55 protein-coding genes and 1 other annotated feature (1 of these 56 only partly in view) are annotated in these 56845 nt (G+C 55.2%); of the genes, 16 read left to right on the top strand and 39 right to left on the bottom strand.

Features of this window, described 5'->3' with window-relative positions; genetic code table 11:
* From SK62_RS20905 to dsdA, 3 genes are all read left to right on the top strand, one after another.
* Positions 1–406: IS481 family transposase (locus SK62_RS20905; protein WP_048249861.1), on the top strand; the 406-nt coding region annotated here is incomplete at its 5' end.
* A gap of 73 nt (positions 407–479) precedes the next feature.
* Positions 480–1817: a D-serine transporter DsdX gene (gene dsdX, locus SK62_RS20910; protein ID WP_047718308.1), complete on the top strand. Its 1338-nt coding sequence runs from the start codon at positions 480–482 to the stop codon at positions 1815–1817.
* 17 nt (positions 1818–1834) lie between these two features.
* On the top strand, positions 1835–3121 hold the full coding sequence (gene dsdA, locus SK62_RS20915; protein WP_015570121.1) for a D-serine ammonia-lyase: 1287 nt from the start codon (positions 1835–1837) through the stop codon (positions 3119–3121).
* Between the two features lie 82 nt (positions 3122–3203).
* Here the strand turns inward: dsdA and SK62_RS20920 are convergent, their stop codons facing one another.
* The 4 genes from SK62_RS20920 to SK62_RS20935 all read right to left on the bottom strand — a co-directional run bounded on the left by SK62_RS20920 (position 3204) and on the right by SK62_RS20935 (position 6922).
* Complete coding sequence (locus SK62_RS20920) at positions 3204–3551, bottom strand: DUF202 domain-containing protein (protein ID WP_017383689.1); 348 nt, start codon at positions 3549–3551, stop codon at positions 3204–3206.
* Complete coding sequence (locus SK62_RS20925; protein ID WP_003861080.1) at positions 3541–3888, bottom strand: YidH family protein; 348 nt, start codon at positions 3886–3888, stop codon at positions 3541–3543. The genes SK62_RS20920 and SK62_RS20925 overlap by 11 nt, the downstream gene beginning before the upstream one ends.
* A 92-nt stretch (positions 3889–3980) precedes the next feature.
* Positions 3981–5303, bottom strand: coding sequence for a 6-phospho-alpha-glucosidase (locus SK62_RS20930; RefSeq protein WP_015570123.1), 1323 nt, complete (start codon positions 5301–5303; stop codon positions 3981–3983).
* The gene (locus SK62_RS20935) at positions 5300–6922 is read right to left on the bottom strand and encodes an alpha-glucoside-specific PTS transporter subunit IIBC (RefSeq protein ID WP_017694019.1); all 1623 of its coding nucleotides are present in this window, start codon (positions 6920–6922) and stop codon (positions 5300–5302) included. The genes SK62_RS20930 and SK62_RS20935 overlap by 4 nt, the downstream gene beginning before the upstream one ends.
* A gap of 222 nt (positions 6923–7144) precedes the next feature.
* On the opposite strand from SK62_RS20935, the gene SK62_RS20940 reads away from it, so the two are divergent.
* Complete coding sequence (locus SK62_RS20940; protein WP_017383690.1) at positions 7145–7891, top strand: GntR family transcriptional regulator; 747 nt, start codon at positions 7145–7147, stop codon at positions 7889–7891.
* Here the strand turns inward: SK62_RS20940 and SK62_RS20945 are convergent.
* The 3 genes from SK62_RS20945 to ibpA form a co-directional block, all read right to left on the bottom strand.
* Entirely contained in the window at positions 7859–9520 is a 1662-nt protein-coding gene (locus SK62_RS20945; protein ID WP_048249864.1) for a putative transporter, read from the bottom strand. The genes SK62_RS20940 and SK62_RS20945 overlap by 33 nt on opposite strands.
* Before the next feature lie 191 nt (positions 9521–9711).
* The gene (gene ibpB, locus SK62_RS20950) at positions 9712–10140 is read right to left on the bottom strand and encodes a small heat shock chaperone IbpB (protein WP_015570126.1); all 429 of its coding nucleotides are present in this window, start codon (positions 10138–10140) and stop codon (positions 9712–9714) included.
* 136 nt (positions 10141–10276) lie between these two features.
* Positions 10277–10687, bottom strand: a complete 411-nt coding sequence (gene ibpA / locus SK62_RS20955) for a small heat shock chaperone IbpA (RefSeq protein WP_006177605.1) — start codon at positions 10685–10687, stop codon at positions 10277–10279.
* Positions 10681–10755 (bottom strand) — a sequence feature (ROSE (Repression Of Heat Shock gene Expression) occurs in the 5'-region of heat shock genes and acts as an RNA thermometer to modulate expression.). (Overlaps the previous gene by 7 nt.)
* Positions 10756–11002: 247 nt before the next feature.
* On the opposite strand from ibpA, the gene SK62_RS20960 reads away from it, so the two are divergent.
* Positions 11003–11335, top strand: coding sequence for a YceK/YidQ family lipoprotein (locus SK62_RS20960; RefSeq protein ID WP_017383693.1), 333 nt, complete (start codon positions 11003–11005; stop codon positions 11333–11335).
* Here SK62_RS20960 and SK62_RS20965 read toward each other — a convergent pair.
* The 8 genes from SK62_RS20965 to SK62_RS21000 form a co-directional block, all read right to left on the bottom strand.
* Positions 11332–12561, bottom strand: coding sequence for a DUF3748 domain-containing protein (locus SK62_RS20965; protein WP_023302819.1), 1230 nt, complete (start codon positions 12559–12561; stop codon positions 11332–11334). The two genes, SK62_RS20960 and SK62_RS20965, sit on opposite strands and share 4 nt — an antisense overlap.
* 51 nt (positions 12562–12612) lie before the next feature.
* The gene (locus SK62_RS20970) at positions 12613–13950 is read right to left on the bottom strand and encodes an MFS transporter (protein WP_015570129.1); all 1338 of its coding nucleotides are present in this window, start codon (positions 13948–13950) and stop codon (positions 12613–12615) included.
* Between the two features lie 117 nt (positions 13951–14067).
* Entirely contained in the window at positions 14068–15216 is a 1149-nt protein-coding gene (dgoD, locus tag SK62_RS20975) for a galactonate dehydratase (RefSeq protein WP_017694024.1), read from the bottom strand.
* Positions 15213–15830, bottom strand: a complete 618-nt coding sequence (locus SK62_RS20980; RefSeq protein ID WP_023295663.1) for a 2-dehydro-3-deoxy-6-phosphogalactonate aldolase — start codon at positions 15828–15830, stop codon at positions 15213–15215. Before SK62_RS20980 ends, dgoD begins: the two co-directional genes overlap by 4 nt.
* On the bottom strand, positions 15814–16692 hold the full coding sequence (locus SK62_RS20985) for a 2-dehydro-3-deoxygalactonokinase (protein WP_047718305.1): 879 nt from the start codon (positions 16690–16692) through the stop codon (positions 15814–15816). The genes SK62_RS20980 and SK62_RS20985 overlap by 17 nt, the downstream gene beginning before the upstream one ends.
* Positions 16689–17378: a D-galactonate utilization transcriptional regulator DgoR gene (dgoR, locus tag SK62_RS20990; RefSeq protein ID WP_003861109.1), complete on the bottom strand. Its 690-nt coding sequence runs from the start codon at positions 17376–17378 to the stop codon at positions 16689–16691. Before dgoR ends, SK62_RS20985 begins: the two co-directional genes overlap by 4 nt.
* Positions 17379–17604: 226 nt before the next feature.
* Positions 17605–18417: a sugar-phosphatase gene (yidA, locus tag SK62_RS20995; protein WP_023295661.1), complete on the bottom strand. Its 813-nt coding sequence runs from the start codon at positions 18415–18417 to the stop codon at positions 17605–17607.
* Between the two features lie 113 nt (positions 18418–18530).
* Complete coding sequence (locus tag SK62_RS21000; protein ID WP_047718303.1) at positions 18531–19556, bottom strand: zinc-dependent alcohol dehydrogenase family protein; 1026 nt, start codon at positions 19554–19556, stop codon at positions 18531–18533.
* Between the two features lie 113 nt (positions 19557–19669).
* Here SK62_RS21000 and SK62_RS21005 point away from each other — a divergent pair, with 113 nt between their 5' ends.
* A complete protein-coding gene (locus SK62_RS21005; protein WP_047718302.1) occupies positions 19670–20605 on the top strand; it encodes a LysR family transcriptional regulator in 936 nt (311 codons plus the stop codon).
* Between the two features lie 33 nt (positions 20606–20638).
* Here the strand turns inward: SK62_RS21005 and gyrB are convergent, their stop codons facing one another.
* From gyrB to dnaA, 4 genes are read right to left on the bottom strand one after another with little or no spacing between them, the layout of a single operon-like run.
* Positions 20639–23050, bottom strand: coding sequence for a DNA topoisomerase (ATP-hydrolyzing) subunit B (gene gyrB / locus SK62_RS21010; protein WP_033487038.1), 2412 nt, complete (start codon positions 23048–23050; stop codon positions 20639–20641).
* 28 nt (positions 23051–23078) lie between these two features.
* Complete coding sequence (gene recF, locus SK62_RS21015) at positions 23079–24152, bottom strand: DNA replication/repair protein RecF (RefSeq protein WP_000060091.1); 1074 nt, start codon at positions 24150–24152, stop codon at positions 23079–23081.
* Positions 24152–25252: a DNA polymerase III subunit beta gene (gene dnaN, locus SK62_RS21020; RefSeq protein ID WP_015570134.1), complete on the bottom strand. Its 1101-nt coding sequence runs from the start codon at positions 25250–25252 to the stop codon at positions 24152–24154. Before dnaN ends, recF begins: the two co-directional genes overlap by 1 nt.
* Before the next feature lie 4 nt (positions 25253–25256).
* Positions 25257–26651 (bottom strand): chromosomal replication initiator protein DnaA, encoded by a 1395-nt coding sequence (gene dnaA, locus SK62_RS21025; RefSeq protein WP_017383700.1) that lies wholly within the window; start codon positions 26649–26651, stop codon positions 25257–25259.
* A gap of 638 nt (positions 26652–27289) precedes the next feature.
* On the opposite strand from dnaA, the gene rpmH reads away from it, so the two are divergent.
* From rpmH to SK62_RS21065, 9 genes are all read left to right on the top strand, one after another.
* Positions 27290–27430 carry a 50S ribosomal protein L34 gene (gene rpmH / locus SK62_RS21030; protein WP_000831330.1) on the top strand — a complete coding sequence of 47 codons (141 nt, stop codon included), beginning with the start codon at positions 27290–27292 and terminating at the stop codon, positions 27428–27430.
* Between the two features lie 16 nt (positions 27431–27446).
* The gene (gene rnpA, locus SK62_RS21035) at positions 27447–27806 is read left to right on the top strand and encodes a ribonuclease P protein component (protein WP_006808764.1); all 360 of its coding nucleotides are present in this window, start codon (positions 27447–27449) and stop codon (positions 27804–27806) included.
* Complete coding sequence (gene yidD / locus SK62_RS22600; protein ID WP_001307474.1) at positions 27770–28027, top strand: membrane protein insertion efficiency factor YidD; 258 nt, start codon at positions 27770–27772, stop codon at positions 28025–28027. Before rnpA ends, yidD begins: the two co-directional genes overlap by 37 nt.
* A 2-nt stretch (positions 28028–28029) precedes the next feature.
* Positions 28030–29673: a membrane protein insertase YidC gene (gene yidC, locus SK62_RS21040; RefSeq protein WP_003861138.1), complete on the top strand. Its 1644-nt coding sequence runs from the start codon at positions 28030–28032 to the stop codon at positions 29671–29673.
* Positions 29674–29745: 72 nt separating this feature from the next.
* Positions 29746–31110: a tRNA uridine-5-carboxymethylaminomethyl(34) synthesis GTPase MnmE gene (mnmE, locus tag SK62_RS21045; protein WP_015570136.1), complete on the top strand. Its 1365-nt coding sequence runs from the start codon at positions 29746–29748 to the stop codon at positions 31108–31110.
* 111 nt (positions 31111–31221) lie between these two features.
* Positions 31222–32397: an MFS transporter gene (locus tag SK62_RS21050; protein WP_015570137.1), complete on the top strand. Its 1176-nt coding sequence runs from the start codon at positions 31222–31224 to the stop codon at positions 32395–32397.
* Entirely contained in the window at positions 32366–33337 is a 972-nt protein-coding gene (gene yidZ, locus SK62_RS21055; RefSeq protein ID WP_017383702.1) for an HTH-type transcriptional regulator YidZ, read from the top strand. The genes SK62_RS21050 and yidZ overlap by 32 nt, the downstream gene beginning before the upstream one ends.
* A gap of 122 nt (positions 33338–33459) precedes the next feature.
* A complete protein-coding gene (locus tag SK62_RS21060; protein WP_032103312.1) occupies positions 33460–34206 on the top strand; it encodes a 4'-phosphopantetheinyl transferase family protein in 747 nt (248 codons plus the stop codon).
* 36 nt (positions 34207–34242) lie between these two features.
* Entirely contained in the window at positions 34243–34809 is a 567-nt protein-coding gene (locus SK62_RS21065) for an NADPH-dependent FMN reductase (RefSeq protein WP_003861147.1), read from the top strand.
* An 88-nt stretch (positions 34810–34897) separates the two neighbouring features.
* Here the strand turns inward: SK62_RS21065 and adeP are convergent, their stop codons facing one another.
* Positions 34898–36235, bottom strand: a complete 1338-nt coding sequence (adeP, locus tag SK62_RS21070) for an adenine permease AdeP (protein WP_137984248.1) — start codon at positions 36233–36235, stop codon at positions 34898–34900.
* Positions 36236–36400: 165 nt separating this feature from the next.
* Here adeP and yieH point away from each other — a divergent pair, with 165 nt between their 5' ends.
* Positions 36401–37066 (top strand): 6-phosphogluconate phosphatase, encoded by a 666-nt coding sequence (gene yieH, locus SK62_RS21075; RefSeq protein WP_045339492.1) that lies wholly within the window; start codon positions 36401–36403, stop codon positions 37064–37066.
* 44 nt (positions 37067–37110) lie between these two features.
* Here yieH and phoU read toward each other — a convergent pair whose 3' ends face one another.
* The 19 genes from phoU to atpB all read right to left on the bottom strand — a co-directional run.
* A complete protein-coding gene (gene phoU / locus SK62_RS21080; RefSeq protein ID WP_047718299.1) occupies positions 37111–37836 on the bottom strand; it encodes a phosphate signaling complex protein PhoU in 726 nt (241 codons plus the stop codon).
* Between the two features lie 26 nt (positions 37837–37862).
* The gene (gene pstB, locus SK62_RS21085; RefSeq protein ID WP_003861154.1) at positions 37863–38636 is read right to left on the bottom strand and encodes a phosphate ABC transporter ATP-binding protein PstB; all 774 of its coding nucleotides are present in this window, start codon (positions 38634–38636) and stop codon (positions 37863–37865) included.
* Between the two features lie 47 nt (positions 38637–38683).
* On the bottom strand, positions 38684–39574 hold the full coding sequence (gene pstA, locus SK62_RS21090) for a phosphate ABC transporter permease PstA (RefSeq protein WP_047718297.1): 891 nt from the start codon (positions 39572–39574) through the stop codon (positions 38684–38686).
* Positions 39574–40533 (bottom strand): phosphate ABC transporter permease PstC, encoded by a 960-nt coding sequence (pstC, locus tag SK62_RS21095; protein WP_015570141.1) that lies wholly within the window; start codon positions 40531–40533, stop codon positions 39574–39576. The genes pstA and pstC overlap by 1 nt, the downstream gene beginning before the upstream one ends.
* 128 nt (positions 40534–40661) lie before the next feature.
* Positions 40662–41702 (bottom strand): phosphate ABC transporter substrate-binding protein PstS, encoded by a 1041-nt coding sequence (gene pstS / locus SK62_RS21100; protein WP_017383706.1) that lies wholly within the window; start codon positions 41700–41702, stop codon positions 40662–40664.
* 246 nt (positions 41703–41948) lie between these two features.
* A complete protein-coding gene (locus SK62_RS21105) occupies positions 41949–43001 on the bottom strand; it encodes a fimbrial protein (protein ID WP_047050610.1) in 1053 nt (350 codons plus the stop codon).
* Between the two features lie 9 nt (positions 43002–43010).
* Positions 43011–45476: a fimbria/pilus outer membrane usher protein gene (locus SK62_RS21110; RefSeq protein ID WP_047050608.1), complete on the bottom strand. Its 2466-nt coding sequence runs from the start codon at positions 45474–45476 to the stop codon at positions 43011–43013.
* A gap of 38 nt (positions 45477–45514) precedes the next feature.
* Positions 45515–46198: a fimbrial chaperone gene (locus SK62_RS21115; protein ID WP_047718295.1), complete on the bottom strand. Its 684-nt coding sequence runs from the start codon at positions 46196–46198 to the stop codon at positions 45515–45517.
* 95 nt (positions 46199–46293) lie between these two features.
* Positions 46294–46818 (bottom strand): fimbrial protein, encoded by a 525-nt coding sequence (locus tag SK62_RS21120; RefSeq protein ID WP_047718294.1) that lies wholly within the window; start codon positions 46816–46818, stop codon positions 46294–46296.
* Between the two features lie 331 nt (positions 46819–47149).
* Positions 47150–48979 carry a glutamine--fructose-6-phosphate transaminase (isomerizing) gene (gene glmS / locus SK62_RS21125; protein ID WP_047050604.1) on the bottom strand — a complete coding sequence of 610 codons (1830 nt, stop codon included), beginning with the start codon at positions 48977–48979 and terminating at the stop codon, positions 47150–47152.
* Positions 48980–49204: 225 nt separating this feature from the next.
* Positions 49205–50575: a bifunctional UDP-N-acetylglucosamine diphosphorylase/glucosamine-1-phosphate N-acetyltransferase GlmU gene (gene glmU, locus SK62_RS21130; RefSeq protein WP_047718292.1), complete on the bottom strand. Its 1371-nt coding sequence runs from the start codon at positions 50573–50575 to the stop codon at positions 49205–49207.
* A 138-nt stretch (positions 50576–50713) separates the two neighbouring features.
* Positions 50714–51133, bottom strand: coding sequence for a F0F1 ATP synthase subunit epsilon (locus SK62_RS21135; RefSeq protein WP_003862360.1), 420 nt, complete (start codon positions 51131–51133; stop codon positions 50714–50716).
* 20 nt (positions 51134–51153) lie between these two features.
* Complete coding sequence (gene atpD, locus SK62_RS21140) at positions 51154–52536, bottom strand: F0F1 ATP synthase subunit beta (protein ID WP_015570150.1); 1383 nt, start codon at positions 52534–52536, stop codon at positions 51154–51156.
* 31 nt (positions 52537–52567) lie between these two features.
* Complete coding sequence (atpG, locus tag SK62_RS21145) at positions 52568–53431, bottom strand: F0F1 ATP synthase subunit gamma (protein WP_003862364.1); 864 nt, start codon at positions 53429–53431, stop codon at positions 52568–52570.
* Positions 53432–53482: 51 nt separating this feature from the next.
* The gene (gene atpA / locus SK62_RS21150) at positions 53483–55024 is read right to left on the bottom strand and encodes a F0F1 ATP synthase subunit alpha (RefSeq protein ID WP_003862367.1); all 1542 of its coding nucleotides are present in this window, start codon (positions 55022–55024) and stop codon (positions 53483–53485) included.
* Positions 55025–55036: 12 nt separating this feature from the next.
* Positions 55037–55570 carry a F0F1 ATP synthase subunit delta gene (atpH, locus tag SK62_RS21155; protein ID WP_015570151.1) on the bottom strand — a complete coding sequence of 178 codons (534 nt, stop codon included), beginning with the start codon at positions 55568–55570 and terminating at the stop codon, positions 55037–55039.
* 14 nt (positions 55571–55584) lie between these two features.
* Positions 55585–56055 (bottom strand): F0F1 ATP synthase subunit B, encoded by a 471-nt coding sequence (gene atpF / locus SK62_RS21160; RefSeq protein ID WP_003862370.1) that lies wholly within the window; start codon positions 56053–56055, stop codon positions 55585–55587.
* Between the two features lie 48 nt (positions 56056–56103).
* On the bottom strand, positions 56104–56343 hold the full coding sequence (atpE, locus tag SK62_RS21165; protein WP_000429386.1) for a F0F1 ATP synthase subunit C: 240 nt from the start codon (positions 56341–56343) through the stop codon (positions 56104–56106).
* Between the two features lie 49 nt (positions 56344–56392).
* A protein-coding gene (gene atpB, locus SK62_RS21170) for a F0F1 ATP synthase subunit A (RefSeq protein WP_048249867.1) crosses the window boundary here: on the bottom strand, positions 56393–56845 show its 3' portion. It continues 363 nt past the right edge of the window; the window shows 453 of its 816 coding nt (coding positions 364–816); the start codon falls outside the window, past its right edge — the gene reads right to left on this strand; the stop codon is at positions 56393–56395.

A 56845-nucleotide genomic window follows, 5' to 3' on the forward strand; every position in this document is an offset into this window, starting at 1 on the left:
TCACCGCAGCCTGAAGGCGGAAGTGCTACAGGAGAGATGGTTCGCGGACAGCGGTGAGTTGCAGCGCGCTTTCGACCACTGGCGGACGGTGTACAACCTTGAACGGCCACATGAAGCGCTGGACATGGCAGTACCGGCCTCGAGATACCAGCCGTCTGCGCGGCAGTACCGCGCCGGCACACCCCCACCGGAGTACGATGAAGGCGTGGTGGTCAGGAAGGTGGATATCAGCGGGAAGCTGAGCATACAGGGTATCAGTCTGAACGCAGGGAAGGCCTTCAGGGGAGAGCGTGTGGGGCTGAGGGAGACACAGGAGGACGGCTGCTATGAAGTATGGTGGTACAGCACGAAAGTGGGGATGATCGACCTGAAGAAAAAGTCGATCATCATGGGTAAAGGATGTTAAAAAGTGTTCACCATGTCCCCGAACACCTGTCTACCATGTCCCCGGACTGTACAACATAAGGGTGAGGTGAGATATGGGATCTCAGGTCTGGGTTGTGGCAACGCTGCTTGTCAGCATCGTATTGATTGTTTTAACCATCGTAAAACTGAAGTTTCACCCGTTCCTCGCGCTGCTGCTGGCAAGCTTTTTCGTCGGCGCGATGATGGGGATGAGCCCGCTGGATATGGTGAACGCCATTGAGAGCGGGATTGGCGGTACGCTGGGCTTCCTGGCGGCGGTTATCGGTCTTGGCACTATTCTCGGCAAAATGATGGAAGTCTCCGGCGCGGCAGAGCGCATCGGGATTACGTTGCAGCGCTGCCGCTGGTTGTCGGCGGACGTGATTATGGTCCTGGTCGGCCTGATCTGCGGCATTACGCTGTTTGTGGAAGTGGGCGTGGTACTGCTGATCCCGCTGGCGTTTTCCATCGCCAAAAAGACCAACACATCGCTGCTCAAGCTGGCCATTCCGCTCTGTACCGCACTAATGGCAGTGCACTGCGTGGTGCCTCCGCATCCGGCCGCGCTGTTTGTCACCAATAAATTAGGGGCGGACGTCGGGACAGTGATTGTCTACGGTCTGATGGTGGGCCTGATGGCGTCTCTGGTTGGCGGCCCGCTGTTCCTGAAGCTGCTCGGCGATCGTCTGCCCTATAAGCCGGTTCCGGCGGAATTTTCAGACCTGAAGGTGCGGGAAGAACACACGCTGCCGTCGCTGGGCGCCACGCTGTTCACCGTGCTGCTGCCGATTGCCCTGATGCTGGTGAAAACCATTGCCGAGCTGAACATGGCAAAAGAAGGCACGCTTTATACCCTGCTGGAGTTTATCGGCAACCCTATCACCGCGATGTTTATCGCCGTGTTTGTCGCCTACTACCTGCTGGGGATCCGCCAGCACATGGGCATGGGCGCAATGCTGACCCATACGGAGCACGGCTTTGGCTCTATCGCCAACATTTTGCTGATTATCGGCGCGGGCGGCGCGTTCAACGCCATCCTTAAAACCAGCGGTCTGGCGGAGACGCTGGCGCATATTCTCTCGAACCTGCATATGCACCCTATCCTTCTCGCCTGGCTGGTGGCACTGGTGCTGCACGCCGCCGTCGGTTCGGCAACGGTAGCGATGATGGGTGCCACGGCGATAGTGGCGCCGATGCTGCCGCTCTACCCGAACGTAAGCCCGGAGATCATCACCATTGCCATCGGGTCCGGCGCTATTGGCTGCACGATCGTGACCGATTCTCTCTTCTGGCTGGTGAAGCAATACTGCGGCGCGAACCTGAACGAGACCTTCAAATACTATACGACGGCGACGTTTATCGCCTCGGTGCTTGCACTTGGCGGCACATTCCTGCTTTCTTTCATTATCTGAGCGCGAAGAGACGTATTATGGAAAACGCAACTATCACTACTTTAACCGCACAGTTTCCTCTGGTTGAGGATCTGATTGCCCTGAAAGAAACCACCTGGCTTAACCCGCGCACCACGACGCTGGCGGAAGGATTGCCGTATGTCGGGCTGACCAAAGCCGACGTGGACGACGCGCACGCGCGCCTGAAACGCTTCGCGCCGTATCTGGCGAAAGCGTTCCCGGAAACGGCGGCAACGGGCGGGATTATCGAATCCGACCTGGTCGCGATCCCGGCGATGCAGGCGCGGCTGGAGAAAGAGTCCGGTAAGGCCATTCCAGGCACGCTGCTGCTGAAAAAAGACAGCCATCTGCCGATTTCCGGCTCGATTAAAGCCCGCGGCGGAATCTATGAGGTGCTGACCCACGCGGAAAAGCTGGCGCTGGAAGCCGGACTGCTGAGCGTCGAAGACGACTACAGCATCCTGCTGGAGCCGCGCTTTAAGGATTTCTTCAGCCAGTACAGCATCGCCGTGGGCTCAACCGGCAACCTCGGGATGTCCATCGGCATTATGAGCGCCCGCATTGGCTTTAAGGTGACGGTGCATATGTCCGCCGACGCCCGCGAGTGGAAGAAAGCCAAACTGCGCAGCCACGGCGTGATCGTCGTGGAATATGAGCAGGATTACGGCGTGGCGGTGGAGCAGGGACGCAAAGCGGCGGAAAGCGATCCGAACTGTTTCTTCATTGACGATGAAAACTCCCGTACGCTGTTCCTGGGCTATGCGGTTGCTGGCGAGCGCCTGAAGGCGCAGTTTGCCGAGCAGGGCCGCGTGGTGGATGCCGATCATCCCCTGTACGTCTATCTGCCGTGCGGCGTCGGCGGTGGTCCCGGCGGCGTGGCGTTTGGCCTGAAGCTGGCCTTTGGCGATAACGTCCACTGCTTCTTCGCGGAGCCAACGCACTCACCATGTATGCTGCTGGGCGTTTATACCGGGCTGCACGATGAGATTGCGGTGCAGGATCTGGGCATTGATAACGTGACGGCGGCGGACGGTCTGGCGGTAGGGCGTGCGTCCGGCTTCGTGGGCCGCGCGATGGAGCGCCTGCTCGACGGGTTCTATACCCTCTCCGATCAAAGCATGTACGACATGCTCGGCTGGCTGGCGCAGGAGGAAGGGATTCGCCTGGAGCCTTCGGCGCTGGCGGGGATGGCCGGGCCGCTGCGCGTGCAGGCGGATGCCAACCCCACGCACCTGGTCTGGGCGACCGGCGGCGGCATGGTGCCGGAGGATGAGATGGCGAAGTATTTAGCTAAAGGGAAGTAATTATGCCGGGTGGCGGCTACGCCTTACCCGGCCTACAGTTCGCGGCAGTTGTAGGCCCGGTAAGGCGCAGCCGCCACCGGGCTTATAAGCTCATAATTTGCTGAATGTGAGTAACTGCAAAGAGTAAAGACAGAGACAGCACAGCCAACGCAATCAGGAACTTATCCCGCACCGCTTTCGGCTGCGCAAAGTCGTTCTGCGCCACGTCCATCAGGTTACGGCTGCGGGTGTAGCGCCATAAAATGACGGCTACCAGCGCCAGCACAACAATGGAGATCCAGAATGGCGCCCCCGTGCGGTGCCAGTTGTGCTTAATGGCAAGAGCGATCAGCGCGCCATACCCCAGCAGCGTGCGCAGCCAGGCCAGCGAGGTTCGCTCCGGCTGAAGCCCGGGGTCCGCTTCCCGCCGTGCTTTGCGGCTATCCGGCATACAACACCAGTAACATCACTACGCCCGCAACCATCAGCAAAATCGTACTAATGATGAGCAAGCCGCGCGTGTAGGGGAGATCCTGCTTCAGACGCATCGCCTTTTCATTTCTAAGCCAGCGCAGATAGCCATAAATCGCCAGCACACCGGCAATCAGGCACAGCAGCAGGGCCAGCACTTCGCGAATCAACGGGGTGGCAAAATCGGGGGCGAGCTGATCAAGACCGACACCTGCGGCCAGAAAGCCCAGGGCGGTGCGGATCCACGCTAAGAACGTGCGTTCGTTAGCCAGTGAGAAGCGGTAGTCCGGTGCTTCACCGAGGCGGGAAATGTTCATGAAGGTTCCTTGTCGTGCTGCATGCAGGCTTCAGCATAGCGTAATTCAGCCAGGACAAGGAGACCGGCATCTGGCGATGCCGGTCAGGAAAATTAATGCAGTTCCGGCCAGTACTCTTTGTTGGCTTCAATCAGATCGTCCAGAATCGCCTTCGCCACCGACGCGCTCGGTACGGTTTTCGACAGGGTAATCGCCTGCCATAGTTTCTGATACGAGCGCTGCTCCCAGGCGTCCACCACCAGTTTTTCCACCGCCACCTGCTGGCTCATGAGCCCTTTCTGGAAGTGCGGAATATCACCAACGGTCAGCGGCTCCGGTCCGTTGTGGCCGACCAGACACGGAATTTCTACCATCGCGTCGGCGTCAAAATTATGGATAGCCCCATTGTTAGGCACAATCAGCAGCATACGTTCCTGGGTATTAAAGGCGATCGCGGTCGCCAGATCGACGATGTACGACGCATGTTCGTCGATTTCCAGTTCACCGGCAGAAGAATGACCGGCTTCGATAATCGCCCGGCATGAACTGAATACATGCTTCTCACGGTGATCCATCACTTCATTGGCGCGGGTACGCTCCGGGTTGGAATGGGCGACCACATAGTCCGGGAACAGGTAATACTTCAGGTAGGTGTTCGGCATGGTGTCCGGATCCAGCGCCTGTACGTCTTTAGCCTTGGCGAAAGTATCATTCCAGCTCGCTTCAGTATGCGCATCTTCCGAAGGCGGAACATAACCGTTTTTCGCCACGTATTCGCGCAGTTTCGGCATCAGATCGTTGCCGTTCAGATCTTCAATCGACGTCCACCAGCCGAAGTGGTTCAGACCGTAGTAACGCACGCGCATCTCTTTGCGGTCTTTCAGACCGACGATTTGCGCCATACGTCCTTCAATGCCGATCGGCATGTCGCAGATGTTGAGAATTTTCGCGTTCGGACGCAGGCGGCGCGTGGCTTCCGCGACAATCGCCGCCGGGTTGGAGTAGTTCAGCATCCACGCGTTCGGGGAGTACTGCTCCATGTAATCCACCAGCTCCAGCACGCCGCCGATGGAGCGCATGCCGTAGGAGATGCCGCCCGGCCCGCACGTTTCCTGGCCCAACACGCCGTGGCGCAGCGGGATTTTTTCATCTTTTTCACGCATGGGGTATTTGCCCACGCGAATATGCGCCATCACGAAATCCACATCGGTAAAGGCCGCTTCAGGATCGGTGGTGTAACTAAATTCAATCTCCGGCGCCTGCTCCTTAAGGATGATTTTGCACGCCTCGGCGATGATCTCCTGACGTGCTCCGTCATTGTCATAGAACTTCAGCGCACGCAGCGGGAAACGGTCACGGTTGGCTAACAGCATCAGGACGATACCAGGCGTGAATGTACTGCCGCCGCCTGCAATAACAACTGAGAATTTTTTCATGATATAGCCTCTGTCAGAGTGGTTTGTTCGTTTGTTAAAGGGGTTTTCATCAGCGATTCCAGCTGGTCGCGCACCTGAGGAACGTGCAGACCGACAATCACCTGTATGCCGTTGCCGCGCCGCACCACACCGTGTGCGCCCAGGGCTTTGAAGACGTCGTCGCTTTGGGTTTTCGTCATATCCACCAGGGCGATACGCAAGCGGGTGGCGCAGTTATTGATACTTTCGATGTTTGCTGCGCCGCCGAGCGCCTGTAAGAACCCAGCAGCCTGCCCGACCTGCTGGCTGGCTGCCGCCGGGGCGGTGGTTTGCCCGCGCGCGGCCTTATAGTCGGCTTTGTTGTAGAGTTTGATTTCGCTCTCTTCCCGGCCCGGCGTTTTGAGATTCAGACGTTCGATAAGCGTTCTGAAGACCACGAAGTAGATCCCGGTGAAGCAGAGGCCGATGCCAATCTGGGTGAATACCGTCGAGGCGTGGTTATGGAACATCGGGATCCAGTTTTGCGGCAGGAACTGGTCCAGCAGACCGCCCCCCATGTTCCCCACCACCCCGAAGGTATACATCACCGTCGCCATCGTTGCGGCCAGCACGGCGTGGATGGCAAACAGCAACGGCGAGATAAACAGGAAGGTGAACTCCAGCGGTTCGGTAATGCCCACCAGCACGGCGGTAAGCGTGGCCGGGATCAGCAGACCTGCCACTTTGACGCGGTTCTCCGGCGACGCGGTATACCAGATAGCCAGCGCAATACCGACTGAGCCAAACACCTTAGAGTTGCCGTGCAGCGCGAATCCGCCCTCCGGAAACAGCGTTTTCAGCGGCACAGTGCTCTGGCTGAATTCCTGAAGGTGCTGTGCCCAGTAGACCTGAATGCCGCCTTCTACCGCAGCCGGGCCGAAGATAAACGGGCCGTAGACAAAGTGGTGCAATCCGGTTGGGATCAGAATGCGTTCCAGGAAGGTATAAACCCATACGCCCAGCGCGCCAGCGGTACGTAGAAAGGCCTGCAACGACTCAATACCCATCTGCACTTTCGGCCATCCCAGCAGCGTCAGCCAGGCGCAGGGGATCATGACGAAGAACGCGAGGATAACGACAAACGAGGTGCCCTGGAAAATCCCCAGAAAGACCGGCAACGGCTTGTCGAAAAATCGATTGTGGATGGCGGTGACGAGCCCGGAAATGATAATCGCCCCGATGATGCTGGTATCAAGCGTTTTGATTCCGGCAATCATCGCCAGCCCGCTGCCGGCAGTGGGTTCAGCAGAGAAGTCGACGCCAAAGAAGTGACCCCAGGTCATCCCCATCGCGTTGATAAAGTAGTTCCAGGTCAGGAAGCTAATCAGCACCGCCAGACAGGCGCGGCCCTGCGCCTGCTTTGCCAGGCCAATCGGTAAGCCGACAGCAAAAATCAGCGGCATATTACGGAACACCGCCCAGCCGCCCTCTTCGATGATGTGAACAATTTGCGCGAACAGATTATCCGGCGCGGTTAAGGCCTCACCGACAAACAGCGGATTGCGAAGCATGATGGCGATCCCAACCACGATCCCGGCAAAGGGAAACAGCAAAACCGGGGTGAACATGGCGCCGCCAAAACGTTGTATTTGACTGAGCATTTTTAAATCCTCATGAAACAACCTGTAGGGGATAGAGGCCTTTATGGTTTTTTACTGGCCTGAGGTGAGCATAAGAACTTACTGATGCGGCAACATGGTATGCCGCTGCGATTCGTGATCGCATTCATGGTTTTAATTTGACCAATCAGGTCTACTTTTTAAACTAAACATAGACAAGTTAAGACGTAATCCACGCCATGATGTGCGCAGAGAGGTCTACTGGTGATCTACAAATCAATTGCCGATCGGCTGCGGCTGCGGCTGAATTCCTCGGACTACAACATTGGCAGTCCATTACCCGGAGAAAAAGCGCTGGCAAAGGAGTTTGGCGTAGCCCGGATGACCATCCGCAAGGCGCTGGATCTGCTGGTAAGCTGGGGGCTGGTTGAACGTCGACACGGCAGCGGGACGTTCGTGGCGCGCAAAGACGTTCATCATGAAACGACTAACCTGACCGGGCTGGTGGAGGTGCTGCGCCAGCAGGGGAAAGAAGTGCAGAGCAAGGTGTTGCAGTTTGAAGTGATGCCCGCGCCGCCCGCTATCGCCAGCCAGCTGCGGATTCAGGTTGATGAGCGGATCTATTTTTCAAGGCGGGTGCGTTACGTGGACGGAAAACCGCTGATGCTGGAGGACAGCTTTATGCCGGTGAAGCTGTTCCGCAATCTTTCCCTGGCGCATCTCGAAGGATCTAAGTTTGATTACATCGAGAAGGAATGCGGGATCACCATCAGCGGCAACTACGAGAGCCTGACGCCGGTGCTGGCAGATAAACAGCTGGCCGGTTATATGAATGTGCCGGAACAGACGCCGCTGCTGCGCATCACCTCCCTTTCCTACAGCGACAGCGGCGAGTTCCTCAATTATTCCGTGATGTTCCGGAACACCAGCGATTACCAGGTGGACTACCATTTGCGGCGTATCCACCCGGAAGACTTGTTAGCCCATCCCCCAGAACAGCACCGCCAGTAGCTGCGGGGTGATGATGCGCAGAAACATCACCAGCGGATAAACCGTGGCGTAGGACAACGCCGCCGCGCCGCTGGTGGCGTGCAGGTTGTTGGCGAACGCCAGCGCGGGCGGATCGGTCATGGAACCGGCCAGCATGCCGCACAGCGTGAGATAGTTCATTTTAGCGAAGATACGTGCCAGTAATCCGACTGTTATCAGTGGGATAGCGGTAATAAATATGCCGTATCCTACCCAGCTCATCCCTTCGCCGTTCACCAGGGTATCGACAAAATCGCCGCCGGATTTCAGCCCCACCACTGCCAGAAACAGCACGATGCCTAACTCCCGCAGCGCCAGGTTAGCGCTCGGCGGCATAAACCAGTAGAGCTTACCGATGGAGCCGATACGCCCGAGGATCAGCGCCATAATGAGCGGCCCGCCTGCCAGACCCAGCTTCAGTGCTACCGGGAAGCCGGGCACGTACAGGGGGATGGAGCCAAGCATGACGCCAAGCCCGACGCCGATAAAGACCGGCAGCATCTGCACCTGCTGGAGTTTTTGCTGGGCGTTGCCTACCATGTCCGCTACGACATCAATGGATGAGGGACGCCCGACGAGGTTGAGAATATCACCGAATTGCAGGCTGGCATCCTGGCTGGCCACCAGCTCGACACCGGCGCGGTTAAGCCGGGAGATCACCACGTCATAACGCTCTTTAACCTGCAAATCGCGTATTTTCTTGCCCAGGACTTTCTCATTGGTCACTACCACCCGCTCCACGCGCATGTCCGTTCCACGGGTTGAGAGTGAGGTATCCACCTCCTGACCAATCACCAGCCGGGCATTGTTTAAATCCGCCGGTTGCCCTACCAGATGCAGGAGATCACCGTGCTGAATAAGGGTATCCGGTGAAGGCACCATCAGCGTTTCATCACGTTTCAGGCGGGAACAGATAATGGTCGCGCTGTTCAGAATGGGAACATCCTGTATCGCCATATTGTTCAGGTTGGGGTTTTCGACGCGAATGTTGATGGTTTTAATGAGCGCATGGCCGTTGGTCAGCGTGCTTTCATGCTCTTTTGCCTCCTGCTCGACGTTAACGCGGAACAGCACGCGCACCAGCCACATCGAGAGCAAAATACCGCAAATGCCAAACGGATAGGCCATGGCGTAGCTCATCCCCATCTGATCGACGACATCAGCAGGGATACCCAGATCGCGCAGAATTTGCTGGCCCGCCCCGAGCGCGGGCGTATTCGTGACGGCGCCGGAGAAGATGCCCAGCACGACGGGCAGCGGAATCGCGAAGAGTTTATGCAGAATGGCGGTAACCAGCCCACCCATCACGACGATGCCGAAGGCAAAGAGATTAAGGCGTAAACCGGAGACGCGCAGGGAAGCGAAGAAGCCCGGCCCCACCTGAATACCGATGGTATACACAAAGAGGATCAGGCCGAACTCCTGGATGAAATGCAGCATATCGGCGCTGAGCACCCACCCAAGCTGGTCGGCAAAATGGCCGACAAAAATCCCGCCGAACAGCACCCCGCCGATGCCAAATCCGACGCCGCGGATTTTGATATTCCCCAGCCATAGCCCCACTACCGCGACAAGGGCCAACACGCTAACGGTTAACGCGATATCACTCATGATCCACATCCTGTGTATAACCATAGTTATGCTAAGGATTCTCTCAGAGCTGACGGCGGTTGTATGGGCGATGGCGCACAAAAAAGCCCTGCCGGGGCAGGGCTTCATGGCATCTGTGAGCGAGTCGGGTGGCGGCTGCGCCTTACCCGACCTACAGGATCGGCAGGTTTGCCACCCGGCAAAAACGTGGTTTAGCTGTTCAACGCCGGGCGTTCGCTAATGGCGATGCGCTGAGGCGCAATGGCTTCCGGCACGTTACGGGTGAGGTCAATGTTCAGCAGCCCGTTAGTGAACGTCGCGCCAGAAACTTCCATATGGTCTGCCAGGGTAAAGCTCAGGCTAAACGGCTGAGTGACAAGCCCCTGATGCAGCCATTTGGTCTCGGTGTCTGGTTTTTCCGGTGACCCTTTCACGGTCAGGCGCGTACCCTCAAGCTGGATGTCGAGATCTTCCTGGCGGAACCCGGCCAGCGCAAGCGTGATGCGGTAGTGGTTATCATCGCTTTTTTCGATGTTGTACGGCGGAAAGGTCTGCTGTTCGGTTGCGCTTTGCAGCGCGTTAGCCAGTTTGTCAAAACCGATCCACTGACGCAGCAGGGGGGATAAATCGTAGTTACGCATACTAAATCTCCTTCTGAGAAGCGAGTTCGGCACAGTTTAATTTTGTGCACAGTTGTACCTGCAAACCCTTGCGGATTCGCATATGCTCCCGTTACGGCAAGCAAGTTCGGGTGGGCCGCTCACGCGACCCGCGTAATTAGTTGATTTCGATACGACGCGGTTTTTTCTCTTCCGGAATCACACGTTCCAGTTCGATAAACAGCAGGCCGTTCACCAGGTTCGCGCCCTTGACGTGGATGTTCTCAGCCAGCTGGAACTTGCGCTCAAAGTTGCGCTCTGCGATGCCCTGGTAGAGGTAGGTTCGTTCTTTCTGCTCGGCCGTATGGGAGCCTTTCACCACCAGCAGATTGTCCTGCGCGGTGATCTCCAGTTCGCTCTCTGCGAAACCGGCAACAGCAATCGCAATGCGATAGTGGTTTTCGTCAACCAGTTCAACGTTGTAAGGAGGATAGCCGTTGCTCTGGCTCTGGTTGTTTTCTAAGTGGTTGAACAGACGATCGAAACCAATGGCAGAACGGTATAGCGGAGAGAGATCGAAATTACGCATGGATAAATGCTCCTGAAATCAGCGAGAAAATGTAGCCTTCCACCATGGACAGGCTTCTGCTTCCCCGAACACCCATCAGGCGTGTCCGTTATCGGGTTACATTCTTAAAATGGGTCTGGATACGGCCTTTTCAAGACTGTTGATGTGAGATTTTTTTGCACTTTGCTGGTTGTCGCATAGACTCAGGGGCACAGCACAAAGGGTTAAATTGCGATGACGACCACAGTGCGGGAGTTTTGAGCTATCCATTTTGGACGCGCCTCGCTATAACCCTGAGTTGCAGGTCAATGCCGTGCTACTAAAGATGACTGAGTGATGATGAGAAATGTTCTGATTAAGCTGGCGTCGTTCAGCGGGGTTGTTTTACTTTGCGGGTGTTCGAGCGTGATGTCGCACACCGGCGGTAAAGAAGGAACATATCCGGGGACGCGCGCCAGTGCCGCAATGATCTCTGATGATGAGACAAACTGGGGTACCAAATCTCTGGCGATTCTTGATATGCCGTTTACGGCGGTTGCCGATACGCTTCTGCTGCCGTGGGATATGTTCCGCACCGACAGCTCAGTGCGTTCGCGCGTTGAGAAAAGCGAGCAGGAAAAGCTGGCGACCAATTCCGTCATCCCGCCCGCAGAGATGCCTCCACGCTAATTCTGTGCGGTTTCCGTTAGCCACAGCTGGCGGAAACCGTCCTTCTCTTCCATCCATGCAATAAATCGTCCGTCCGGGGAAAACACCACAGCGTCAGCAGACGGCGGATTGCCGTGATCGGACGTCAAAAACGTCACCTCTCCGGTCTGCGCATCGCAGCAGGCAATACGGCCTGCAAGCACAAATCCCAGCCCGTTGCCGGAAGGATGCCAGTTAAAGGCCGACTGAATATCACGCTCAGTGTGGGTTAGCTGACGCGGCTCGCCGCCCTCAGGGGAGATAAGCCACAGCTGCACAACGCCGTTATCGTCCCGCATTAAAAACGCAATCTGCGTCCCCTGCGGATTGCTGCGCACCCAGTGGCGCGGTACGTTCACCAGCCCCGGATACGCCTTCTGATGGGTGAAGGTTAAGCGACGTTGCGTTACGCCCGCAGGCGGCGCGGGCATTGTTTCAGGCGTTCCCTGCAACGGCGCATCGCCCGCCCGTTTCCAGCCCTGCTCGTCTTTGGGGAGATCGACAATAAACAGTTCGGGCACTTTCTCGCCTTTCGCAGACACCGTATCGCCGATAAACGCCAGCCTGTCGTTGCCCACCCAGCCCTCTTCATAGGCGCGGTTTACCTCATTGCTGCCCGGTTTCGGGTTCGGCGTTGTACGGCTTACCAGTACGCTCCAGAAGGTGCCGGCATATTCCCGCGGATGGTTCCCCTGTGGGTTTACTGGGCCAAAAGGCGCCGCCACCCCGACGTTACGCAAATCCAGCTGCGGATCGCGCGCGTGCAGCACATGGTCGTTGTAGGTAAAGCTGACGAACTGCCCGTTCGGGCTAAAAACGTGGACGTGGCTGCCGCCACGCAGCGCGCCTGCGGTGTAAGGCGCGGTGATATCCATCGCATCAAGATTGCTCACCTGACCATTGTGCGCAATCACCCCCTGACGATGGTGAAAATCATACTGCCAGTCTGCATCCGGGTTTTTCGGGCCGTGGATAAAAACATATTTGTCCTGCGCCGGATGAACGGTTACCACGCCGACATGCGCGCCGTCAGTCGCACGGTAGATCGCCTCAACCTCGCCCGTACTAACATTGACCCGCTCAATGGTTTCACCGGTAAACGACGCGCCGGACGGGCGGACATCATAGACAAGCCACTGGCTGTCTGGCGTCCAGGTGTTGATGTTGGTGAGCTGGTGGTTGCGGGAAGCGAAGGTGATTTGTTTCATGAAAATACCCTGATGCGCGGTTATCGCATCAGGGTAAAACATCCGAAGGGATTAGCCTACTCGTTTAACGTCGCCGACCAGCAGGATGTAGGAGAGCGCCCCGATCAGCGCCACGGCAGAGATATACACCAGAGCCGGACCAAAGCCGTAGTCCTGCGCCAGGTAACCGATGACCAGCGGTACGGTGATCCCGCCCAGGCCGCCAACGAAGTTAAACACGCCACCAGTCAGGCCGATCAGACGCATCGGCGCCAGGGACGACACCAGCGACCAGGTGATGGAGGCAAAACCGTTTCCGAAGAACGCTACCGCCATCAGGGTCATGATCCACACCGGATCGTTGGTGTAGTTCGCTCCCATGATGCAGGTAGAGATCAGCAGTCCGCAAATAATCGGCGTTTTACGCGCAACGCCCAGCGAGAAACCTTTTTTCACCAGCTTATCCGCCAGCCAGCCCGAGAGCAGGACGCCGAAAAACGCCGCAAGGAAGGGTACGGTGGTCATAAAGCCTGCCTTCAGCGCGGTAATACCTTTTTCCTGGGTCAGATAGTTCGGGAACCAGGTGAGGAAGAACCACAGCGTGGAGGTCACCGCGAACTGTCCCAGATACACGCCCACCAGCTTACGGTGGAAGACCAGCTTCCAGTCCGCTCTGGTCAGCGGCTGGCGCGCCTCTTTTTTCACCGGCGCATCGCCGTCCACCAGGCCACCGCCGTCGCGGATGTAGTCCAGTTCGGCTTTGGTGATGCTTTTGGTCAGGCGCGGCGGCTGATAAACCTTAAACCAGATGAGCGACCAGATAATGCCGATCCCGCCGGTGACGATAAACACCCAGTGCCAGCTCAGCAGCTCCTGGATCCAGATTAACAGCGGCGTCAGAAACGCCAGACCAACAAACTGCCCGGAGGTGTAAAAACCAACAGCGGAAGCGCGTTCGTGTTCAGGGAACCAGCTGGTCACCATGCGGTTGTTGGTCGGAAACGCCGGCGCTTCAAACACCCCGGTGATGGCGCGCAGGCCAATCAGCGACATCAGCCCGGTCGCGAAGCCCTGGAACAGGGTCGCCACGGACCAGCCAAAAATAGCGATAAAGTAGGTCAGACGTGAACCCACGCGGTCAAGGAACCAGCCACCGGGGATCTGACAGAGCGTATACAGCCAGGCAAACGCCGAGAAGACGTAGCCCATTTCCGCTTTGGTGATGCCAAACTCTTCCTGAATATGAGCCGATGCCACGGCAAGGTTGGCGCGGTCGACATAACAGATGACCACGGTAATAAAGATCATGATCAGCGTCAGGTAACGACGACGCCCGGTTTTTGCAGCAGTAACTGGAATATCCATCGCAATCTGTCTCCAGATTTTGGGCATAGCGAAGCCGCTCACCATGCCCTGTAATTTACAGAGGGTTATATTTTTTCTATGTACGTTTTTTTTGCCCGGTGGCGCTTCGCTTACCGGGCCTACGAGAGAGTAGGCCGGATAAGCGTAGCGCCATCCGGCGATTTACCACTCGGCTACGGAACCGTCTTCAAGACGCCACAGTGGGTTACGCCAGTCCGGCGCACTTTTACTCAGCTCAATGACTTTGGCTTCGTCGATCTCCACGCCAAGGCCCGGCTTTGTTAACGGTTTAAAGAAACCACCTTCCATGCTGAAGTCTTCTTTGTTTTTCACAAAGTCGAGCAGCTCCGCGCCCTTGTTATAGTGTATGCCCATGCTTTGTTCCTGGAACACCGCATTGCGGGAGACGAAGTCGACGTGCAGGCAGGCCGCCAGCGCAATCGGCCCAAGCGGACAGTGCGGCGCCAGCGCCACATCGTAGGCTTCTGCCATTCCGGCAATTTTGTAGCATTCGGTGATGCCGCCCGCGTGGGAGAGGTCCGGTTGCAGGATCGCAATGCCGCCCGCTTCCAGCACGCGTTTAAACTCGAAGCGCGAGAACATGCGTTCCCCCGCCGCGATGGGAATGTGCGTCTGTTCAGCCAGTTTCGGATAGTATTCCGCCTGCTCGGCCAGCACCGGCTCTTCGATAAACAGCGGGCGATACGGCTCCAGCTCTTTAATCAGCACTTTGGCCATTGGCGCGCTGACGCGGCCGTGGAAATCCAGACCAAACTCAATCTCGTTGCCGAAAGCCTCGCGGATTTGCGCCACGGTGTTCACCGCCCGGTCTACCGCGCGCGAGTTGTCTATAACGCCCATCTCTTCGCAGCCGTTGAGTTTGAAGGTGTCAAAACCGATGTTGCGCAGTTGCCGGATACCGTCGATCACTTCCGCAGGGCGGTCACCGCCCACCCAGCTGTAGGCTTTGATTTTGTCGCGCACCAGGCCGCCCATTAATTGCCAGACCGGGGCATTCAGCACTTTGCCTTTGATATCCCACAGCGCCTGATCAATACCGGCGATGGCGCTCATCAGGATCGGACCGCCACGGTAAAATCCCGCGCGGTACATCACCTGCCACAGGTCGTTGATGCGCGCCGGATCCTGGCCAATCAGGTATTCGCCCAGCTCGTGCACCGCGGCTTCAACGGTGCGCGCACGGCCTTCAATCACCGGCTCGCCCCAGCCAACCACGCCTTCGTCGGTTTCGATTTTCAGGAACATCCAACGCGGGGGTAAACGGTACGTGGTGAGTTTGGTTATTTTCATTGCACTGCCTCTCGATACGCTTTCACAAATGCTGCCGCCTGCTGTGCGGTACGCTCAACGGGCTGACCGGCACGATAGAGATCGCTGCCCAGCCCCGCGCCCACACAGCCCGCGCTCATCCACTGGCCCAGGTTTTCCGGCGTGACGCCGCCCACGGCAAAGACCGGCACGCTGGCGGGTAAGACCGCTTTCAGCGCTTTGATGTAATCCGGACCAAAGGCCGACGACGGGAAAATTTTGAGAGACTGTGCGCCCGCATCGAGGGCGGCAAAGGCTTCTGTGGCCGTGGCGCAACCCGGGCAGACGGTCATGCCGTAATCCACCGCCCGGCGGATCACCTCGGGGTTGATATTCGGTGTGACGATAAGCTTGCAGCCCATCTTCGCCAGTTCATCCACCTGCTCCGGTTGCAGCACGGTGCCAGCGCCAATCAGCGCCTTATCACCAAACGCCTTCACAATTGCCGGAATGCTTTTTTCCCACTCCGGGGAGTTGAGCGGGATTTCCACCGCGTCGAACCCGGCGTCGATCACCGCGCCAACGTGCGCTAAGGCCTCACCGGGCGTGATACCGCGCAAAATCGCGATCAGGGGAAGTTCAGTTTGCCACTGCATGAGCGATGCTCCTTATGCCTGCCTGAAATGCCGTGTCGCCTTCCACCGCAGCAACATCCCGTCCGATAGCGTGGAACGCCTGGCGGTAACGAGACGTCAGCGATGAACCCGCGACGAGCGTGATGGCCTGCTGCCCGGCGAACGCGTCGCTCAGAGTGGCGACTTCTGCGCCAATCAGCAGGCCGGACAGAAATTCGCTGACCTGTTCGCGCGGAAGATTTCCCAGCACGTGCGAGGCGCGAACCTCAAAAAGTTGCGGCAAAACGGCAGGGGATGCGATCCCGCGCTCAAGCCCGGCGGCAAACGCTTCCGGCGAAGGGGTCTGCTCCGGCAAACCGGCCCCCACCAGCGAATGCTTAAGCAGCAAGTGGTGCAGTTCGCCGGTCATCACGGTGCGGAAATCATGAATTTGCTCAGCATCCGCCTGGACCCATTTGCAGTGCGTCCCGGGCATGACGTAGACAGAAGAAGGAGAAAGGGTGCGCGCCCCGAGCAGCTGCGTCTCTTCGCCGCGCATCACATTATGTTTATCGTCGCGAGAGACGCATAAACCGGGAATAATCCAGACATTGTCGCCAACGGACGTTAACTGCTCGCCAATGGCGGTGAAATGCACCGGAACTGACAGGTAAGGCGCGACCTTCCACCCCACGTTACTGCCGACCATTCCGGCCATCACCACTGGCGTAGTACCGTCGCGCCAGTTTTGTGTCACTTCTGCTAACACCGCTGCGGGGGATTTACCGTTCAGGCGCGTCACACCTGCTTCTGATTGCCTGCTTTCCAGGCACTGCTCACCCTGGTAGAGCCAGGCGCGCAGATTGGTCGATCCCCAGTCAATTGCGATGTAGCGTGATGTCATGTGATTTCCTTCAACCTTCGTGTCGAGCTGGCGATCATGGTCAGCGCCGCCTGCTCTGCCGCATCGCCGTCCTGATGCCGTATCGCATCGAACAGCGCTTTATGTTCCTGAAGCGTTTTCGGCATGTTGGCCTCATCGCCCATCCAGGTACGTTCAAATACTGCTCGCTGTAGCGAGCTGATCGCCACGCTAAGCTGCTGTAAAACCGGGTTATGCACCGACTGCAATACCGCTTCGTGGTAACGAATGTCCGCTTCGTTGAACGCCTCCCGATTCTGGTTATTGGCGATCATGTCGTTTAAAGCCGACTCAATCTGTGCCAGGTCACCTGACGTTGCGCGCTCTGCCGCCCAGCGGGCGATGGCCGGTTCCACCAGATTTCGGACTTCGCTCATCGCGCCGATGAGCCGTGGGTCGTAGTCGTTTTCCAGCACCCATTGCAGAACATCGGTATCGAGGTAGTTCCACTGGTTACGCGGCGCCACAAACGCGCCGCGATAGCGCTTCATTTCAATCAGCCGCTTCGCCATCAGCGAGCGGAACACTTCCCGAATGATGTTGCGCGAGGTTTCAAACTCCTCGCACAGTTCCGCCTCTGCTGGCAGCGGCGAACCGGGAACGTATTTGCCACCCACAATCTGAGTGCCCAGCGTGATGACAATGCGATCGGTTTTATTGAGTGTCATGGAGAGTCCTTGTGCTCTGTAAGTCCATCACTACTTTACCGCGACCGCTGAATTTCGCCTCACTTTTGCAGTACAAACGTGAGGCCTTTCGTCTTTGCCGTGGTGACAATGTAGTACAATCAGTAAATGTTGTACTACAATCCAGATCACAAAAAGAACAATTTGATAAATTCAGGGCCAAAAAAAGCCCCGGTTAATAACCGGGGCTAATCTTTCAAAGCACTTGTTACGACAGAACGAATTTCTCAATCGCCCAGGCAACGCCGTCTTCCAGGTTAGATTTAGTCACGAAGTTCGCCACTTCTTTTACCGACGGGATGGCGTTATCCATCGCCACGCCCATGCCCGCATATTCGATCATCGCAATATCGTTTTCCTGGTCGCCCAGCGCCATGATCTCCTCAGGCTTGATGCCCAGCGCATCGGCAAGCGATTTGACGCCCGTGCCTTTATTGACGCGTTTATCAAGGATTTCGAGGAAGTACGGCGCACTTTTCAGCACGGTGTATTTCTCTTTTACCTCAGCCGGAATGCGTGAGATGGCTTTGTCGAGAACCGCAGGTTCATCAATCATCATCACTTTCAGGAACTGGGTCGCCGGGTCCATTTTCTCCGCTTCGCAGAACACCAGTGGAATGGTTGCAACGTAGGACTCGTGCACCGTGTAGTAGCTGATATCGCGGTTGGCGGTGTAAAGCGTATTGCGATCGAGCGCGTGGAAGTGAGAGCCCACGTCGCGGGAGAGTTTTTCCAGGAAACGGTAGTCATCATAGCTCAGTGCAGTTTGCGCCACCGTGCTGCCATCGGCTGCCTTTTGCACCAGCGCGCCGTTATAGGTGATGCAGTAATCGCCAGGCTGGTTCATGTGCAGCTCTTTCAGGTAACTGTGCACCCCGGCATACGGGCGTCCGGTGGTGAGCACCACGTTCACGCCTTTTTCGCGTGCGGCGGCGATCGCATTTTTAACGGCAGGAGAGATAGTGTGGTCTGGCAGCAGCAGCGTGCCGTCCATATCGATTGCAATGAGTTTGATAGCCATGAGGTCCCCGGGATAAATGAGTGCTACCTCATGCTAACGCGATTAAGCACACAAAAATAGAGCTACCTTGCGCAACAAAAAGCCCCTTTTACGTTTATCCCGGGAACGGGAACTCACTCGCGGGTGAGAACGATTTTGCCAAACGCACCGCGATCCAGATGTTCAAGCGCCTGTTCCAGCTCGTCAAAGCGGTAGCGATGCTCAATCACCGGTTTTAACTCCGTGACATCAACAGCACGGACAAAATCTTCCAGCGCCCGGCGGTGTCCAACCCCAATCCCCTGAATGACGGGAGATTTCAGCAACAGCTCGCTTGCAGGCAGAGAAATTTCTGTTCCGGCCAGCACGCCAATGACCGATATCCGCCCATGAACGGCAACGGCGCGCAGGGAATGTCTCAGGTTCTCCCCACCCACCGTTTCGATAATATGGTCGATGCCGCGATCCTGCGTCAGTGCCAGCGTATTTTCAGCCCAGTCGCCTTTCAGTCGGTTGATGCCCTGGCTGGCCCCCAGCTTTTTGGCCCGCGCCAGTTTTTCATCACTCCCCGACGTAACAATAACTTCTGCGCCGTGCGCTTTTGCTATCTGCAAAGCGAATAGCGCCACACCGCCCGTCCCTTGTACCAGCACCGATTGCCCGGCGCGCAGCTGACCACGTTCCACCAGCGCAAACCAGGCGGTGAGCCCCGCGCAAGGAAGCGTGCTGGCCTCAGCGTCATCCAGGCTTTCCGGGGACGCCACCAGCGCGTTTTCACTCACAATCACATATTCGGCCAGCATGCCCTGGAAGTATCCACCGGACGTTCTATAGGGCAAATCGCGCGCGTCTGCCTGCGGCTTGCCGTCGATCCATTCCGGGAAGAAGGTTGAGATGACGCGTGCGCCGGGTTTGAAACGCGTAACGCCTTCGCCGATGCTGTCCACCACGCCAGCCATGTCAGATGCTGGGGTAAACGGGAAGGAAAGCGGAATCGGCATCGTGCCTTCAATCACCATTTTATCCCGGTAGTTGAGCGCAACGGCATTAACCCTTACGCGAACCTCCCCCGGGCCTGGCTGTGGAACAGGCTCCTGAACGAGCCTGAGGCTTTCACGACCAAGGGCATCCATTGACCAGCGTTGCATTGTTTCAGTCATTTTTTTCTCCTGTCATCAGATGATTTTCAGTTCTGACAGTCTACCGTTGACTCAGCGTCGCCAGTGGCGATAAGTTTTCCCTTCATTGATGACCAAATTGACACAATCCGTCCATGACCGATACGCTGAAAGATATTCCCGTTTTCGTTGCCTCCGTTGAGGCAGGAAGTTTTGCCCAGGCCGCCGTCCGTCTGCATTTGTCGCGCTCGGCGGTAGGAAAAAGCATTGCTCGTCTTGAAGAGAGGCTGGGGGTTCGTCTGTTTCATCGGACCACCCGCAGTCAGAGGCTGACCGATAACGGCGCGCTTTTTTATGAACGCTGCCTGCGCGCGCTGGAGGAGATCCGTGGCGCTGAATCGCAGCTTGAAACCGGAAAACATCAGGTCAGCGGTCGGCTGCGTGTTGCCGTGCCGGTGCTGTTTGGTCGCCAGTGTATCGCCCCGCTGCTAATAGAGCTGGCGCAGGAGCATCCAGGGCTTGAGCTTGAAATGTCCTTCAGCGACCGCGTCGTGGATCTCGTGGAAGAAGGGTTTGATATGGCGGTGCGCAATGGCGCTCTGGCTGACAGCAGCGTGCTGGTCGCCAGAAGGCTGGGGGAGCACCGGATGGTGCTGTGCGCCGCGCCGGATTATCTGCTTAAGAATGGCCAGCCGCAAACCGTTGATGATTTACGCCAGCATACGGCCATTAACTACACGCGTGCGGGCAGAGTCCTACCCTGGCAGCTGATGGATTACGATGGCACGTCGCGCACGTTTATTCCCCGCTCATCGCTCAATATGGATGATTTGCAGGCGATCTGCGACGCGGCGCTGGCCGGCCACGGCCTTGCATGGTTACCCTGCTGGATGGTCATTAAAGAAATTCAGCAGGGAGATCTTGTCCCGCTCTTAAAGCAGGCCCCGGATGTACGCTTCGACGTTCATGCCGTCTGGCAGCAGACGCCACACCTGCCGCTAAGGGTAAGAATTGCCATAGATATGCTGGTCAAACGTTTACCGGCAGTGATGTCGCTGGAGTTTCCTGTGGCCATAAAAAAGCCGCGCTGAAGCGCGGCCAGTTATGCTGTCGTAAAGCGACGATTAAATATCGATATTCGCCGCCTTCAGGGCGTTCTCTTCGATGAAGGCGCGACGTGGTTCAACCGCATCGCCCATCAGGGTCGTGAACAGCTGATCCGCTGCGATTGCGTCTTTAACGGTGACGCGCAACATGCGACGGCTTTCCGGATCCATGGTGGTTTCCCACAGCTGATCCGGGTTCATTTCGCCCAGGCCTTTATAACGCTGAATAGAGAGACCACGACGGGACTCTTTTACCAGCCACTCCAGCGCCTGTTCGAAGCTGGCTACCGGCTGACGACGTTCGCCACGTTCGATAAACGCATCGTCTTCGATCAGACCGCGCAGCTTCTCGCCGAGGGTGCAGATACGGCGGTATTCCGGACCGGCCACAAATTCGTGCTCCAGCGGGTAGTCGGTATCGACGCCGTGGGTACGCACGCGGACGATCGGCTCGAACTGCTGCTCAGCGTTCTGCTGGACGTCGAACTTCCACTGGCTGCCATGCTGCTCTTTCTCGTTCAGCTCGCTCACCAGGGTGTTCACCCAGCGGGTGACGGTCTGCTCGTTGCTCAGATCGGCTTCGGTCAGGGTCGGCTGGTAAATCAGCTCTTTCAGCAGCGCTTTCGGATAGCGACGCTCCATACGGCCAATCATTTTCTGCGTGGCGTTGAACTCGGAGACCAGACGCTCCAGCGGCTCACCGGCCAGCGCTGGCGCGCTGGAATTTGCGTGCAGGGTCGCACCATCAAGGGCGATCGCGATTTGGTACTGATCCATCGCGTCGTCATCTTTAATGTACTGTTCCTGCTTGCCTTTCTTCACTTTGTACAGCGGCGGCTGGGCAATGTAGACGTGGCCGCGCTCAACGATTTCCGGCATCTGACGATAGAAGAAGGTCAACAGCAGCGTACGAATGTGCGAGCCGTCGACGTCCGCATCGGTCATGATGATGATGCTGTGATAGCGCAGTTTGTCCGGGTTGTACTCGTCGCGACCAATGCCGCAGCCGAGCGCGGTGATGAGCGTCGCCACTTCCTGAGAAGAGAGCATCTTGTCGAAGCGCGCTTTCTCAACGTTAAGGATTTTACCCTTCAGCGGCAGAATCGCCTGGTTCTTGCGGTTACGGCCCTGCTTCGCAGAACCGCCCGCGGAGTCCCCTTCCACAAGGTACAGTTCAGACAGCGCCGGGTCGCGTTCCTGACAGTCAGCCAGTTTGCCCGGCAGGCCTGCCAGGTCCAGCGCGCCTTTACGACGGGTCATTTCACGCGCTTTACGCGCCGCTTCACGGGCACGCGCCGCATCGATAATTTTACCCACCACGATTTTCGCGTCGGACGGGTTTTCCAGCAGGTATTCGCTCAGCAGTTCGTTCATCTGCTGTTCAACCGCCGATTTCACCTCAGAAGAGACCAGCTTGTCTTTGGTCTGTGAGGAGAACTTCGGATCCGGCACCTTCACGGAGACCACGGCAATCAGGCCTTCACGGGCATCGTCACCGGTGGCGCTGACTTTCGCTTTTTTGCTGTAGCCTTCTTTGTCCATGTAGGCGTTCAGGGTTCGGGTCATCGCCGCGCGGAAGCCCGCCAGGTGCGTACCGCCATCGCGTTGTGGAATGTTGTTGGTGAAGCAGTAGATGTTTTCCTGGAAACCGTCGTTCCACTGCAAGGCCACTTCCACACCGATACCGTCTTTTTCAGTAGAGAAGTAGAAGATATTCGGGTGAATTGGCGTTTTGTTCTTGTTCAGATACTCAACGAACGCCTTGATACCACCTTCGTAATGGAAGTGGTCTTCTTTGTTGTCGCGTTTGTCGCGCAGACGAATCGACACGCCGGAGTTCAGGAACGACAGTTCACGCAGGCGTTTCGCCAGAATGTCGTACTCGAATTCGGTGACGTTGGTGAAGGTTTCGAGGCTCGGCCAGAAACGCACCATGGTACCGGTTTTATCGGTATCACCTGTGACGGCCAGCGGAGCGTCAGGCACGCCGTGCTGGTAGATCTGACGGTGAATTTTGCCTTCGCGCTGGATAACCAGCTCCAGCTTCTGCGACAGGGCATTTACTACGGATACGCCTACGCCGTGCAGACCGCCGGAAACTTTATAGGAGTTATCATCGAACTTACCGCCTGCGTGCAGAACGGTCATGATGACTTCCGCAGCAGATACGCCCTCTTCCGGGTGAATACCGGTTGGGATACCACGACCGTCATCGGTAACGGACACGGAGTTGTCCGCATGGATCGTGACCACGATGTCTTTACAGTGACCCGCGAGCGCTTCGTCGATAGCGTTATCTACCACCTCGAATACCATGTGGTGCAGACCGGTGCCGTCATCCGTGTCGCCGATATACATACCCGGGCGCTTACGCACCGCATCCAGCCCTTTCAGGACTTTGATACTGGAGGAGTCATAAGAATTCGACATCAACGTTTCTCGCTCATTTCAACTTGGGTTAATCCGTTATTTTACCCTTTTCCACGGTAAACATCTTCGAATTTTCGTCCGACATGTCTATAACGTGTTCAGCGCTAATGGCGCTGACGAAAACCTGCGACTGCGTGGCTTTTAAGCGGCTGGCAAGCAGCCCGCGCCGCGCGTCGTCAAGTTCCGAGGCAAAATCATCTATCAGGTACAGGCAGCGTCGCCCGCTCTCTCGAGTGAGGAACTCCCCCTGCGCCAGGCGCAGCGCGCACATCAGGAGCTTCAGCTGCCCGCGCGACAGCGTGTCTTCCACCGGCGCACCGTCGGCACGAATGCGGAAATCCGCCTTGTGCGGGCCGTGCGCGGTGTAGGTCAACATGCGATCGCGCTCGAAGCTTCTCTCTAACACCTCGGCATAATCCGTCTCTTTTTCCCAGCCACGCTGGAAAGAGAAGGTGAGAGAGAACTCGGGTAAAAACTGTTTGCAGGTGTCGGCCATGTCTTCGGCGATACCTGCGCTGTATTCGGCACGCCAGCGGCTGATTTGTTCCGCAAGAGGGATGAGTTCCATGTCCCACGGACGCAGCTGAGCGTAGCGCGTGACCTGGCGCAATGCGGCGTTACGCTGTTTAAGCAGACGCTTCAGGTTGCTCCAGGCGTTAAAGAAACCGGCTTCATTGTGAAAGCATCCCCAGTCGAGGAACGCTCTTCTGTATTTGGGGCCGCCGTTGAGTAAAGTAAACCCCTCGGGCGTAATCAGCTGCATCGGCATCAGCAGCGCCAGCTCCGCCACTTTGTGGCCATCGGTGCCGTCGATGCGCACCTTGCTGTCGCCCTGCTTGTCTTTGGTCAGGCCGATGGCGGTTTCCCGCTCTGCTCCCTGCAAACGCCCGTGCAGAACAAAAGATTCCTGCTCGTGGCGAATCACGCGACCAATCTGCAAACTGCGAAACGCCCGGCCGTGGCCGAGCGTATAGATGGCTTCCAGCACGCTGGTTTTGCCGCTGCCGTTCGCGCCAACCAGGAAGTTAAAGCCAGGGGATAAAGCGAGATCCGCGCTTTCGATATTGCGAAAATCGCGGATCAACAGACGGGTGAGCGACATTACAGTCTCATTGGCATGACAACATAAGCAGCCGACTGCGATGCGGCATCTTCAATCTGTACGCTCGAAACGGAGTCAGTCAGCAGGATGCGAACGTTCTCGCATTTCAGTGCATTCAGCACATCCAGCACATAGCTGACGTTGAAGCCGATTTCCATCTCAGCCCCGGCGTAGGTGACGTCCAGAATCTCTTCTGCCTCTTCCTGCTCCGGGTTGTTGGCGGTGATTTTGATCTGGTTTTCACTCACGTACAGACGTACGCCGCGGAATTTCTCGTTGGAGAGAATAGCGGCACGCGCGAACGCCTGCTTGAGGATGTCGCAACCCGCCTCCAGCGTTTTATCCGGGTTCTTCGGCAATACGCGGCGATAATCCGGGAAACGACCGTCTACCAGCTTCGATGTGAAGACAAAATCTCCCACGTGGGCACGAATATTGTTGCTGCCAATCTGCACGCGCAGCGGCGTTTCACCGCCGTCGAGCATACGCATCAGTTCAATTACGCCTTTACGCGGTACGATCACCGAATGGTTTGGCAGTGAATCGCCAATCGGCATGGAACAAACCGCCAGACGGTGACCGTCGGTCGCCACGGTGCGCAGCTCTTCACCTTCGGTTTCGAACAGCATGCCGTTTAAGTAGTAACGAACGTCCTGATGCGCCATGGAGAACTGCGTGGCTTCAATCAGACGCTTCATCGTCGCCTGCGGCAGGGTAAATTCAACTTCGCTCTGCCAGTCATCCAGGTTCGGGAAGTCCGCAGCGGGCAGCGTGGAGAGGGAGAAACGGCTGCGGCCAGAGCGCACCAGCATGCGGTCGCCCTCCAGCTGCACGGCGATTTCAGCGCCTTCCGGCAGCCCACGGCAAATATCAAAGAATTTACGTGCCGGAACCGTGGTCGCGCCCGCGTCGTGCGGCTGAGTCAGCGTAACGCGCGCGATCATTTCCATTTCCAGATCTGTGCCGGTCAGCGACAGCGTACCGTCCGCGACCTGAAGCAGCAGGTTTCCAAGAATAGGCAGCGTAGGGCGGCCGCCTAATGGGCCACTCACCTGTTGCAGCGGTTTTAATAAATGTTCACGTTCAACGGTAAATTTCATAGCGTCACGATGATAATGTTCTGATTAAATTGGAAAAATCTTCTTTTATGTCGTGGCTTTCTTCGCGTAACTGCTCGATCTTGCGACAGGCGTGCAGCACGGTCGTATGGTCACGGCCACCAAACGCATCACCGATTTCCGGCAGGCTGTGGTTGGTTAGCTCTTTTGCCAGCGCCATCGCCATCTGACGCGGACGCGCCACCGAGCGGGAACGACGTTTAGACAGTAAATCTGCCACTTTGATCTTGTAGTACTCAGCCACCGTCTTCTGAATATTGTCGATAGTGACCAGTTTTTCCTGCAAAGCCAATAAATCGCGCAGCGCTTCACGCACAAAATCGATGGTGATCGCCCGACCGGTGAAGTTGGCGTTGGCGATAACGCGGTTCAGCGCCCCTTCCAGCTCACGCACGTTGGAACGCAGGCGCTTGGCAATGAAGAACGCCACTTCACCCGGCAGGCGAATGTCGTTCTCGTCGGCTTTTTTCATCAGGATCGCGACGCGGGTTTCCAGCTCCGGCGGCTCGATCGCCACGGTCAGGCCCCAGCCGAAGCGGGATTTGAGACGATCTTCAACGCCGTTGATCTCTTTTGGATAACGATCCGAGGTCAGAATGATCTGCTGATTGCCTTCCAGCAGGGCGTTAAAGGTATGGAAAAACTCTTCCTGCGATCGTTCTTTATTGGCAAAGAACTGAATGTCATCGATCAGCAGCGCATCAACGGAACGGTAGTAGCGTTTAAACTCTTCGATCGCATTGTTTTGCAGGGCTTTTACCATGTCCTGAACGAAGCGTTCGGAGTGCATATACACCACTTTGGCATTGGGCTTACGCGCCATAATGCCGTTGCCCACCGCATGCAGCAGGTGCGTTTTACCGAGACCCGTGCCGCCATACAGGAACAGCGGGTTGTAAGCGCCACCGGGGTTATCGGCAACCTGACGAGCCGCCGCGCGTGCCAACTGGTTCGACTTACCTTCAACGAAGTTATCGAACGTGTGTTTCACGTTAACGTTAGAGCGGTAGGTAGGCTCAGCGGGGGCCGGAACGTTATCCCAGCCCTGACGAACCGGTGCAACGCGAGGCGCTGGAGCGGGCGCCGCCTGTGCAGGGGCTGCCACATTGACAACTTCACGAACGGTTTGGGTGACCGGCTTTGTGCCCACTTCAAAACGCAGCTGTGGGGCATCTGACCCGCAGAAATCGTTCAGCAGTCCATTGATGTTATTAAGGTATTTATCCCTTACCCAATCGAGCACGAAACGGTTTGGCGCATACAAAGCCAGCGTGTTATCGCTCAGTTCCGCCTGCAACGGGCGGATCCACATACTGAATTCTGTGGCTGGTAACTCATCCTGCAATCGGGCAAGACACTGCTGCCAAAGCGAAAGTGACACGGCGGACTCCACTCGAACAATAAAAGAAAACTATTGAATATTCATGATTGTTGGCGCACATCGACATGACCCCATCAGGGTGATGTGCGAACCGCTATCTGCGGTTATACACGCTATCGTTGATACAACCTGAACGATGTTGTGTTTATGCCCGACCAGGATCGCTGGATCCCGATCGGGACCGCGGATCATAGCCTAAACTGAGCCAGAGATCTTCTGTTTCTCACAGATTCTTCCCGATTTATCCACAGGAAGATCCGGAATCGGGTAAGTGTAAACGATCCTGACGCGAGTGCCTCGCGATTTAGGCCGCATATTGGAAAATTTAATGAGCACAGACAATTTTTGGCTTAAATGATCTAACGAAGATCCGGGACGATCCTTGCGCTTTATCGTTGAGCCCGTATAATCCTCGACCCGGCGCGTGATGCTCATCTTCCTGCGTCGTCCGCTGCTCATTTTCCACGCGAAAACGTGCGGAAATACACAGGGATTTAAGGAAAGAGAATTGACTCCGGAGTGTACAATTATTACAATCCGGCCTCTTTAATCACCCACGGCTTCGGCGTCCGTCATTCGAAACTCGGTCGGGCATCCGCAAAAGTCATGAATTTTTTCAAGTTTAGGTAGAAATCGCCATGAAACGCACTTTTCAACCGTCTGTACTGAAGCGCAACCGTTCTCACGGCTTCCGTGCTCGTATGGCTACTAAAAATGGTCGTCAGGTTCTGGCACGTCGTCGTGCTAAAGGCCGCGCTCGTCTGACCGTTTCCAAGTAATAAAGCTAACCCCTGAGTGGTTAAGCTCGCATTTCCCAGGGAGTTACGTTTGTTAACTCCCACTCATTTCACTTTCGTCTTCCAGCAGCCATTACGGGCTGGCACGCCGCAAATCACCATCCTCGGCCGCCAAAATTCGCTGGGGCATCCCCGCATCGGTCTCACAGTCGCCAAGAAAAACGTTAAGCGTGCGCATGAACGCAACCGGATTAAACGTCTGACGCGTGAAAGCTTCCGTTTACGTCAGCACGAACTGCCTTCAATGGATTTCGTGGTGGTGGCTAAAAAAGGGGTTGCCGACCTCGATAACCGTGCTCTCTCGGAAGCGTTGGAAAAATTATGGCGCCGCCACTGTCGCCTGGCTCGCGGGTCCTGATAGCCCTCATTCGGGTCTATCAACGCCTGATTAGTCCGCTACTCGGGCCACACTGCCGTTTCACGCCAACATGCTCAAGCTACGGAATTGAGGCATTGCGCAGGTTTGGAGTGATAAAAGGCAGTTGGTTGACGGTGAAACGCGTATTAAAATGCCACCCTTTACACCCAGGTGGAGACGACCCCGTCCCTCCAGGACCTTTTGATACCAGAGAACACTAACGATGGATTCGCAACGCAATCTTCTTATCATCGCTTTGTTGTTCGTGTCTTTCATGATCTGGCAGGCATGGGAGCAGGATAAAAATCCTCAACCCCAGCAGCAGACCACGCAGACCACGACCACCGCAGCGGGTAGCGCCGCCGACCAGGGCGTACCGGCCAGTGGCCAGGGGAAACAGATTACGGTTAAGACCGATGTGCTTGAGCTGACTATCAACACCCGTGGTGGTGATGTTGAGCAGGCGCTGCTGTTGACCTACCCGAAAGAGCTGAAGTCTACCGAACCGTTCCAGTTACTGGAAACCACGCCTGAATTTATCTACCAGGCGCAGAGCGGCCTGACCGGTCGTGATGGCCCGGATAACCCGGCTAACGGTGCGCGTCCACTGTATAACGTCGAGAATGACACGTTTGTGCTGGCTGATGGTCAGAACGAACTGGTTATCCCGATGACCTACACCGACGCGGCAGGCAACACCTTCACCAAAACCTTCACCCTGAAACGCGGTGAGTATGCGGTGAACGTGGGCTACAGCGTACAGAACGCCGGTGCGAAACCACTGGAAATCTCTACCTTTGGTCAGTTGAAGCAGTCCATCAATCTGCCGTCTCACCGTGACACCGGAAGCAGCAACTTTGCGCTGCATACCTTCCGTGGCGCGGCTTACTCCACGCCAGATACCAAGTACGAGAAATACAAATTCGACACCATTGCCGATAACGAAAACCTGAACGTCAGCTCTAAAGGCGGTTGGGTCGCAATGCTGCAACAGTATTTCGCGACGGCGTGGGTACCGAATAACGACGGTACGAACAACTTCTACACCGCGAACCTCGGCAACGGTATTGCAGCCATCGGCTACAAATCTCAGCCGGTTCTGGTGCAGCCGGGTCAAACCGGTAAACTGGCAAGCACCCTGTGGGTCGGCCCGGAAATCCAGGACAAAATGGCTGCCGTTGCGCCGCACCTGGATCTGACCGTCGATTACGGTTGGTTGTGGTTCATCTCTCAGCCGCTGTTTAAGCTGCTGAAGTTCATCCACAGCTTCCTGGGTAACTGGGGCTTCTCCATCATCGTTATCACCTTTATCGTTCGTGGCATCATGTATCCGCTGACTAAAGCGCAGTACACCTCCATGGCGAAGATGCGTATGCTACAGCCGAAGATTCAGGCTATGCGTGAGCGTCTGGGCGATGACAAACAGCGTCAGAGCCAGGAGATGATGGCCCTGTATAAAGCAGAGAAAGTGAACCCACTGGGTGGTTGCTTCCCGCTGCTGATTCAGATGCCAATCTTCCTTGCGCTGTACTACATGCTGATGGGTTCCGTTGAGCTGCGCCACGCGCCGTTCGCCCTGTGGATCCATGACCTGTCCGCACAGGACCCGTACTACATCCTGCCGATCCTGATGGGCGTGACGATGTTCTTCATTCAGAAGATGTCTCCGACCACCGTGACCGACCCGATGCAGCAGAAGATCATGACCTTTATGCCGGTCATCTTCACCGTGTTCTTCCTGTGGTTCCCGTCAGGTCTGGTGCTGTACTATATCGTCAGCAACCTGGTGACCATCATCCAGCAGCAGCTGATTTACCGTGGTCTGGAAAAACGTGGCCTGCATAGCCGCGAAAAGAAAAAGTCCTGATTCGGTAACTTAACGCTAAAATAAGGGCGGTCGATTGACCGCCTTTTTTATTTGTATTGAACGAGAGCAACCATGAGCCATAACGACACTATCGTCGCCCAGGCAACCCCACCGGGACGCGGTGGTGTAGGCATTCTGCGCATCTCCGGCCTGAAGGCGCGTGAGGTGGCCGAAGCGGTGCTGGGTAAACTGCCAAAGCCGCGCTACGCTGATTATCTGCCGTTTAAGGATGCCGACGGCACACCGCTGGACCAGGGCATCGCGCTGTGGTTCCCCGGCCCAAACTCCTTCACCGGCGAAGACGTGCTGGAGCTTCAGGGTCACGGCGGCCCGGTGATCCTCGACCTGCTGTTAAAACGTATTCTGACCCTGCCTGGCCTGCGCATTGCAAAGCCGGGTGAGTTCTCCGAGCGTGCTTTCCTCAACGATAAGCTCGACCTGGCGCAGGCCGAGGCGATTGCCGACCTGATCGACGCCAGTTCCGAACAGGCAGCCCGCTCCGCGCTGAACTCGTTGCAGGGGGCATTTTCCGCACGCGTGAATCACCTTGTGGAAGCACTTACTCACCTGCGAATCTATGTCGAAGCGGCTATCGACTTCCCGGACGAGGAGATCGACTTCCTCTCAGACGGTAAAATTGAAGCTCAGCTCAACCAGGTGATGAACGATCTCGATGCCGTTCGCGCCGAAGCGCGCCAGGGCAGCCTGCTGCGTGAAGGAATGAAGGTGGTGATTGCTGGTCGCCCCAATGCCGGAAAATCGAGCCTGCTGAACGCCCTGGCGGGCCGTGAAGCGGCGATCGTGACCGACATAGCCGGCACCACCCGCGATGTCCTGCGCGAACATATCCATATCGACGGCATGCCGCTGCACATCATCGACACTGCTGGCCTGCGCGATGCGAGCGATGAAGTCGAGCGTATCGGTATCGAACGCGCCTGGCAGGAGATCGAGCAGGCCGACCGCGTGCTGTTTATGGTGGACGGCACCACAACCGACGCCGTTGACCCGGCTGAAATCTGGCCAGACTTTATCGCCCGTCTCCCGGCTAAACTGCCGATCACCGTGGTGCGCAACAAGGCCGACGTTACCGGCGAAACGCTGGGCATCAGCGATGTGAATGGTCACTCACTTATTCGCCTGTCGGCCCGTACCGGTGAAGGCGTGGAAGCCCTGCGTAGCCATCTCAAACAGAGCATGGGCTTCGACACCAGTATGGAGGGCGGCTTCCTGGCACGTCGTCGTCACTTGCAGGCGCTGGAAGAGGCGGCTCGCCACCTTGAGCAGGGTAAAGCCCAGCTGATCGGCGCGTGGGCCGGTGAACTGCTGGCGGAAGAGCTGCGTCTGGCGCAGCAGAACCTGAGCGAGATCACCGGGGAGTTTACGTCGGACGATTTGCTGGGACGGATTTTCTCGAGCTTCTGCATTGGTAAGTAATTCCCGTTAATACAGGGTGATTTCCTCCAGGGAAATCACCATTGTCCAAATGGCAACTCGCTTAATCCCTCCACGCCCCCTATCCTGCTTGCCTGCATCTATGGGGGATTTATGGCTCGTTTTCTGTTCTGTAGTTTTGCGCTGGTTCTGCTGTATCCGTCCGGCATTGATATGTATCTGGTGGGGCTACCGCATATTGCCCGCGATCTGGGCGCCAGCGAGGCGCAGCTGCACATCGCGTTTTCGGCCTACCTCGCGGGAATGGCGTCGTCGATGGTATTTGCCGGGAAAATCGCGGATAAAGCAGGCCGTCAGCCCGTCGCCATTACGGGTGCAGTTATCTTTGCGCTGGCATCAGTACTGTCTTCAGTAGCTCAGGAAAGCACAATGTTCCTGTCAGGCCGTTTTATCCAGGGCATTGGCGCGGGTGGCTGTTACGTGGTGGCGTTTGCTATTCTTCGCGATACCTTAAGCGCCCAGCGCCGCGCTAAAGTGCTGTCGATGCTGAACGGCATTACCTGCATCATCCCGGTGCTGGCACCGGTTGTAGGCTACCTGATTATGCTTAAATTTCCGTGGCAGAGTCTTTTCTGGACCATGGCCGCAATGGGCGCCATCGTCTTTATCCTGTCCGTGACGGTGCTGAAAGAGACCCATCCCGGTTCGCAACAGCCATATCACACCGCAACCCTCCATCCGGCTGAAAAGCTGATGAATCGCTTTTTCCTGAGTCGGCTGACAATCACCACGCTTAGCGTGGCGGTGATCCTCACCTATGTAAACGTTTCCCCGGTGTTGCTGATGGAGACGATGGGCTTCGATCGCGGTGAGTATTCGACGGTGATGGCGCTAACCGCGATGGTGAGCATGGCGGTTTCATTCTCCACGCCCTTTGCGCTCAACATCTTCCGCCAGCGCACGCTGATGCTCACATCACAGACGCTGTTCCTCGCCGCAGGCGTGATCCTGGCGACCGCCACCTCACACGCTGTAATGCTGGTGGGCATTACTCTGATCTGCGCCGGATTCTCCGTCGGCTTTGGTGTGGCGATGAGTCAGGCGCTTGGCCCGTTTTCGCTGCGGGCTGGCGTGGCAAGCTCGGTGCTGGGCATTGCGCAGGTCTGCGGTTCGTCACTGTGGATTTGGCTGGCGGCGGTGATCGGCCTTAACGCGCTGAATATGCTGATCGGGGTTCTGATTGGCTGTAGCATACTCTGCATTACCTTACTTATGGTCATCCAGCCCGCGGCGCACTATGAAGAAGCCCATCAGCAGTCTCGATCTTAATCTTTTACTTTGCCTGCAACTTTTGTTGCAGGAGCGCAGCGTCACCAAAGCCGCGAAGCGGATGAACGTGACGCCGTCCGCGGTGAGTAAATCGCTGGCGAAGCTGCGCGACTGGTTCGACGATCCGCTGTTTGTGAAAACGCCTTTAGGGCTATTGCCCACACCGCTGACGGTGAGTCTGGAACAGGATTTGGCCGACTGGATGCAGATTGGCAACCAGATCCTCGATAAATTCCACCATAGCTCTCCTGGCGGGCTTAAGTTTGTGCTCGCCGCCGAAACACCGCTGATGCTGATCCGCTTTAATACCCTGCTGGAGCAGGTGAATGAACGCTACCCACAGGCGACGGTGAAGCTGCGCCAATGGGATTACGATTCGCTGGACGCCATTACGCGCGGAGAAGTGGATCTGGGCTTCACCGGGCGTGAAACGCACCCTCGCTCGCGCGAACTGCTAAAGCTGATGCCGTGGTTTATCGACTACGAAATCCTGTTCAGTGACCGTCCGTGCGTGTATTTGCGCGAGGATCATCCCGCGCTCCAGGAAGCATGGGATCTGGAGACGTTTCTGCGCTACCCGCATATCAGCATCTTCTGGGAACGCAGCGACACCTGGGCGCTCGATGAGGTGCTAAGAGAGATGGGTCGGGAGCGTAACATCGCCATGAGTTTGCCCGGTTTTGAACAGTCGATGTTTATGGCGGCCCAGCCGGATCACAACTACATTGCCACTGCGCCGCACTACTGCCATCACTACAATCAACTCCACCAGCGTAATCTGGTCTGTCTGCCCATTCCCATCGATGAGGCGCAGGCAGAAAAGCTCACCGTCCCCTTCACGCTGATCTGGCATAAACGGAACAGCCATAATCCGAAAATCCTCTGGCTGCGCGAGACGATCAAAGCGCTGTATACCGCACCAGGTCAGGTTTTTGCCTAAGATAATGTAAAGTTCGGTGCTCAGGCTTCTCTTATTTCCATTTACTGATTAAAACAGAAGCTGAGTTAAGCGATAATCATGTAACCGTTTAACCGACTACGACCATTATCAAGGAGCGAAAAATGGCTACGCACTTTGCACGAGGAACATTAACGGAAGGGCATCTCGTATCGGCCAGACTTTCTTCAGCCTGTCACAATGAGGCGCTCAAACTACCTGAACACCGCAGGACGCGGTTTTTAGCTTCCCGAGCGCTCCTCGCAGAACTGCTTTTTATGCTCTACGGCACCAGCGAATTACCGGACATACTCACCCAGCCAGAAGGTCGCCCGGTTTTTGCGGACCCGGCACTCCCCCATTTTTCCATTGCGTACACCGGCAACATTGTTGGCGTCGCGCTGACGACGGAAGGTGATTGCGGCCTGGATATGGAGCTACAACGCGTCACGCGCAGCTTCCATGGTGCTAACGCGCTCGATGAATACCCGCTCTCCAGTAATGAAAAGCTGTGGATACGTAACCAGAACGACCCCGTTGAAGCCAGAGCGCAGCTCATCACCCTTCGCCAGAGCATCCGCAAACTGAGCGGCGCGGCGTCAGACGACGCCAGCCTGTTGCAGCTGCTCCCCGGCTCCGGACGCCTGCGCGCGACAAAAGCCTCGCTGGTAGAGGCACTCTGCGACGCTGAGGACGTACTGATCTGGTCCGTTGCGGTGACCCCCGCCATCGAACGGCTGAAAATCTGGGAGTTTGACAGCACTCGCGGTTGGCGTAGTCTTCCGGATGTACCTGAGCGCGCCAACGAGCCCGCCGCGCGCCTGATGCGATTAACCAGTTTACCGGCAGAAAAAGCATACACCCATAGCTGATCCGTCCAGGATCATCATGATGAAACAGGAGTAATCATGTCTGATACGTTGAAAGTTGTTACGTTACTGGGAAGCCTGCGCAAAGGTTCTTTTAACGGGATGGTTGCCCGTACGCTGCCGCAGCTGGCGCCTGCGGGAATGGAGATCAGTGCCCTGCCGTCCATTGGCGACATCCCGCTTTATGATGCTGACGTTCAGCAGGAAGAAGGGTTCCCGCAGAGTGTGGAAGCGATAGCCGAGCAAATCCGTCAGGCTGACGGCGTGGTGATTGTGACGCCTGAGTATAACTACTCGGTGCCGGGTGGTTTGAAGAACGCCATTGACTGGCTGTCCCGTTTACCGGAGCAGCCGCTGTCTGGTAAACCTGTGCTGATCCAGACCAGCTCAATGGGCGCCATCGGCGGCGCGCGCTGCCAGTATCACCTGCGTCAGATCCTGGTGTTCCTGGATGCGATGGTGATGAACAAGCCGGAATTTATGGGCGGCGTGATTCAGAACAAGGTCGACCCGCAGACGGGTGAAGTGGTGGATCAGAGTACGCGTGACCATCTCTCTGGCCAGCTGACCGCGTTTGGGGATTATATTAAGCGGGTGAAGGCCTGATAAAAAAGCCCGGTGGCGCTAGCGCTTACCGGGCCTACACTCGTCAGTAGGTCAGGTAAGCGAAGCGCCACCTGACACCACCAGCATCTTAGTGTGCATCAATAAACACAATCTTCAGCACAAACAGCAGCGCCACAATAATCACGCACGGGCTAAGTTCGCGGAAGCGGCCGGTACCGATCTTCATCACGCAGTAAGAGATAAAGCCCAGCGCGATACCTTCGGTGATCGAGAAGCTGAACGGCATCATCACCGCGGTAATAAATGCCGGAACAGCTTCCGTCAGATCTTCCCACTTCACGCGCGCCAGGCTTGAGGTCATCAGCACGCCGACGTAGATCAGCGCGCCGGCTGCCGCGTATGGTGGCACCATCCCCGCCAGCGGAGAGAGGAAGATCACCAGCAGGAATAGCAGACCCACAACTACCGCCGTCAGGCCGGTACGACCACCCACGGACACACCGGAAGAGGATTCAATGTAAGCGGTAACAGACGAGGTACCGATGAAAGAGCCAGCAACGGAAGAGATGCTATCCACATACAGCGCCTGCTTCATGCGCGGGAATTTGCCTTTTTCATCTGCCAGACCCGCTTTGTCGGTCACGCCAATCAGCGTACCGGAGGAGTCAAACAGGTTGACCAGCATGAAGGAGAAAATCACCCCGGCCAGTCCCAGGTTCAGCGAGCCCGCCAGATCAACGTGGCCAATCACGGTAGAGACGCTCGGTGGCGCAGAGACGATACCGCTGTAATGCACGTCACCCAGCATCCAGCCCAGCAGCGTGGTCACAATGATAGAGACCAGCACCGCAGCATGGATGTTGCGCGATGCCAGGATCGCGATGATAAAGAAGCCCAGCACGCCCAGCAGCACGCTGTGAGAGGTCAGGTTACCAATGCTCACCAGCGTTTCCGGGTTCGCCACGATAACGCCAGCGTTTTTCAGCCCCATCATGCCGATGAACAGACCGATACCGCTGGTGATGCCCACGCGCAGGCTCACGGGAATGTTCGCAATCATCCAGTAGCGCACGCGGAAGATGGTCAGCAGCAGCAGGCCGACCGCGCCCCAGAAAATAGCGCCCATCCCAACCTGCCACGGCAGGCCCATCGCCTGAACCACCACGAACGCAAAGAACGCATTCAGACCCATTGCCGGGGCCAGCGCCACGGGCAGATTAGCGAAAACGCCCATCAGGATGCTGCCAAGGGCCGCGATCAGACAGGTGGTTACAAAGACGGCGCTGGTGTCCATGCCAGCCACGCCCAGAATTTGCGGGTTAACGAAAACGATATAGACCATCGTCAGGAAGGTAGTAAAACCGGCGATCACTTCGGTGCGTGCCGTTGTGCCGTGCTCGCGCAGTTTGAACACGCGCTCAAGCAGCCCCTGACCAGACGTCTGGGTAGTGTGTTGTTGACTCATCATCAATTTCCGAACAAGGAGGGAAAATTCGTCGCTATCCTATACCAAAATGCGACAATAGTGGCGGTTACGGGATACTTTTTTCATTGATTTTGCTTATACGGCAACGATTGCGTCCCGGTGAACTGCCGTACGAAAACGTTAAACTTGTTAAAAGGGAAAGGCATGTCCGAAATTGAAGCGGTATTTTTCGACTGTGACGGTACGCTGGTCGACAGTGAGGTCATTTGTTCCCGCGCGTATGTCGCCATGTTCCAGGAATTTGGTATTACGCTCGATCTCGAAGAGGTGTTTAAACGCTTTAAGGGCGTGAAGCTGTACGAGATCATCGACATCATTAACGAAGAGCACGGGGTGGATCTGGTGAAAGCGGATCTGGAACCGGTGTACCGCGCCGAGGTCGCACGCCTCTTCGACGCCGAGCTGGAAGTTATCGCCGGCGCTAACGCGCTGCTGGATGCGATGACGGTGCCAATCTGCGTGGTCTCTAACGGACCGGTCAGCAAAATGCAGCACTCGCTCGGCAAGCTGGAGATGTTGCACCACTTCCCGGAAAAACTGTTCAGCGGCTACGATATCCAGCGCTGGAAGCCCGATCCGGCGCTGATGTTCCACGCGGCGAAGGCGATGAACGTCAACGTGGAGAACTGCATTCTGGTGGATGACTCATCTGCCGGCGCGCAGTCAGGGATTGATGCGGGGATGGAGGTATTTTACTTCTGCGCCGATCCGCACAACAAGCCGATCGACCATCCAAAAGTGACAACCTTTACCGATCTGGCGCAACTGCCAGCGTTGTGGAAGGCGCGCGGGTGGGATATTACGCGTTGAATTAACGTAGGGCGGGTAAGCGTTAGCGCCACCCGCCACACATATCACTCTTTCGGATCTTTACCCGCCAGCAGCTTGTCCAGCTCGTCGCCGCCCACGTGTCGGAAATCCTGCCCCTTCACGAAATAGAAAATGTATTCGCAAATGTTCTGGCAACGGTCACCGATACGCTCGATGGAGCGCGCACAGAACAGCGCGGTCAGTACGCTTGGAATGGTACGAGAATCTTCCATCATGTAGGTCATCAGCTGACGCACAATGCCTTCGTATTGCTGGTCAACTTTCTTGTCTTCACGGTAGATACGGACCGCTTCGTCCAGATCCATGCGCGCGAAAGCGTCCAGCACGTCGTGCAGCATCTGCACGGTGTGGCGCCCGAGAGACTCCAGGCTCACCAGCAGCGGCTGGTGCTGCTGGGAGAATTTCTCCAGCGCGGTACGGCAGATTTTATCCGCCACGTCACCGATACGCTCCAGCTCGGCGATGGTTTTGATGATCGCCATCACCAGACGCAGGTCGCTCGCCGTCGGCTGACGCTTCGCAATGATGCGCACGCAGGCTTCGTCGATGGCGACTTCCATCATATTGACGTTGTGGTCGCCTTCAATAACGCGCTTAGCCAGCTCGCTGTCCTGGTTGTGCATCGCCGTGATCGCGTCAGAAAGCTGCTGCTCGACCATGCCGCCCATGGTCATCACCTGGGTGCGAATGCTTTCCAGTTCTGCGTTAAACTGGCCGGAAATGTGTTTATTAAGATTGAGGTTGTCCATGGTTTCTCCACATGCACTAAGGCAAATCAACCGTAGCGGCCAGTAATATAATCTTCGGTTTGTTTCTTCGCCGGACGAGTGAACAGCGCGTCCGTATCGCTGAACTCAATCAACTCGCCCAGGTACATAAACGCCGTGTGGTCAGAACAACGTGCAGCCTGCTGCATGTTGTGGGTCACGATCACCACGGTGTAATCCTGCTTCAGCTCGGTGATCAGCTCTTCGATACGCCCGGTTGAGATCGGGTCCAGGGCTGAGCACGGCTCATCCAGCAGCAAGACTTCCGGGCGAATGGCGATACCGCGCGCAATGCACAGACGCTGCTGCTGACCACCGGAGAGAGAGTACCCACTCTGGTGAAGTTTATCTTTGGTTTCGTTCCATAATGCGGCCTTGGTCAATGCCCACTGCACGCGCTCGTCCATATCCGCACGGGAGAGCTTCTCAAACAGACGCACACCAAAGGCGATGTTGTCATAGATCGACATCGGGAACGGCGTGGGTTTCTGGAATACCATCCCCACTTTCGCACGCAGCAGGGCGATATCCTGGGTATTGGTCAGGATGTTGTCACCGTCCAGCAGAATTTCACCTTCTGCGCGCTGCTCCGGATAGAGCGAATACATTTTGTTAAAGGTGCGCAGCAGCGTGGATTTGCCACAGCCGGACGGACCGATGAATGCCGTTACCTGGTTCTTTGCGATATCCAGGTTGATATTCTTCAGGGCATGGAATTTGCCGTAGTAGAAGTTCAAATCACGAACCTGAATCTTACCCGGGGCAGTATCAACCATACTCATTGACTCATTTCCTCATTCGGCGCCGCGATGTGCCGCGCCGTAAAAATTTAACCGTGTTTCTTCTTCGCGAAAATGACGCGCGCCAGAATGTTCAGCAACAGTACGCAAAGGGTGATGATCAGCACCCCGGCCCAGGCCAGCTGCTGCCATTCCGCGAATGGGCTCATCGCAAATTTAAAGATCGTCACCGGCAGGTTGGCGATCGGCTGCATCATGTCCGTGCTCCAGAACTGATTGGAGAGGGCGGTAAACAGCAGCGGTGCGGTTTCACCGGCGATACGGGCGATAGCCAGCAGGATACCGGTCATGATCCCCGAGACGGACGCTTTCAGGGTGATAGCCGAAATCATCTTCCATTTAGGCGTACCCAGCGCGTAAGCCGCTTCACGCAGGCTGTCCGGCACCAGTTTCAGCATGTTTTCAGTGGTACGAATAACGATAGGCACCTGCAACAGCGCCAGCGCAATCACACCCGCCCAGCCGGAGAAGTGTTCCATTTGCGCCACCACGATGGTGTAAACAAACAGACCCACGACAATCGACGGGGCAGAAAGCAGAATGTCGTTAATGAAGCGGATGACTTCAGCGATCCAGGACTTGCGGCCATATTCCGCCAGATAGATACCCGCCATGATGCCCAACGGCGTACCGGAAACGGTCGCCCACAGGATCAACAGGCCGCTGCCCGCCAGAGCGTTTGCCAGACCACCACCCGCCGTGTTCGGCGGCGGCGTCATCTCGGTGAACAGCGCCAGGGACATTCCATCAATACCCCGGGTGATGGTGGACATCAGGATCCAGATCAGCCAGAACAGGCCGAACGCCATCGTTGCCATGGAAAGCGTCAACGCAATGCGGTTTTTAATCCGGCGCTTTGACTGCATTTTGCGACGGGATTCCGCAAGCTGAGCGGTGTTTTGCATGTCGAGAGTCGCCATTAGCGTGCCCCCTCGTTTTTAGCCAGACGCATAATCATCAGCTTGGAGATAGCCAGCACAATAAAGGTGATAACAAACAGGATCAGACCCAGTTCCATCAGCGCGGCGACGTGCAGCCCGGATTCCGCTTCGGCAAATTCGTTCGCCAGCGCAGAGGTAATACTGTTCCCCGGCATATAAAGCGAGGCGCTGTCGAGCTGGTAGGTGTTGCCGATGATAAAGGTGACCGCCATGGTTTCACCAAGCGCGCGACCTAAGCCCAGCATAATGCCGCCAATCACCCCATTTTTGGTGAACGGAAGGACGATGCGCCAGATAACTTCCCAGGTGGTGCAGCCGATGCCGTAGGCGGACTCTTTCATCATCACCGGGGTTTGTTCGAAGACATCGCGCATGACCGCCGCAATGTACGGAATAATCATGATGGCGAGGATCACACCTGCCGCCAGAATGCCGATACCGAATGCCGGGCCGGAGAACAGCGCCCCCACAAACGGAATGGCTGAGAGAACGTTACCGACCGGCTCCTGGAAGTACGTCGCAAACAGCGGCGCGAAGATAAACAGGCCCCACATGCCGTAAACGATACTTGGGATGGCCGCCAGCAGTTCAATGGCGATACCCAGCGGACGTCGCAGCCAGCCTGGCGCCAGTTCCGTCAGGAACAGGGCAATACCAAAGCTTACCGGAACCGCAATCAGCAGGGCGATAAAAGAGGTCACCAGCGTGCCGTAAATCGGCACCAGCGCACCGTAAATATCGTTCGGCGCATCCCACTCTTTGGTCCACAGGAAGGCGAAACCAAATTTTTGAATGCTCGGCCAGGAGGAGAAAATCAGGGACACGATAATGCCGCCCAGCAGCAATAGCACAATCAGCGCAGCCAGTTTCACCAGCGCGCTGAAAATCATGTCACCTTTTTTACCCGGAGGGTTAAATGCAGGCTTGGTTGCAGCCATAAATTACTCTTCTTTTTGAGACGTTTTTACGAATATGCCCGGTGGCGCTGACGCTTACCGGGCCTACAGAGTAAACCGTAGGGCGGGTAAGCGCAGCGCCACCCGCCATCTTCGTTAAATATATCCTGTTAGTACAGCGCTTTACCGCTGCTGTCTTTCACGTTGGTTTTCCATGCAGCACGGATCTGCTCAACCACGCTGTCTGGCAGGCTGGCGTAATCCAGATCGTTAGCCTGTTTGCCGCCATTTTTATATGCCCAGTCGAAGAACTTCAGCACTTCAGCACCCTGCTCAGGTTTCTTCTGCTCTTTGTGGACCAGAATGAAGGTGGTAGACGTGATAGGCCATGCATCGTCGCCTTTCTGGTTGGTCAGGTCCTGCGCGAAGGATTTGCTCCAGTCAGCGCCTTTCGCGGCGTTGGCGAAGTTCTCTTCGGTCGGGCTAACCGGTTTGCCGTCGGCAGAAACCAGTTTGGTGTAAGCCAGGTTGTTCTGCTTAGCGTAAGCGTATTCTACGTAGCCGATAGAGCCAGGCAGACGCTGTACGAAGGCTGCGATACCGTCGTTGCCTTTACCGCCCAGACCGGTTGGCCAGTTAACGGTAGAGCCGGAACCGACTTTAGATTTCCACTCTTCGTTCACTTTCGCCAGGTAGCTGGTGAACACGAAAGAGGTACCAGAGCCGTCAGCACGACGAACCACCGCGATATTCTGCGAAGGCAGCTTAACGCCCGGGTTCAGCTTAGTGATGGCTTCGTCATCCCATTTTTTGATTTTGCCCAGGTAGATGTCACCCAGGGTTTTGCCGTCCAGCACCAGCTCGCCTGATTTCAGGCCAGGGATGTTAACAGCCAGCACAACGCCGCCGATCACGGTCGGGAACTGGAACAGGCCTTCCTGATTCAGTTTCTCATCAGACAGCGGAGCGTCGGATGCGCCGAAATCAACGGTATTCGCGGTAATTTGTTTTACGCCACCGGAGGAGCCGATACCCTGATAGTTGACCTTGTTGCCGGTCTCTTTCTGGTAGGTATCCGCCCATTTGGCATACACCGGCGCAGGGAAGGTTGCACCAGCGCCAGTCAGGCTTGCTGCTGCAAAGGCAGAGAAAGCGCTCATTGATAAGGTCGCGGCGACAACAGTTGCGACAGTGGTACGCATAACTTTCATAATGTCTCCTGCAAGGATTTCGTAAATCATTGTTTAAGTGGCTACGATGAGCAAAATAGGACAAACAGGTGACAGATAAATGTACGAAATATGACAGTTTTATGACAAAGCCAGTGACAGATGTAACCACTCGAAAAATATAGCCATTAATTAACGACATGGTCATATTTTTGTCATCTTTTTTGTAATGAAACAGTTTTAGCGTAGCTGATATGACAACGGCTGTCATAAACAGCCGTTGTCATTTTAATGTGCGATTTCAATCGTCAGAGTTGCCGTTGCATTGAACTGGCCTGGTTTGGGTCTCGCTCCCGTCGCGCTGGCAGGCGCGCTTGAAAATGTCAGCGATCCCAGCGTATCCCCCATGATGTCGGGAATTTTAGTCGTTTCTGCTTCAAGGGTGCCGCCATTCGTATTCACTTCCCGATTGTATTTGTCGTAGACCTTAATTCCTACGTCTTCGTTGTCCGTCGCAATCATCGAATTATCAGAAGCCACGGCTGAGGCATGCAGAGTTGCGCCGAGCTTGTCGTAGAACATCATATTGGTGCATTTGATGTTCACGGTACGCGTGATTTTGCGATCGGTCAGCGCTTTCCCTTTCGTCGACGAAAACTCTGACGCCAGGATTTTATTGAAATCAAAAACAATGGCCTGCCCCTCGTCAATCTCACAGGATTGAGGAACCGTCACTGTTCCCTGAACAATCACATCAGAAATAATCTCATTCGAGACGGTACGCGGATCGATCGTGGCATAGATATTCGCCACCACCGTCGCCGGGATCGTCATCACCCCGGTGAAGGCTTTTTTAACGTACAAATAGATCTGCCCCGAGCCGCCGCTATAAAACGTGGTGGCGGAACTTACGCCGTTGTGACATTGATAGGGAGTACCGGTTTTATTAGGCAGATGATCAAAGGGCACGGCCGTATAACCGACACCGAGTATGTAAACAAGCAGGCCGATATCAACGTTATCATTCAGGTTAAAATAGGCGACATTGTTCCTGCTTCCCGCAGGCACCAGCGCCGGATTAACGACGCTGGTGATATAGGTATGATCGTAACTCTGATTCGGCCCGGTCAGACAGTAGCAGGTACCTTTAAACGAGGTATTGTTGTTATTCACATTAATAAGCGTTGACGTTCCGGCTATATTGTCCGTAATGGAAAACTGCTCTGTAAAATTCAGGTAGTTATGATATTTGCCATTGTCTGGCGCGCAGTAACCGGTTGGGGCCGCATGCGCATAAAAGACGCAGGTCAGTAAGGCTAAAAGCCCGTATTGCAGTTTCATTTTAATCCTTTATCGACACGTGACGGGCATCTGCACCAGGCCAGCGTCAGGCTGTTGTTGAAGCGTGTATTCCGCCCGACAGGTTGCGCCGTCGTTGAGCGTCAACGTAAATTGTCCCTTTTCCGGCATGCCTGAGAGATAGAGTTCGCCCTCTTCTCCGACAATGCCCGTAACGCTTCCGGTATCCAGCGTTGCCGATCCCGTTGCCCCAAAAGGCGCAGGTTTGCCATTGCTGAGATGAACATTGAACAGAATGCGGTAGCCGATATGCGTAACGAATTCCGCTTTTACTACCGCGCCACGCGTAGGAACCAGATTCTGGACGCTTTTTTCCAGTTCAACATTGCCAGAGGCAAAGTCGCTGTCGCCAATTGCGATACGATTTTCATCATAGGGTGACAGCTGCGTTTTTACGGTGTAGCCGCGCCAGTCCGTTGCGATGCCGCTGCTGTTTTCCACCGCCAGGCCCACCGCCCCGGGAGCTTTCACCAGCGCGACGGTTTCACCCATTTCCTGTGAGAAGGTGACACCTTCTGAATGCAGTAAAATGCCGCCGCTGACGCCGTAATTGAGACTTCGGGCTTCGTTGCTCCAGGCATAGTTACCTTTCATGGAGCCATAAGTAGCGTCCCAGGCCAGTCCCGCATTCCCCCCCGTACTGCCGCCACTTTCATCAACGGATTGCTGTATGTTCCAGTTCAGGTTGTTGTTCTGAAGCAGTCTTCCGTTCAGGCCTACCTGATGGGAGACGCTGTTTTTATTGTTGCCAGTAACGTTATAGTTGGCATAGGTGTTCGGTAACCACTGGGAAAGCGGAAGCGAGAGTGTCAGCATGAAAACATGTTCGTTTTCGCCACCCTCTTCCCAGTCACCATCGTGATGATTCGCAGTATCGGTATAGTTCCATGACGCATTCCACGTCATCTGTTTCCAGCTGTTGCTGTAACCAATCTGGATCAGCCGTTCAACGTTATCCGTTCGCCAGTACTGTTCCCGACTCAGCGTCAGATAAATATTTCCATACCCCTGTGCAAAAGGTTGTGTCCACGTTCCCTCCAGACGGCTTCTGCGGTTACCCGTTTGCCAGAACGTCTCGCTATCGCTCCTGCGGGAAGCCCACTCATCCAGGGTGTAGAATCCTTCCGTTGAATAGCGATAGCCTACTATTCGCAGGCTGGTATTACTTACATCGAACGTTTTGGAATAGAGAAAACGCCAGGATTGCCCCTGCTCCGTGTCATCGACAAAACGAGACGCCGCATGGGTGACATCCATTGATATTGCCCCGATCTCGCCGAGATCCTGACCAATACCAGCCGCTATGGCAGTGTAATTCTCAGCTAACTGTGTGCCGCCATAGAGCGTCATTCCCCCTTGCATGCCACGTAAAAGTTGAGCCTGCAATAAGTCAGGTGAATAGCGATCGCTGTTGTTCAGTTCGCCAATGCTGATATCAAAGTCCGTCTGGCCTTCACGCCGCAATATCGCCAGGGAAGCATAAGGCTGGGTAAAATGCTGCTCACTACCGTCTTCTTCTTTGATCGTGACGTCGAGATCGCCCCCACTGCTGGTGGTGTTGAGATCGGTCAGGGCGAACGGCCCCTGAGGAACAGCAGACTGATAGATAATGTAGCCATTCTGACGAATGGTGACGACGGCATTACTTTTAGCAATGCCCCGGACGACGGGTGCGAAGCCATTCAGACTATCCGGCAGCATGTCATTATCGGTATACAGGCGCACGCCGCGCACCTGGCTGCTATCGAACAGATCATTTGCCGTCCAGGTATCCCCTATCATTATCTGGCTACGCAGGCTGGCAATATCACGTTGTAAATAAGTACTCGCAGAATGATAACTGCCGTTGCTGTTGACTGCGTTGAAGGTGCTGTAGTTGCGAAGTCGCCAGCTGCCAAGGTTAATACCGCTACGCATGTTCAGATAATACAGATCGTCACTGTCATAGTCTGATTTCAACGTCTGGGTGGTCGAAAAATCATAATTCACCATCAAGGCATTAATACCCTGATCCCAACGTGAAGGCGGAATGGCGTCACGCGCTGAAGAATCCATATAAATCTGCGGGATAGAGACTCGTAACGCGAGCTTTTCGTCATCCAGAACCCATGTAGCACCCGTAAGCGGTGGAACGGGCTCGCAGCGGCTGGCGTTAACCGTAGCCAGCGCTTTTATGGCATCCACTTTTATGCCAAACGTAGCCAGCGTATTTTTTAAGTCGCGGAAACAGGGCTGGAGTGCGCTCTCGTTATTTGTTCTAAAAAAATGGATTTCACGGCGCTCAAAAAAGCGCTCGTTGATATAAATATCAACCTGATAATCCCCTTCAGGGAGATTATCGGGCCGGCTAAACTGACTGATATCAACGTCGACCGGATGTCCAATTTCTAACAACCGTGCGTTAAAGGTTTCACCAGCAGCGTGCCCGCTGACCCACAGCGATGCCAGGGATAACATAAAATAGATGCGCTTCAACGTTAACCATCTCGCCTGAGTCAAAGGGGTTGCTTGATGACGTCGCTTATCGAGCCATAATCATTAATGCTATGCCAGGTGAGCGTCTTACTCGCGACACCAGCGGGTAAGGGAATGTTGAGCGTCTCAAAGGGCTTAATCATCGCCAAATCCAGCGGTTTGCCGTCTACAGCAACATCGATAACGTTGATATGAATAGTCGTAGGATTATTCACCATCAGGGTATTGCCTTGTTTGCGCCAGATAACTTTCAGGCTGGCGGTTTCAGGCTTTTCAGTAATGCTGGCTGGCCGCCAGAATAACTTCATGCGCGTTTTAATCGCGATTTCCAGCTTGCTGGACTGTTTATCCGGCGTGGGAGGAATATTCTTTACGTTCAGCCAAAAGACGGATTCCCGATCGGTGGGTAAATCGCCTTTTGTTTTAATAATGCGCAATACGCGCTCCTGTTTTGGCTCCAGCCTTGAAACAGGAGGAATAACGGTAAACGGTGGTTTCGTTTTGTCTGTGGACAAAAAAGGATCAACCCATGCCTGAATCAGATAGGGTAAGGAAGCATCATTATTTATTACAGAAATAGTAGTGTCTGTTTTATTGCTGGGAAAAATAACCCGCGTGCCACCAATAATAATTCCACCCCAGGAGGGAGAGGCACACACGACTAAAAAAAGAATAATAAAAATGTCGATAAAACGCCTGCGCATATCATATCCTGTGACAGGCCTGCGAGGTTTCGCTGTCCATTAGACGTAAAGAAACCTGCCTTGCCAGGCCTGATTATATTTCGGAAAGCTAGAAATTAATTACTGTAAGTGATAGTAAATTCAGAATCCGCATTTGCCACACCTGACGTTACGGTTGCAGAAGTAGCAATATAGCGAGCCATGAACGGCAGTGTCGCCTTGCCATCAGCGCCGATATCTACACTGGCTGACTGGTTATAGAGTTTCAGCAAGCTGTTGTCAGCACGGTTGTAGATGGCCACGGCAACCCCTGTTGCTCCACCAGCGTTCAGTTTAAGGTAACCGTCTCCATCTTCTGTACCATCGAAGCGAGCGGTGGCTTTTTTATATGTATCAGGGCACTTTTCAAGATCGATCTGGAAAGCCTGTACGGAAGCCGTCGAGCCTACACCAGAAAAGGTGGATTTATTGACTTTACCAAGGTCAACGGTTTGATTTCGTGTTAGCGTAGAAACCTCACAGGCGCTGTCAATAATTTCGCCTGTGAAGTGCACAGTACCATTGCCGTTCCCCGCGTGCGCCTGCAAACCTAAAAGCAAAGATGAGCAAACTAATGCGCTTTTAAAAAGTTTTCCATTCATTATGACACTATCCTGAAGTTATAAATAATCATGTTTCATTATTAAAACTGATATTGCCGAACTATTCCGGCCAGGAAATAGTAAACTGATAAATGAAAATAACAAGGAGAAAAAATATTTTATTAATTATCACTGATGGAATAAAAGAATAAATACAAGCGTAACTGTCACTTAATATAAATTTATATCACATGAAAAGACGGCACACTGTAATTAGTTTTTATTTAATAAGAAGAGGGAAAGATTGTTTTTCAGAAAATATTTATGTTTTAAACTAAAAATAACCCCGCAATCATAAATTAACGGGGTTATTCCTCAGTGATATATAATATTATTCTACGGTAACGGACTTCGCCAGATTGCGCGGCTGGTCAACGTCGGTGCCTTTGATCAGCGCGACGTGATAAGCCAGCAGTTGCAGCGGTACGGTGTAGAAGATCGGCGCAATCACCTCTTCCACATGCGGCATCTCGATGATGTGCATGTTGTCGCTGCTGGCGAAACCGGCATCTTTATCCGCAAAGACGTACAGAACACCACCACGGGCGCGCACTTCTTCGATGTTAGATTTCAGTTTTTCCAGCAGTTCGTTGTTCGGTGCCACCACGATAACCGGCATATCCGCGTCGATCAGCGCCAGCGGGCCATGTTTCAGTTCACCTGCCGCGTAAGCTTCAGCATGAATGTAAGAGATCTCTTTCAGTTTCAGCGCGCCTTCCAGCGCAATCGGATACTGATCGCCACGCCCCAGGAACAGGGAGTGATGTTTGTCAGAGAAGTCTTCAGCCAGCGCCTCAATGCGTTTGTCCTGAGACAGCATCTGCTCGATACGGCTCGGCAGGGCCTGAAGGCCATGCACGATGTCGTGTTCAACGGAGGCATCCAGACCTTTCAGACGCGCCAGTTTCGCCACCAGCATCAGCAGAACGGTCAACTGAGTGGTGAACGCCTTGGTGGAAGCCACGCCAATTTCAGTACCGGCTTTGGTCATCAGCGCCAGATCGGATTCACGTACCAGCGAAGAGCCCGGCACGTTACAGATGGCCAGCGAGCCCAGGTAACCCAACTCTTTAGACAGACGCAGCGCCGCCAGGGTATCAGCCGTTTCTCCAGACTGAGAAAGGGTGATCATCAGGCTGTTACGACGCACCGCAGATTTGCGATAGCGGAACTCAGACGCGATTTCCACATCACACGGCACGCCCGCCAGGGATTCAAACCAGTAGCGCGAGACCATACCGGAGTTATAAGAGGTACCGCAGGCCACGATCTGAATGTGCTCGACTTTGCTCAGCAGTTCGTTGGCATTGGCGCCCAGCTCGCTCAGATCCACTTCACCATGGCTGATGCGACCGGTCAGGGTGTTTTTAATGGCGTTTGGCTGTTCGTAGATCTCTTTCTGCATGTAGTGACGGTAAGCGCCTTTGTCGCCCGCGTCGTATTGCAGGTTTGATTCGATCTCCTGACGCTTAACCTGCTCGCCTTTGGTGTCGAATACGGTGACGCTGCGACGTGTCACCTCGGCAATGTCTCCCTCTTCCAGGAAGATAAAGCGACGGGTAACCGGCAGCAGCGCCAGCTGGTCGGAAGCAATAAAGTTTTCACCCATGCCCAGACCAATCACCATCGGGCTACCGGAACGCGCGGCCAGCAGCGTGGACGGGTCGCGGGAATCCATGATCACCGTACCGTAAGCACCACGCAGCTGAGGAATAGCGCGCAGCACCGCATCACGCAGTGTACCGCCCTGTGCCAGCTCCCAGTGCACCAGGTGAGCAATCACTTCGGTGTCGGTTTCAGAGACGAAGGTATAGCCGCGCGCTTTCAGTTCTTCACGCAGCGGTTCGTGGTTTTCGATAATGCCGTTATGCACCACCACGATGTGTTCAGACACATGCGGGTGTGCGTTGCCTTCAGATGGCTCACCGTGCGTCGCCCAGCGGGTATGCGCAATACCGGTGCCACCGTGCAGCGGATGTTCTTCCGCAGCCTGGGCCAGCATCTGCACTTTACCGAGACGGCGCAGACGGGTCATATGACCTTCTGCATCAACGACAGCCAGACCGGCAGAGTCGTAACCACGGTATTCCAGACGACGTAAACCTTCGAGAAGGATTTCAGCAATATCACGCTGCGCAACTGCGCCAACAATTCCACACATAGTTAGATTTCCTGATTATGGCGTTATGCCATGCGTTGTCGCTGACCTGTATTTGCCCTTTCCGGGCGCCCCGAGCCTTGTAGAGAGTGGGGTTATTTTTATGGGTACTGCTTGTGGGGGGAGATATATATTTATCTCCTCACCCGGGTTTGCCTGATGACGGCTACGCCTTATCAGGCCTACTCAATCGTAGGGCGGGTAAGCATAGCGCCACCCGCCTTGTTGTTACTTCTGCTTCACCGGGCGTTTCCAGCCCTGCTTGCTGACCTGCGGCACACGGCTTAACACCAGCTCGTTCTCGGCCACATCGCGCGTAACGGTTGTTCCGGCGGCAATGGTCACGCCTTTGCCCACGGTGACAGGCGCCACCAGCTGGGTATCGGAGCCTACAAACACGTCATCACCGATGATGGTTTTAAACTTATTGGCGCCGTCATAGTTACAGGTAATCGTCCCTGCACCGATGTTTACGTTGTCGCCAATTTCCGCATCGCCCAGATAGGTCAAATGACCGGCTTTGGAGCCCTTACCCAGACGCGCTTTTTTCATTTCCACGAAGTTACCTACGTGAGCGCCTTCCAGCAGCTCAGCGCCCGGGCGCAGACGCGCAAACGGGCCAATGGTACATGCCGCCTCGAGATGGGCATCTTCCACCACGCTGTACGGGCTGATTTCACAGTCGTCACCGATCACGCTGTTTTTAATCACACAGCCGGTGCCGATTTTGACGCGGTTGCCCAGCGTGACGTTACCTTCCAGGATAACGTTAGTATCTATTTCAACGTCACGTCCGTGGGTCAGCGTGCCACGCAGATCGAAACGCGCCGGATCGCGCAGCATAACGCCCGCGAGCAACAGCTTTTCGGCCTGCTCGGACTGATAAATACGCTCAAGACGGGAAAGCTGGAGGCGATTGTTCACGCCGTCCGTTTCGCTGATGCGCGCCGGATGAACGGCGGCAATTTCACGCCCTTCGTGGTACGCCATCGCAATAATATCGGTGATGTAGTACTCGCCCTGCGCGTTGTTGTTATTAAGCTTAGACAGCCAGCGCTTCATATCCGCACCGTTCGCAATCAGGATGCCGGTGTTGATCTCCTGAATCTGGCGCTGTTCGTCAGTGGCATCTTTATGCTCAACAATCCCGGTCACGTTGCCGTTTTCACGCGTGATGCGGCCATAGCCGGTTGGATCGTCCAGCACGACGGTCAACAAACCGATGCCGCCCTGCGGTTTGGCTTCACGCAGGCGAGTGAGGGTTTCAACGGAGATCAGCGGGACGTCGCCGTAGAGCATCAGGATATCTTCATCATCAGCGAAGAAGGGAGCAGCCTGCTGCATTGCATGACCTGTACCCAGCTGTTCTGCCTGTAGCACCCAGTTGAGATTGTCGTCACGCAGCGTTTTTTTCAGCAGATCGCCGCCATGTCCATAAACCAGATGCACCTGGCTGGCGCCTAATTCATTAGCTGCATCAATAACATGCTGCACCATTGGCTTTCCTGCCAGCGTGTGGAGCACTTTAGGCAGATCGGAATACATGCGGGTACCTTTGCCTGCGGCAAGGATCACCACGCTCATCGCACTGTTTAACATACGCATCCTGACGGTAGTTTGTGTGAGAAGTAAAAACGTTTGATGCTTAAAACTCTACATCTTTTTCATCATGAATTAAGGCCGAAAAAAAAAGCCAGCCTGGGATCCAGACTGGCTTTTGTGCTTTTCAAGCCGGTGTTACATCGCTTTTTTGGTCAACTCGATAACGCGCAGTTTCGCGATCGCTTTGGCCAGCTCCGCAGACGCCTGAGCGTAATCCACGTCACCATGAGAGCTGTTAATGTGCTCTTCAGCCTTACGCTTCGATTCCAGGGCTCGCGCTTCGTCGAGATCCTGGCCACGAATAGCGGTATCGGCCAGAACGGTCACACTGCCTGGCTGCACTTCAAGAATGCCGCCGGACAGATAGATAAACTCTTCATGACCGAACTGTTTAACGATGCGGATCATACCAGGCTTAATGGCGGTGAGCAGCGGTGCGTGACCCGGGAAAATACCCAGTTCACCTTCACTACCCGTTACCTGGATTTTCTCGACCAGACCAGAGAACATTTGTTGCTCTGCGCTGACGACGTCCAGGTGGTAAGTCATTGCCATATCACCCTCCGATTAAGGCGTTAAAGTTTTTTGGCTTTTTCCACGGCTTCTTCGATGGAACCAACCATGTAGAACGCCTGCTCTGGCAGGTGATCGTATTCGCCTTCCATGATGCCTTTAAAGCCACGGATGGTGTCTTTCAGGGAAACGTATTTACCCGGAGCACCGGTGAATACTTCCGCAACGAAGAACGGCTGGGACAGGAAGCGCTGGATCTTACGCGCACGTGCTACCACCAGTTTGTCTTCTTCAGACAGTTCATCCATACCCAGGATGGCGATGATGTCTTTCAGTTCCTGATAACGTTGCAGCAGGGACTGTACGCCACGCGCGGTGTCGTAGTGCTCCTGGCCAACAACCAGTGGATCCAGCTGACGGCTGGTGGAGTCCAGCGGGTCAACGGCCGGGTAGATACCCAGAGACGCGATCTGACGGCTCAGTACCACGGTTGCATCTAAGTGAGCAAAGGTGGTGGCTGGGGATGGGTCAGTCAAGTCATCCGCAGGTACGTATACCGCCTGAACGGAGGTGATAGAACCGGTTTTGGTAGAGGTGATACGTTCCTGAAGAACACCCATCTCTTCCGCAAGCGTAGGCTGATAACCTACCGCTGAAGGCATACGACCCAGCAGTGCAGATACTTCAGTACCGGCCAGGGTGTAACGGTAGATGTTATCAACGAACAGCAGAACGTCACGACCTTCGTCACGGAACTTCTCAGCCATGGTCAGGCCGGTCAGCGCAACGCGCAGACGGTTTCCTGGTGGCTCGTTCATCTGGCCGTAAACCAGGGATACTTTATCCAGAACGTTGGAGTCGGTCATTTCGTGGTAGAAGTCGTTACCCTCACGAGTACGTTCACCCACGCCCGCAAACACGGAGTAACCGGAGTGCTCGATCGCGATGTTACGGATCAGCTCCATCATGTTTACGGTTTTACCTACACCCGCACCACCGAACAGACCGACTTTACCGCCCTTCGCGAACGGACACATCAGGTCGATAACTTTGATGCCGGTTTCCAGCAGTTCCTGAGAGCTGGACAGCTCTTCGTAGGAAGGTGCCGCGCGGTGGATAGCCCAACGCTCTTCTTCACCGATGTCGCCTTTCATGTCGATTGGCTGACCCAATACGTTCATGATACGACCCAGTGTTGCTTTACCTACCGGGACTTCGATCGGGTGCTCAAGGTCTTTTACTTCCAGACCACGACGCAGACCGTCGGAAGAACCCATGGCGATGGTACGCACGATACCGCCGCCGAGCTGCTGCTGAACTTCCAGCACCAGGCTCTCGTTACCATTCTGTACCTCAAGCGCGTCGTACACGCGTGGTACGGCGTCCTGAGGGAACTCGACGTCCACCACGGCGCCGATTACCTGGACAATCTTTCCAGTAGCCATCTTGAATCCTCTACGTAATTCGTAAACCTGGTTAAACCGCGGCGGCCCCCGAGACGATCTCGGTGAGTTCCTGAGTAATGCTGGCCTGACGAGCTTTGTTGTAAACCAACTGCAGCTCTTTAATCAGGCTGCCGCCATTATCGGTCGCGGCTTTCATCGCCACCATTCGTGCGGCCTGCTCGCTGGCCAGGTTTTCTACAACGCCCTGATAAACCTGAGATTCAACGTAACGACGCAGCAGGGTATCCAGCAGCGGTTTCGGATCGGGTTCATACAGGTAATCCCAGGCTTTCTGTTTCAGCTCGTCATCTTCTGATGCCGGTAACGGCAGCATCTGAGTGAGCGTAGGCACCTGAGACATGGTGTTAATAAATTTGTTGCTGACAACGTACAGTCTGTCCAGACGGCCTTCATCGTAGGCCTGCAACATCACTTTAACCGGGCCGATCAGTTCGGACAGGGACGGGTTATCACCCATACCGGTCACCTGAGCGACAATGTTGCCGCCAACGGAGTTAAAGAAAGAGACGCCTTTAGAGCCAATCAGTGCCAGATCGCACTGAACGCCTTTATCGGACCAGCCTTTCATATCCGCCAGCAGTTTTTTGAACAGGTTAATGTTCAAGCCGCCACACAGACCACGGTCAGTCGACACCACCAGGTAGCCCACGCGCTTAACGTCGCGTTCTTCCAGGTAAGGGTGCTTATATTCCAGATTACCGTTCGCAAGGTGACCAATCACTTTGCGCATGGTCTCTGCATAAGGACGGCTGGCCGCCATGCGATCCTGCGATTTACGCATTTTGGAAGCGGCGACCATCTCCATCGCTTTAGTGATCTTTTGCGTGTTCTGGACGCTTGCGATCTTACTACGTATCTCTTTTGCGCCGGCCATGAGCTTCTCCTCAATGCCAGACGGCTTGTCCTGAGACAAGCCGCCGGACGATTACCAGGATTGGGTTGCTTTGAAGGAATCGAGGATAGCTTTCAGCTTGCCTTCGATTTCGTCGTTATAGCCACCGGTCTGGTTGATCTCTTGCATCAGCGGAGCGTGATCACGGTCGACGTAAGCCAGCAGAGCGGCTTCGAAGCTACCGATTTTCGCCAGTTCCACATCTTCGAGGTAACCGCGTTCAGCCGCGAACAGTACCAGGCCCTGCTGAGCAACAGACATTGGCGCGTACTGTTTCTGCTTCAGCAGCTCGGTCACTTTCTGACCGTGGCTCAGCTGTTTACGGGTTGCTTCGTCCAGATCGGATGCGAACTGAGAGAACGCAGCCAGTTCACGATACTGTGCCAGCGCGGTACGGATACCACCGGACAGTTTCTTGATGATCTTGGTCTGAGCAGCACCACCCACACGGGATACGGAGATACCCGGGTTAACCGCCGGACGAATACCGGAGTTAAACAGGTTGGTTTCCAGGAAGATCTGACCATCGGTAATGGAGATTACGTTGGTCGGAACGAACGCAGAAACGTCACCCGCCTGGGTTTCAATGATCGGCAGAGCGGTCAGAGAACCTGTTTTACCCTTCACTTCACCTTTGGTGAAGTTCTCGACGTATTCCGCGTTAACGCGGGAAGCACGCTCCAGCAGACGAGAGTGGAGGTAGAATACGTCGCCCGGGAATGCTTCACGTCCTGGTGGACGACGGAGCAGCAGGGAAACCTGACGATAAGCAACGGCCTGTTTAGACAGGTCATCGTATACGATCAGCGCATCTTCACCGCGGTCACGGAAGTATTCGCCCATTGCGCAACCGGCGTATGGCGCCAGGTATTGCAGTGCAGCAGATTCAGACGCGGTTGCTACCACAACGATGGTGTTAGACAGTGCGCCGTGCTCTTCCAGTTTACGAACCACGTTGGAAATGGTGGACGCTTTCTGGCCGATAGCCACGTACACACATTTGATGCCGGAATCACGCTGGTTGATGATGGCGTCGATTGCCATCGCGGTTTTACCGGTCTGACGGTCACCGATGATCAGTTCACGCTGACCACGACCGATTGGGATCATGGCGTCAACGGACTTATAACCCGTCTGCACTGGCTGATCAACGGACTGACGGTCGATAACGCCTGGTGCGATAACTTCGATTGGGGAGAAGCCATCGTGCTCAACCGGACCTTTACCGTCGATTGGCGCACCCAGGGTGTTAACAACGCGACCCAGCAGGCCACGGCCAACCGGTACTTCCAGAATACGGCCAGTACACTTAACTTTCATGCCTTCGGCAAGGTCAGCGTATGGACCCATCACAACGGCACCTACGGAGTCGCGCTCCAGGTTCAGTGCGATAGCGTAACGGTTACCCGGCAGGGAAATCATCTCACCCTGCATACAATCGGCCAGGCCGTGGATGCGGATAACACCGTCACTTACAGAAACAATAGTACCTTCGTTGTGAGCTTCACTCACAACATTGAACTGAGCAATGCGCTGCTTGATCAGTTCGCTGATTTCGGTGGAATTCAGTTGCATGCTCCAGTCCCCTTAAGACTGCAAGACGTCTGCAAGGCGCTCAAGACGGCCGCGTACGCTGCCATCAATGACCATATCACCCGAGCGGATGATTACGCCTGCCATTACAGACTTATCGATTTTGCAATTCAGCTTAACTTTGCGTGACAGACGTTTTTCCATCGCGGCGGTGATTTTCGCAAGCTGTTCGTTACTCAGTTCAGTCGCAGAAGTTACTTCAACTTCAGCGGTAGCTTCACTAAGGGCACGTAAGTGCTCAAACTGCTCGAGAACATCTGGGAGCACACGGAGACGACCATTTTCCGCCATCACCTTAATCAGGTTCTGGCCGTTGGCATCCAGTTGCTCTCCGCACACGGCGATAAACGACGCGGCGAGGGTTTCAGGCGCTAACGCACCAGAAAGCAACTCGGCCATTTGTTCGTTTTTCGTCACCTCAGCGGCAAACGCCAGCATATTCTGCCAGCGATCGACATTTTGGTGTTCGACAGCAAAGTCAAAAGCTGCTTTGGCGTAGGGGCGAGCTACCGTAACAAATTCAGACATCAGCCCCTCCCTCCTTACAGTTCAGCGACAAGTTTGTCCACGATGTCGCTGTTAGCAGCTTCATCCACGGAACGTTCGATGATCTTCTCGGCGCCAGCAACAGCCAGAATCGCAACCTGCTTACGCAGTTCTTCACGAGCACGTTTACGCTCAGCTTCAATTTCAGCCTGAGCCTGTGTCACGATCTTAGTACGTTCCTGTTCTGCTTCAGCTTTGGCTTCGTCCAGGATCTGAGAACGGCGTTTGTTAGCCTGTTCAATGATTACCTGAGCTTCAGCTTTCGCTTTTTTCAGCTGGTCTGTCGCGTTGGCCTGTGCAAGGTCCAAATCTTTCTTAGCGCGTTCTGCGGAAGCCAGACCGTCAGCAATTTCTTTCTGACGTTTTTCGATGGCAGCCATTAAAGGCGGCCATACATACTTCATGCAGAACCAGACAAAGAGAATAAACGCGATGGCCTGGCCGAGGATTGTTGCGTTCATGTTCACAGCACAATACCTCTTAAATTTCTGTGGCTTGGGGTTTTAAAACAACTACTACGCGACAGCAAACATCACGTACAGACCCAGACCTACAGCGATCATTGGGATTGCATCCACCAGACCCATAACGATAAAGAACTGAGTACGCAGCAGAGGAATCAGATCAGGTTGACGCGCTGCGCCTTCCAGGAATTTGCCCCCGAGGATGCCGATACCGATCGCAGCACCGATAGCCGCCAGACCCATCATCACAGCGGCAGCCATGTACAGCAGATCCATATTCAGGTTTTCCATGACAGTCTCCAGTTTGTTTCAATTAAAACGTAGTAGTGTTGGTAAAAAATCAGTGCTCTTCAGACGCCATCGACAGATAGACGATCGTCAGAACCATGAAGATAAAGGCTTGCAGCGTAATGATCAGGATGTGGAAAATGGCCCATGGCACATTCAGAATCCACTGTGACCACCACGGCAGAAGACCCGCGATCAGAATGAAAATCAGCTCACCCGCATACATGTTGCCGAACAGTCGCAGACCCAGTGAAACAGGTTTGGACAGCAGGCTAACGCCTTCCAGGATCAGGTTGACCGGAATAAACGCCCAGTGGTTGAACGGCTGCAAGGTAAGCTCTTTCACAAAGCCGCTTACGCCTTTCATTTTGATGCTGTAGAACAGAATGAGGATAAATACGCCCAGCGCCATAGACAGGGTGATGTTCACGTCGGCAGACGGAACCACGCGCAGTGCAGGCAGGCCGAGTACGTGCTCACCGATCCAAGGTAAGAAATCGATAGG

Origin of the sequence: Enterobacter sp. BIDMC109, from assembly GCF_001037885.1 — a bacterium.
GTDB classification, from domain to species: domain Bacteria; phylum Pseudomonadota; class Gammaproteobacteria; order Enterobacterales; family Enterobacteriaceae; genus Enterobacter; species Enterobacter hormaechei_C.

What these genes read in the sequence shown, in the direction of transcription:
- dsdX (WP_047718308.1), top strand. Translation starts at nt 480, where the DNA reads ATGGGATCTCAGGTCTGGGTTGTGGCAACGCTGCTTGTCAGCATCGTA.
- dsdA (WP_015570121.1), top strand. Translation starts at nt 1,835, where the DNA reads ATGGAAAACGCAACTATCACTACTTTAACCGCACAGTTTCCTCTGGTT.
- SK62_RS20920 (WP_017383689.1), bottom strand. Translation starts at nt 3,551, where the DNA reads ATGCCGGATAGCCGCAAAGCACGGCGGGAAGCGGACCCCGGGCTTCAG.
- SK62_RS20925 (WP_003861080.1), bottom strand. Translation starts at nt 3,888, where the DNA reads ATGAACATTTCCCGCCTCGGTGAAGCACCGGACTACCGCTTCTCACTG.
- SK62_RS20930 (WP_015570123.1), bottom strand. Translation starts at nt 5,303, where the DNA reads ATGAAAAAATTCTCAGTTGTTATTGCAGGCGGCGGCAGTACATTCACG.
- SK62_RS20935 (WP_017694019.1), bottom strand. Translation starts at nt 6,922, where the DNA reads ATGCTCAGTCAAATACAACGTTTTGGCGGCGCCATGTTCACCCCGGTT.
- SK62_RS20945 (WP_048249864.1), bottom strand. Translation starts at nt 9,520, where the DNA reads ATGAGTGATATCGCGTTAACCGTTAGCGTGTTGGCCCTTGTCGCGGTA.
- ibpB (WP_015570126.1), bottom strand. Translation starts at nt 10,140, where the DNA reads ATGCGTAACTACGATTTATCCCCCCTGCTGCGTCAGTGGATCGGTTTT.
- ibpA (WP_006177605.1), bottom strand. Translation starts at nt 10,687, where the DNA reads ATGCGTAATTTCGATCTCTCTCCGCTATACCGTTCTGCCATTGGTTTC.
- SK62_RS20960 (WP_017383693.1), top strand. Translation starts at nt 11,003, where the DNA reads ATGATGAGAAATGTTCTGATTAAGCTGGCGTCGTTCAGCGGGGTTGTT.
- SK62_RS20965 (WP_023302819.1), bottom strand. Translation starts at nt 12,561, where the DNA reads ATGAAACAAATCACCTTCGCTTCCCGCAACCACCAGCTCACCAACATC.
- SK62_RS20970 (WP_015570129.1), bottom strand. Translation starts at nt 13,950, where the DNA reads ATGGTGAGCGGCTTCGCTATGCCCAAAATCTGGAGACAGATTGCGATG.
- dgoD (WP_017694024.1), bottom strand. Translation starts at nt 15,216, where the DNA reads ATGAAAATAACCAAACTCACCACGTACCGTTTACCCCCGCGTTGGATG.
- SK62_RS20980 (WP_023295663.1), bottom strand. Translation starts at nt 15,830, where the DNA reads ATGCAGTGGCAAACTGAACTTCCCCTGATCGCGATTTTGCGCGGTATC.
- SK62_RS20985 (WP_047718305.1), bottom strand. Translation starts at nt 16,692, where the DNA reads ATGACATCACGCTACATCGCAATTGACTGGGGATCGACCAATCTGCGC.
- dgoR (WP_003861109.1), bottom strand. Translation starts at nt 17,378, where the DNA reads ATGACACTCAATAAAACCGATCGCATTGTCATCACGCTGGGCACTCAG.
- yidA (WP_023295661.1), bottom strand. Translation starts at nt 18,417, where the DNA reads ATGGCTATCAAACTCATTGCAATCGATATGGACGGCACGCTGCTGCTG.
- SK62_RS21000 (WP_047718303.1), bottom strand. Translation starts at nt 19,556, where the DNA reads ATGACTGAAACAATGCAACGCTGGTCAATGGATGCCCTTGGTCGTGAA.
- SK62_RS21005 (WP_047718302.1), top strand. Translation starts at nt 19,670, where the DNA reads ATGACCGATACGCTGAAAGATATTCCCGTTTTCGTTGCCTCCGTTGAG.
- gyrB (WP_033487038.1), bottom strand. Translation starts at nt 23,050, where the DNA reads ATGTCGAATTCTTATGACTCCTCCAGTATCAAAGTCCTGAAAGGGCTG.
- recF (WP_000060091.1), bottom strand. Translation starts at nt 24,152, where the DNA reads ATGTCGCTCACCCGTCTGTTGATCCGCGATTTTCGCAATATCGAAAGC.
- dnaN (WP_015570134.1), bottom strand. Translation starts at nt 25,252, where the DNA reads ATGAAATTTACCGTTGAACGTGAACATTTATTAAAACCGCTGCAACAG.
- rpmH (WP_000831330.1), top strand. Translation starts at nt 27,290, where the DNA reads ATGAAACGCACTTTTCAACCGTCTGTACTGAAGCGCAACCGTTCTCAC.
- yidD (WP_001307474.1), top strand. Translation starts at nt 27,770, where the DNA reads ATGGCGCCGCCACTGTCGCCTGGCTCGCGGGTCCTGATAGCCCTCATT.
- yidC (WP_003861138.1), top strand. Translation starts at nt 28,030, where the DNA reads ATGGATTCGCAACGCAATCTTCTTATCATCGCTTTGTTGTTCGTGTCT.
- mnmE (WP_015570136.1), top strand. Translation starts at nt 29,746, where the DNA reads ATGAGCCATAACGACACTATCGTCGCCCAGGCAACCCCACCGGGACGC.
- SK62_RS21050 (WP_015570137.1), top strand. Translation starts at nt 31,222, where the DNA reads ATGGCTCGTTTTCTGTTCTGTAGTTTTGCGCTGGTTCTGCTGTATCCG.
- yidZ (WP_017383702.1), top strand. Translation starts at nt 32,366, where the DNA reads ATGAAGAAGCCCATCAGCAGTCTCGATCTTAATCTTTTACTTTGCCTG.
- SK62_RS21060 (WP_032103312.1), top strand. Translation starts at nt 33,460, where the DNA reads ATGGCTACGCACTTTGCACGAGGAACATTAACGGAAGGGCATCTCGTA.
- SK62_RS21065 (WP_003861147.1), top strand. Translation starts at nt 34,243, where the DNA reads ATGTCTGATACGTTGAAAGTTGTTACGTTACTGGGAAGCCTGCGCAAA.
- adeP (WP_137984248.1), bottom strand. Translation starts at nt 36,235, where the DNA reads ATGAGTCAACAACACACTACCCAGACGTCTGGTCAGGGGCTGCTTGAG.
- yieH (WP_045339492.1), top strand. Translation starts at nt 36,401, where the DNA reads ATGTCCGAAATTGAAGCGGTATTTTTCGACTGTGACGGTACGCTGGTC.
- phoU (WP_047718299.1), bottom strand. Translation starts at nt 37,836, where the DNA reads ATGGACAACCTCAATCTTAATAAACACATTTCCGGCCAGTTTAACGCA.
- pstB (WP_003861154.1), bottom strand. Translation starts at nt 38,636, where the DNA reads ATGAGTATGGTTGATACTGCCCCGGGTAAGATTCAGGTTCGTGATTTG.
- pstA (WP_047718297.1), bottom strand. Translation starts at nt 39,574, where the DNA reads ATGGCGACTCTCGACATGCAAAACACCGCTCAGCTTGCGGAATCCCGT.
- pstC (WP_015570141.1), bottom strand. Translation starts at nt 40,533, where the DNA reads ATGGCTGCAACCAAGCCTGCATTTAACCCTCCGGGTAAAAAAGGTGAC.
- pstS (WP_017383706.1), bottom strand. Translation starts at nt 41,702, where the DNA reads ATGAAAGTTATGCGTACCACTGTCGCAACTGTTGTCGCCGCGACCTTA.
- SK62_RS21105 (WP_047050610.1), bottom strand. Translation starts at nt 43,001, where the DNA reads ATGAAACTGCAATACGGGCTTTTAGCCTTACTGACCTGCGTCTTTTAT.
- SK62_RS21110 (WP_047050608.1), bottom strand. Translation starts at nt 45,476, where the DNA reads ATGTTATCCCTGGCATCGCTGTGGGTCAGCGGGCACGCTGCTGGTGAA.
- SK62_RS21115 (WP_047718295.1), bottom strand. Translation starts at nt 46,198, where the DNA reads ATGCGCAGGCGTTTTATCGACATTTTTATTATTCTTTTTTTAGTCGTG.
- SK62_RS21120 (WP_047718294.1), bottom strand. Translation starts at nt 46,818, where the DNA reads ATGAATGGAAAACTTTTTAAAAGCGCATTAGTTTGCTCATCTTTGCTT.
- glmS (WP_047050604.1), bottom strand. Translation starts at nt 48,979, where the DNA reads ATGTGTGGAATTGTTGGCGCAGTTGCGCAGCGTGATATTGCTGAAATC.
- glmU (WP_047718292.1), bottom strand. Translation starts at nt 50,575, where the DNA reads ATGTTAAACAGTGCGATGAGCGTGGTGATCCTTGCCGCAGGCAAAGGT.
- SK62_RS21135 (WP_003862360.1), bottom strand. Translation starts at nt 51,133, where the DNA reads ATGGCAATGACTTACCACCTGGACGTCGTCAGCGCAGAGCAACAAATG.
- atpD (WP_015570150.1), bottom strand. Translation starts at nt 52,536, where the DNA reads ATGGCTACTGGAAAGATTGTCCAGGTAATCGGCGCCGTGGTGGACGTC.
- atpG (WP_003862364.1), bottom strand. Translation starts at nt 53,431, where the DNA reads ATGGCCGGCGCAAAAGAGATACGTAGTAAGATCGCAAGCGTCCAGAAC.
- atpA (WP_003862367.1), bottom strand. Translation starts at nt 55,024, where the DNA reads ATGCAACTGAATTCCACCGAAATCAGCGAACTGATCAAGCAGCGCATT.
- atpH (WP_015570151.1), bottom strand. Translation starts at nt 55,570, where the DNA reads ATGTCTGAATTTGTTACGGTAGCTCGCCCCTACGCCAAAGCAGCTTTT.
- atpE (WP_000429386.1), bottom strand. Translation starts at nt 56,343, where the DNA reads ATGGAAAACCTGAATATGGATCTGCTGTACATGGCTGCCGCTGTGATG.